The sequence below is a fragment of the Mycolicibacterium arseniciresistens genome (assembly GCF_030519285.1).
GTDB classification, from domain to species: Bacteria; Actinomycetota; Actinomycetes; order Mycobacteriales; family Mycobacteriaceae; genus Mycobacterium; species Mycobacterium arseniciresistens.
This window is the reverse complement of the sequence record NZ_JAUMSQ010000029.1, coordinates 1-50,512: the sequence shown is the minus strand read 5'-3', so window position 1 is coordinate 50,512 and position 50,512 is coordinate 1. Positions and strand designations below refer to the sequence as shown.

The following is a 50,512-nucleotide window of genomic DNA, read 5'->3' as shown; positions in this document are numbered from 1 at the left end:
TCGAGGCTCTACTGCTTGCCGAGCATGTCACCGTGCTCACCCAGACCCCCTCGGCGGCGGGAATGCTCTCGCCGCGGGCGCTCGGGTCGACGGCCCTGTTCGTCGGCGGTGAGGCATGTCCGGCGGAGGTGGTGGACCGGTGGGCGCCGGGCCGGGTGATGGTCAACGCCTACGGCCCGACCGAGACCACCATCTACGCGTCGATGAGCACGCCGCTGACGGCGGGTTCGGGGGCGGCGCCGATCGGCGCGCCGGCGGCAGGGGCGGCGCTGTTCGTCTGCGACGACTGGCTGCGGCCGGTGCCTGCCGGCGTGGTCGGGGAACTGTACGTCGCCGGCTCCGGTGTCGGGATGGGGTATGTGGGCCGCACCGCCCTGACCGGATCGCGGTTCGTGGCATGCCCTTTCGGGGCGCCGGGCTCGAGGATGTACCGCACCGGCGACCTGGTGCGCTGGAATGACGACGGGCAACTGCGCTACGTGGGCCGCTCCGACGAGCAGGTCAAGATTCGCGGCTACCGCATCGAGCTCGGCGAGATCCAGGCGGCGCTGGCCGACCTCGACGGTGTCGGACAGGCGGCGGTGATCGCCCGCGAAGACCGTCCAGGCGACAAGCGCCTCGTCGGCTACGTCACCGAAACCCGTTCCGGCACCACTGATCCGAGCGAGTTGCGGGCGCAGCTGGCCCAGCGGCTGCCGGGCTACATGGTGCCGGCCGCGATCGTGGTGATCGACGCTGTGCCGCTGACCGTGAACGGAAAGCTGGACACCCGCAGCCTGCCCGCACCCGCCTACGCCACCGAGTCGTACCGCGCGCCGGCCGACCCGGTCGAGCAGGTGCTCGCCGACATCTACGCACAGGTCCTCGGGCTCGAACGGGTCGGTGTCGACGACGCGTTCTTCGAACTGGGCGGCGACAGCATCCTGTCGATGCAGGTGGTGGCCCGCGCGCGGACCGCAGGAGTGGTGTGCCGACCGCGCGACGTCTTCGTCGAACAGACCGTGGCCAGGCTGGCCCGGGTTGCCCGGGTCGCCGACGACGAGTTCGGGGAGGTCGACGATGGCACCGGGCCGGTGGTCGCCACCCCGATCATGCGGTGGTTGGCGGGTGTGGACGGCCCGGTCGAACAGTTCAACCAGGCGATGGTGCTGCAGGCCCCGCCCGGGGTCACCCGCGACGATGTCGAGATCGTGCTGCAGGCACTGCTGGATCACCATGCCGCGTTCCGGATGTCGGGCGCTCTGAAAGCCGGCGAGTGGTCGCTCGAGGTGCCCGAACCCGGATCGGTGCGTGCCCGTGACTGTCTGCAGTCGGTGGACCGACTGACCGACGAGGCGGTGCGGGAGGCCCGGCGGCGGCTGAACCCGGCGGCCGGAGCGATGCTGCGCGCACTGTGGGCGCCCGGCACCGGCCGGCTGGCGATGATCGTCCACCACCTGGTGATCGACGGTGTGTCGTGGCGAATCCTGCTGGAAGACCTCAACATCGCCTGGGCGCAGCACCACCGCGGTCAGCCCGTGGCGCTGCCCGCAGGCGGCACGTCGTTCGCGCGGTGGGCCAGGCGCCTCGAGGCGCATGCGGTGGCGCCCGAGGTGGTGGAGCAGCTCGACGCCTGGCGGCAGGTGGCGGCGGTTCCGGCGGCGTTGCCCGCGCTGGATCCCGTGCGGGACACCTACGCCACGGCCGGACACCTGACGACGACCCTCGATGCCGACACCACTCGCCTATTGCTGGGTGAGGTGCCGACGGCATTCCACGCCGGAGCGCAGGACATCCTGCTGATCGCGTTCGGTCTGGCGGTCGCGGAGTTGCTCGGCACCGGCACCGACACCAGGCCGGTCGGCATCGATGTCGAGGGCCATGGCCGCGCCGAGGAGTTGGGCACCGACGTCGACCTGTCGCGCACGGTGGGCTGGTTCACCACCAAGTACCCGGTGTCGCTGAGGATCGGCGGACTGTCCTGGACGCACGTGAGCGCCGGTGATGCGGCGCTGGGGGCGATCGTCAAGGACGCCAAGGAACAGCTGCGTGCCCTGCCCGACGGTCTGTCCTACGGCCTGCTGCGGTACCTCAATCCGGACGCTGATCTCCAGGGCGCCGATCCGGTTATCGGGTTCAACTATCTCGGCCGCCTCGGGGCCGGAGCGGTCACCCTGTCCGAGGACCTGTGGCGCCTCGGCCAGGACAGCCTCCCGCTGACCGAGGTCGCGGCCGCCATCGGGATCCCGCTGGCCCACAGCGTGGAATTGAACGCCGTGACCACGGACACCGATGACGGCCCGTGTCTGCGCGCGGCGTGGACGTGGGCGCCGTCGGTGGTCGACCATGCGCTGATCGAGCGCCTGAGCCGGTTGTGGTTCGAGGCCCTGACCGGCATCTGCGCACACGTGCGACGCGGCGGCGGCGGACTCACCCCCTCGGACATCGCGCCCGCCAGGCTGAGCCAGCACGAACTCGACGAGGTGCAGCGCAGGTACGAGGTCGCCGACATCCTGCCGCTGACCCCGCTGCAGCAGGGCCTGCTCTTCCATGCCGACTCCGCACACGCCAACGACGACATGTACGCGGTGCAACTGGATTTCACCGTGGCGGGGCCGGTGGACCCGCAGCGGTTGCGCGACGCGGTCCGCAGGGTCGTCAACCGACACCCCCACCTCGCGGCCCGCTTCTGCGACCAGTTCGACGAGCCGGTGCAGGTCATCCTCCGTGATCCGGAGACCGCCTGGCACTACGCGGATCTCACGGATGCGGACGCCGACGAGGGGGACCGGCTGTGCGCCGCCGAACGCGTCGCGGTGTGCGACCTCGCCGATCAGTCGGCGTTCCGGGTGGCGTTGATCCGGGTCGGGCCGCAGCGGCACCGATTGGTGCTGACCTTCCACCACATCGTGGTGGACGGCTGGTCGCTGCCCATCCTGCTGGGTGAGATCTTCGCGATCTATCACGGGCATCCGCTGTCGGCACCCGGCTCCTACCGCCGGTTCCTCACCTGGCTGGCCGATCGCGACCTCGATGGTGCCCGCGAGGCGTGGCGTAAGGCGTTGTCCGGCTTCGAGACCCCCACCCTGGTCGGCACCCAGGACCGGTTCGGGGTGGGGCGCCGCGGCGTCGCCACGTTCGGTGTGCCCGAGCAGATCACCGGCGCACTCGGCGACCTCGCGCGCGCCCGCCACACCACCGTCAGCACAGTTCTGCAGGGCGCATGGGCTCTGCTGCTGACGTCCCTGACCGGCCATTCCGACGTCGCCTTCGGCACCCCGCGCTCACGGGTCGGCCAGGCCGACATCGCCGACGCCGACGCGATGGTCGGCCTGCTGATCAACACGGTGCCGGTGCGGGCCACCATCACGGCGTCGACCACCACCGCAGACCTGCTCGACCAGCTGCAGAACACGCACAACGACCTGCTCGACCACCAGCATCTGGCGCTGATCGACATCCACCGGGCCACCGGTCACGACCGGCTCTTCGACACGCTGTTCGTCTACGAGAACTATCCGATCGACACCAGTGCGCTCGCGGGCGAACACGACTGGACCATCACCGAATTCGCCAACCGCGAGTACAACCACTACCCGCTGACGGTGGAGGCGATGCCGGGCCGCGAGATCGGCATGCGCGTCGAGTACGACACCGATCTGTTCGACGCGACCCGCGTCGAGGCGATCATCGACCGCCTCCAGCGGGTGCTCGCGGCGATGACCGCGGATCCGGCGCGACGGCTGTCGTCGATCGACCTGCTCGACCGCGGTGAGCGTGACCTCGTGCTGTCCGGGCTGTCCGGCGCCGGTGTGACGGCACCGGTGGGCGTGGCCCCGCACCTGTTGACCGCGGCCGTCGCCACCGATCCGGACGCGACAGCTGTGATCGACGGCGGGCGGCAGGTGTCCTACCGGGAACTCGACGAGTGGTCCACGCGGGTGGCCCGGGCCCTGATCGACGCCGGCGTGGGGCCGGAGCGCGCGGTGGGCGTGGCGATGGAACGTTCCCTGGAACTGGTCGTCGCCTGGTGGGCGGTGGTCAAGGCCGGCGGGTTCTATGTGCCGGTCGACCTGGCCCACCCGGTCGAGCGGATCACCAGCGTGCTGGACGCGGTCGGCGCACAGTGCATGCTGGTGGCAGGCAGCGACCCTGTCGCCGCGGCGGCCTCGCGGCCCGTCGTCCGTGTCGACGGTCCCGACGTGTCCGAGCGTTCCCGCGAACCGATCACCGACGCCGATCGGCTCGCGCCGCTGCGGCCCGACGACACCGCCTACGTCATCTTCACCTCCGGATCCACCGGCACCCCCAAGGGGGTCACCGTCAGCCACGCCGGGATGCTCGGTTGGGCTGCCGCACAGGGCAGTACGTTCCTCCTGGGCGCCGACGCGCGGGTGCTGATGGTGGCCGCGCCGACCTTCGACGCGTCGGTCGGTGAGCTCCTGCTGGCCGCGGAAGCCGGTGCCGCCCTCGTGGTGGCGCCGCCGCAGGAGTACGCCGGCGAGGCGCTGACGACACTGCTGGAGCGGCACCAGGTCACCGCCGCCATCCTGACGCCGACCGTGCTGTGGTCGCTGGACCGGTCCCGGCTGGACCGGCTGGACACCCTGATCGCGGTCGGTGAGGCCTGCCTCGACGAACTGGTGGCCGCCTGGGCGCCGGGCAGGCGGATGTTCAACGGATACGGACCCAGCGAGACGACCATCTGGGTCACGTGTGCGCCGCTCGCGGCGGGACAGCCGATCCGGATCGGCGCCCCCATCCCCGGGGTGTGCGCGCTGGTGCTCGACGCCTGGCTGAACCCGGTGGCCGTCGGCGTCGTCGGCGAGCTGTACCTGACCGGGCCCGCCCTGGCGCACGGCTATGTCGGCCGGGCGGAACTCACCTCGGAACGTTTCGTGGCCAACCCCTTCGGCGGTGCGGGCGAGCGCATGTACCGCACCGGCGACCTGGTGCGCTGGACCGGCGAGGGTGCGCTGGACTACCTCGGCCGCGCCGACACCCAGGTCAAACTGCGCGGTCAGCGCATCGAACTCGGCGAGATCGAGAACACCCTGCTGGCCTGCCCGCAGGTCGCCCAGGCCGCCGCCACCGTGCACCACAGCGACACCGGCGCCCACCTGATCGCCTACGTCACGCTGGAACAGACCGGCACCGCCGACGACGACGCCGAGATCGTCGAGGAGTGGCAGACGCTGTACGACGCGCTCTACGGCGCAGACGTCGAGGTACCGGCATTCGGCATGGACTTCCGGGGGTGGAACAGCAGCCTCACCGAGGAGGCCATCCCGCTCGATGACATGGTCGAGTGGCGTGCAGCCACCGTGGACCGGATCTTGGCGCTGCGACCCAGGCGGGTGCTGGAGATCGGCGTCGGCTCCGGCCTGCTGCTGTCGCAGATCGCGCCCACCTGCGAGCACTACGTCGCGACCGACATGTCGCCGGTGGTGATCGACAACCTCAGCCGGAGCCTGGAGCGGCTCGAGATCCCGTGGCGCGACCGGGTGGAGCTGAAAGCCCAGCCCGCACACGTCACTTCGGGACTGCCGCAGGGCTTCTTCGACACCGTCGTCATCAACTCGGTCGTCCAGTACTTCCCGAACGCCGGTTACCTGGCCGACCTCATCGCCGCCGCGATGGACCTGCTGGCACCCGGTGGGGCGCTGTTCGTCGGCGATGTCCGCAACCACACCCTGCAGGGCGCCTTCCAGACCGCGGTCGCCATGGCGCGCACCGAGGCCACCGACGCCGACGAGATCCGCCAGCGCGCGCAGCGCGCCATCCTCGGCGAGACCGAACTGCTGCTGGCGCCGGAGTTCTTCACCTCCTGCGCCGAAGACCACCCGGCGGTGGCCGGTGTGGTGATCGAGGTCAAGCGCGGACGGGCCGACAACGAGCTCACCCGCTACCGCTACGACGTCACGCTGCACAAGGCGCCGGCGCCGGTGCACTCCCTGGCGAGCGCACCGACGTGGGCGTGGACGCGCTGCGACGGCCTCGACGGGCTCAACGCCACACTGGGGTCGGAGCAGCCCGACATCGTCCGCGTCGCAGGGGTTCCGCGCGCCGGCCTGATCGACGACGTCCGGGTCCAGCGCGGCATCGCCAACGGGCTCCCGCCCGCGAGTGCTCTCGCCCACGCGCAGGACGCGTCCTCCGGCGCCGTCATCCCCGAGGACCTGCACCGCATCGGGGAAGTGGCCGGCTACCGCGTGAGCGTCACATGGGGCGCCGATCCCGGCACCCTCGACGCGGTCTTCCTGCGCCTCGTCGCCGGCAGGCCCATCCCGCCGCTGACGGACCTCTACGTCCGGCCCGCCGGACCGGATCGTCGCGGCGCCAACGCCAACGATCCGCACAGCAACACCAGGATCGGCGCGGTACGCCGGCGGCTGACCGAGTGGCTGCCCGAGTACATGGTGCCCACCCACATCGTGGTGCTCGACGAATTCCCGCTGACGTCGTCGGGCAAGCTCGATCGAAAAGCGCTGCCGGCGCCGGAGTTCCAGGACACCGACCAGTACCTGGCACCGGCGGGGGCGGTCGAGGAGATCCTGGCCGGCATCTACGCCCAGGTGCTCGGTCTCGAGCGGGTCGGGGCCGACGAGTCCTTCTTCGACCTGGGCGGGGATTCCCTGTCGGCGATGCGCCTGATCGCTGCGGTCAACAACGCCCTGGACGCCGACCTCTCGGTGCGCGCACTGTTCGAGGCGCCGACTGTGGGCCAGCTCGCTCCGCGCATCGGCGGGGATGCCGGCCGGCTCGAACCGCTGGTGGCCGGTGAGCGGCCCGCGGTGGTGCCGCTGTCCTTCGCGCAGAGCCGGCTGTGGTTCATCGACCAGCTGCAGGGCCCGTCGCCCGTCTACAACATCTCGGTGGCGTTGCGGCTGCGCGGGCCGCTCGACGCCGGCGCGCTGGGTGCTGCGCTCACCGACGTGGTGGGCAGGCACGAGAGCCTGCGGACGCTGTTCGCCGCACCCGACGGCGTACCGCAACAGCTCGTGGTGCCGGCCGAACGGGCCGAACCGGGCTGGGAGGTGGTCGATGCGGCCGGGTGGTACCGGGCCAGGCTCGACGGGGCCATCGAGACGGCGGCGCGGCACACATTCGACCTCGCGCACGAGATCCCCTTCGCCGCGACGCTGTTCCGTCTCACCGACGTCGAACACATCCTGGTGGCGACCGTGCACCACATCGCGGCCGACGGCTCCTCGATCGGTCCGCTGGCGCGTGACCTGGGGGTGGCCTATGCCTGCCGCTGCGCCGGTACGGCACCGTCCTGGACCGACCTCGCAGTGCAGTACGCCGACTACACGCTGTGGCAGCGCAGGCAGCTGGGCGAACTCGACGACGCCGACAGCCCGATAGCCGCCCAGGTCGCCTATTGGGCCGATGCGCTGGCAGGCATGCCGGACCGCCTGCAGTTGCCGACCGACCGGCCCTATCCACCGGTCGCCGATCTCCGTGGCGGCCGGGTGGCCGTGGACTGGCCCGCCGATCTGCAACAGCAGCTCCGGACGCTGGCGCGCGAACACAACGCGACCAGTTTCATGGTGCTGCAGGCCGCCCTCGCGGTGCTGCTCGCCAAGATGAGTGCGACTTCTGATGTCGCCGTTGGTTTTCCGATCGCGGGACGGCGCGAGCCCGCGCTCGACGAGCTGGTGGGCTTCTTCGTCAACACCCTGGTGCTGCGCGTCGACCTGACCGGCGACCCCAGCTTCACCGACCTGCTGGCTCAGGTGCGACGGCGCAGCCTGGCCGCCTACGAGCACCAGGACGTGCCGTTCGAGGCGCTGGTGGAACGGCTCAATCCGACCCGGAGCCTCACCCACCACCCGCTGGTGCAGGTCATGCTCGGGTGGCAGAACTTCTCGTGGCAGGACAGCGACGCCGCCGGGCTCGCACTCGGCGATCTGCACGCCACACCACTGCCGGTGGACACCCGGACCGCCCGGATGGACCTGGCGATCTCCCTGGCCGAACGCTGGAGCGAGACCGGCGCGGCGGCCGGGATCGGCGGGACGGTGGAGTTCCGCACCGACGTGTTCGACGCGGCGACCATCGCGGCCTTCATCGACCGGTTCCAGCAGGTGCTGGTGTCCGTCACCGCCAAACCCGCGCAACACCTCTCGGCCATGGACGTGCTCGGCGCCGATGAACGAGCACGACTGGACCGGTGGGGGAACCGCGCGGTGCTGTCGGAGTCGTGCGTGCCGTCGTCGGTACCCGCGGTGTTCGGCAGGCAGGCAGCCCGGACGCCGGATGCTCCCGCCGTGACGTGCGGCGACCGGACGCTGTCCTACCGGGAACTCGACGAGGAGTCGAACCGGCTGGCGCACCTCCTGGTGGAGTCCGGTGCAGGCCCGGGAACGTGTGTGGCGGTGATGTTGTCGCGTTCGGTGGAGGCGATCACCGCGATCCTGGCGGTGATGAAGTCCGGGGCGGCGTATCTGCCCATGGATCCCGCCCATCCGCGTGCACGCGTGGAGTTCATGCTCTCCGACGCCACACCGGTGGCAGTGGTGGCGTCGGTGGGTCTGGGGGACGCGGTGGCCGGCTGCGGCGTGCCGGTGATCGGCGTCGACGATCACCGCATCGCCGCGGAGCCGGCCACCGCGCTTCCCGGCCCCGCGCCGGAGGACGTCGCGCACATCATCTACACGTCCGGCACCACCGGCGCCCCGAAAGGCGTTGCCGTCACGCAGCAGAACGTGGTGCAGCTGTTCGACACCCTCGAGGTCGGTTTCGAGCTGTCCGCCGAGCAGGTCTGGACACAATTCCACTCCTACGCCTTCGACTTCTCGGTGTGGGAGATCTGGGGGGCCCTGCTGCACGGTGCGCGCCTGGTCGTCGTGCCCGACGCGGAGACCCGGTCACCGCGGGACTTCCACCGGCTGCTCGCCTCCGAGGGTGTGACGGTGTTGACCCAGACACCCTCGGCCGTCAGGGGACTCGACACCGACGGCCTAGACGGGGTGGCGGCGCTGGTGATCGGGGCGGAGGCCTGCCCGGTGGAGACAGTCGACCGCTGGGCGCCGGGCCGGGTGATGGTCAACGTCTACGGCCCCACCGAGACCACCATGTGGGCGTCGAAGAGCACCCCGCTCGCGGCGGGGTCCGGCGCGCCGCCGATCGGGTCGCCGGTCACCGGTGCGGCGTTCTTCGTGTGCGACGAATGGCTGCGGCCGGTGCCCGCCGGAGTGGTCGGGGAGCTGTACCTGGCCGGCCGTGGCGTCGGGATCGGGTACTGGCGGCGGCCCGGGCTGACCGCGTCACGGTTCATGGCGTGCCCGTTCGGAGCGCCGGGGACGCGGATGTACCGCACCGGCGACCTGGTGTGCTGGGGCACCGACGGGCAGCTCCGATACTTCGGGCGCGCCGACGAGCAGGTCAAGATCCGCGGCTACCGCATCGAACTCGGCGAGATCCAGGCGGCCCTTGCCGAACTCGACGGCGTGCAGGAGGCCGTCGTCGTCGCCCGCGAGGACACCCCCGGCGAGAAACGCCTCGTCGGGTACACCACCGGCACGGTCAAGCCGGCCCGGGCCCGCGCGATGCTCGCCGACCGGTTGCCGTCCTACATGGTGCCCGCCGCGGTCGTCGTCCTCGACGTCCTCCCCGTCACGGTGAACGGCAAGCTCGACACCCGCGCCCTGCCCGCCCCCGACTACCAGCAGGCCGACCACTACCGCGCCCCCACCACACCGACCGAGGAGATCCTGGCGGGCATCTACGCCCAGGTGCTCAACCTGCCCCGGGTCGGTGTCGACGACTCCTTCTTCGACCTCGGCGGCGACTCGCTGACCACGATGCGCCTCATCTCGGCCGTCAACGCCGCGCTCGACGCCGACGTCGCGGTGCGCACCGTCTTCGAGGCGCCGACGGTGGCCCAACTCGCGCCGCGGATCGGCACGGGCGCGGACCGGCTCGAGCCGTTGGTCGCCGGTGAGCGGCCGGCGGAGATCCCGCTGTCGTTCGCGCAGAACCGGCTGTGGTTCATCGACCAGCTGCAGGGACCGTCGCCGGCGTACAACATGGCCGCGGCGCTGCGCCTGAGCGGCCGGCTCGACGCCGACGCGCTGGCCGCGGCGCTGGCCGACGTGGTCGACCGCCACGAGAGCCTGCGCACGACGTTCCCGGCGACCGCGGGAACACCGCACCAGGTGATCCTCCCCGTCGAGCGGGCCGACCTCGGCTGGCGGATCGTCGACGCCACCGGATGGCCTGCGGACCGACTGACCGCCGCCGTCGAGGAGACAGCACGCCGGCCGTTCGACCTGGCGAACCGGATCCCGTTGCAGGCGGCCCTGTTCCGCGTGGCCGACGACGAGCACGTCCTGGTCACCGTGGTGCACCACATCGCCGCGGACGGCTGGTCACTGACGCCGCTGGTGCGCGATCTGGCCGTCGCCTACGCAGGTCGCAGCGCCGGGCAGCACCCCGCATGGGCGGGGCTGCCGGTGCAGTACTCGGACTACACCCTGTGGCAGCGCGACCAATTCGGCCGTCTCGACGACGAGGACAGCCGCATCGCCGGGCAGCTGGCCTACTGGCAGGATGCGCTGGCCGGCATGCCCGAGCGGCTGCAGCTGCCCACCGATCGCCCCTACCCCCGGGTCGCCGACCATCGCGGTGCCGCAGTCGACGTGGACTGGCCTGCAGACCTGCAGCAGGCGGTACGCGAGATCGCCCGCGAGCACAACGCCACCACCTTCATGGTCGTCCAGGCCGCACTGGCCGCCCTGATGTCGAAGCTCGGCTCCAATCCCGATGTGGCGGTGGGCTTCCCGATCGCCGGGCGGCGCGACCCGGCTCTCGACGAGCTGGTCGGCTTCTTCGTCAACACCCTGGTGCTGCGCACCGACCTCACCGGCGACCCCACGGTCGCCGATCTGCTGACCCGGGTGCGCACCCGCAGCCTGGAGGCCTTCGAGCACCAGGACGTGCCCTTCGAGGTCCTCGTCGAACGGCTCAACCCCACCCGCAGCCTCAGCCACCACCCGCTGGTGCAGGTGATGCTCGCCTGGCAGAACTTCGCCGGCCAGGACGACCCGGCGGCCGGACTGGCGCTGGACGGGCTGCGCGTCGCGTCGGTGCCGCTCGACGCCCAGGTCTCCCACATGGACCTGGTGTTCTCGCTGGCGGAACGCTGGACCCAGGCCGGTGCCCCCGCCGGGATCGGCGGGACGGTCGAGTTCCGGACCGACGTGTTCGACGCGGGCACCGTCGGGGCCATCGCCGACCGGCTGCAGCTGGTGCTGCGGGCCATCGCGGCCGACCCGAGCAGGAGGCTGTCGGACATCGAACTGCTCGATGCCGGCGAACGTGCCCGGCTCGACGCCTTCTCGAATCGCGCGACCCTCACCCGGGCCACACCGGGGCCGTCGTCGATCACGTCGATCTTCGCCGAGCACGCGGCCCGCGCACCGGAGACGGTCGCCGTCAGCTGTGGTGAGCGGTCGTGGACGTACCGGGAGCTCGACGAGGCGTCGAACCGGCTGGCGCACCTGCTCGGCGCGGGTGGCGCCGGGCCAGGGCGGTATGTGGCGCTGCTGTTGCCGCGCCGTGCCGAAGCGGTGGTGGCCATCCTCGCGGTGCTCAAGACCGGGGCGGCCTACGTGCCGATCGACCCGGCGGTGCCTGCGGCGCGGGTGGACTTCGTGCTCGCCGACGCCGCGCCCGTCGCGATGATCACCACCCACGATCTGCGGTCCCGGCTCGAGGGATGCGACGCCCTGGTCGTCGACGTCGAGGACGCGTCGCTGCGCGATCGGCCCGCCGTGGCGCCGCAGGCCCCCGGCGCCACCCCGAACGACATCGCCTATCTGATCTACACGTCGGGCACCACCGGGGTGCCCAAGGGTGTGGCGATCACCCACCGCAACGTCACGCAGCTGCTGGCGACCCTGGACGCCGGGCTGCCGCGCGCCGGGGTGTGGCCGCTGTGTCACTCTCTGGCCTTCGACGTGTCCGTGTGGGAGATCTTCGGTGCACTGCTGCGCGGTGGCCGGCTGGTCGTGGTGCCCGAGGCGGTGGTGGCCGCACCGGAGGACTTCCACGCGCTCCTGGTCGCCGAGGGTGTGAGTGTGCTGACCCAGACGCCGTCGGCGGTGGCCGCCCTGCCGCAGCAGGGTCTGGATCCGGCGGCGCTGGTGGTGGTCGGTGAGGCCTGCCCGGCCGAGGTGGTGGACCGGTGGTCGCCGGAGCGGGTGATGATCAACGCCTACGGGCCGACGGAGACCACGATGTGCGTGGCGATCAGCGCGCCCCTGAAGCCGGGATCCGGTGTGGTGCCCATCGGTTCGCCCGTCCCCGGTGCCGCACTGTTCGTGCTCGACGAGTGGCTGCGACCGGTGCCGGCCGGAGTGGTCGGCGAACTCTACGTCGCCGGTGCAGGCGTCGGCGCCGGCTATCTCGGCAGATCCGAACTGACGGCATCGCGGTTCCCGGCGTGCCCGTTCGGTTCGCCGGGCACCCGCATGTACCGCACCGGCGACCTGGCGTGCTGGGGTGCCGACGGCCAGCTGCGGTACTTCGGTCGCGCCGACGAGCAGGTCAAGATCCGCGGCTACCGCATCGAACTCGGGGAGATCCGGACCGCGCTCGCCGGGCAGGACGGGGTGGACCTGGCGGCGGTCATCGCACGGGAGGACCGCCCCGGGGACAAACGCCTCGTCGGCTATGTCACCGAATCCCGTTCCGGGGCAATCGACCCCGCCCGCGTGCGGGCTGCGCTGGCTGAGCGGTTGCCCGGCTACATGGTGCCCGCTGCGATCGTCGTCCTCGAGGCGTTGCCGCTCACCGTCAACGGGAAGCTCGACACCCGCGCCCTGCCCGCTCCGGAGTACACCGCCGACCAGTACCGTGCGCCCGCCGACGCGGTCGAGGAGATCCTGGCCGGGATCTACGCGCAGATACTGGGCCTCGAGCGGGTCGGTGTCGACGACTCGTTCTTCGACCTCGGTGGTGACTCGCTCTCGGCGATGCGGCTGGTCGCGGCGGTGAATGCCGGTGTGGGTGCCGACCTTCCGGTCGTCGCGCTGTTCGAGGCGCCGACGGTGGCGCAACTGGCGCCGCGGATCGCCGTCGGCGGGAAGGGACTCGATCCCCTGGTGGCCGGTGACCGACCGGCGGTGATACCGCTGTCGTTCGCGCAGTCCCGGCTGTGGTTCCTCGACCAGTTGCAGGGACCCTCACCGGTCTACAACATGCCGCTGGTGCTGCGCCTGCGTGGACGCCTCGACGCCGGCGCGCTGAGCGCAGCACTGGCCGACGTGGTCGACCGGCACGAGAGCCTGCGCACCCGGATCTCGGCGCCCGACGGAGTCCCCCGACAGGTCGTGCTGCCGCCCGGGCAGGCCGACTTCGGGTGGGACGTCATCGACGCGAGCACCTGGTCTCCGGCCCGGCTGCAGGAGGCGGTCGCCGGCACCGCGAGTCGCAGCTTCGACCTCGAGACCGACATCCCGCTGTTCGCCCGGCTGTTCCGCATCGGCGACGACGAGCACCTGCTGGTGGGCGTGCTGCACCACATCGCCGCCGACGGATGGTCGATCGTCCCGCTGGTCCGCGATCTGGGCGAGGCCTACGAGAGCCGCTGCGCGGGAAATGCACCCGGCTGGTCACGGCTGCCGGTGCAGTACGTCGACTACACCCTGTGGCAGCGCACGCAGTTCGGCGACCTCGACGACGTCGACAGCCGGATCGCCGGTCAGCTGGCCTACTGGCAGGAAGCGCTGGCCGGGATGCCCGAACGCCTGCACCTGCCTACGGACCGGCCGTACCCGTCGGTCGCCGATCAGCGTGGCGCCACCGTGGCACTGGAGTGGCCGGCCGAGTTGCACGCGGCGGTGCGCGACGTCGCACGCGCGCACAATGCGACCAGCTTCATGGTGGTGCAGTCGGCCCTGGCCGTGCTGCTGTCGCGGCTGAGCGCGGGCACCGACGTCGCGGTCGGCTTCCCCATCGCGGGGCGGCGGGACCCCGGACTCGACGAGCTGGTCGGGTTCTTCGTCAACACCCTGGTGCTGCGCGTCGATCTCTCCGGCGACCCCACCGCCGCCGAGGTGCTGCACCAGGTCCGCCGTCGCAGCCTGGCCGCCTACGAGAACCAGGACGTGCCCTTCGAGGTGCTCGTCGAGCGGCTGAACCCCGCCCGGTCCCTCAGTCATCACCCGTTGGTCCAGGTGGCATTGGCCTGGCAGAACGCGCCGGGAAGCACCGACGACGAAGCCGGCGGGCTGACGCTGGGCGACCTGCAGGTGTCCGAGGTGCCGACGTCCGCCCACAGCGCCCGGATGGATCTCACGCTGTCGATGTCGGAACACTTCGCCGACGGTGGTGAAGCGGCGGGGATCGGCGGAACGGTCGAGTTCCGCACCGACGTGTTCGACGCAGGCACCATCGCCTCACTCGTCGACCGGCTGCAGCGGGTGCTGACGGCGATGACCGGCGACCCGGCGGCGCCGTTGTCGGCGATCGACGTGCTGGACGCGGGTGAGCACGCGCGAATCGACGAGTTCGGCAACCAGGCGGCGCTGACGCGCCCCGCGCCGAGGCCGGTCACGATCCCGGCGTTGTTCGCCGAACACGTACTGCGGTCACCCGAGGCGGTCGCGATCAGTGCGGGCGCGCGGGCGCTGACCTACCGGGAACTCGACGATGCCGCGATCTCATTGGCGCACAAGCTGATCGAACACGGGGCGCGGCCGGGGGAGTGTGTGGCGCTGCTGTTCGACCGTTCGGCCGAGGCGGTCGTGGCGATCATGGCGGTGCTGAAGACCGGTGCGGCGTACCTGCCGATCGACGCCGCGGTGCCTGCCGGCCGGTGCGACTTCATGATCGCCGACGCGGCACCGGTCGCGGTGGTCACCACCGCGGGCCTGCGGTCGCGGCTCGACGGGTGCGGTCTGCCGATCGTCGACGTGCACGACCCCGTGGCCGGGCTGGGTTCGGCGGACGCGATGCCCGGGCCCGCACCCGAAGACGTCGCGTACCTGATCTACACCTCCGGCACCACCGGGGTGCCCAAAGGTGTTGCGGTCACTCACCACAACGTGACCCAGCTGCTGGAAACGCTCGATGCCGGCCTCCCGCCCGCCGGGGTGTGGCCGCTGGCCCACTCGCTGGCGTTCGACGTGTCGGTGTGGGAGATCTTCGGCGCCCTGCTCCGTGGCGGGCGGGTGGTCGTCGTCCCCGAGGAGGTGGCGACGTCGCCGGAGGATCTGCATGCCCTGCTGGTCGGCGAAGGTGTCGACGTCCTGACCCAGACGCCGTCCGCCGTGACGGCCCTGCCGCGTGCCGGTCTGGAGTCCGCGGCGCTGGTGGTGGTCGGGGAGGCCTGCCCACCCGACGTGGTGGAGCAGTGGGCGCCCGGGCGGGTGATGCTCAACGCCTACGGTCCCACCGAGACGACGATGTGCGTGGCGATCAGCGCGCCACTGGTGCCGGGATCCGGGGTGCCGATCGGCTCGCCGGTTCCAGGAGCGGCACTGTTCGTGCTCGACGAGTGGCTGCGGCCGGTGCCCACCGGCGTCGCGGGCGAACTGTACGTCGCGGGTGCCGGTGTGGCACAGGGCTATCGCCGTCGCTCCGGCCTGACCGCGTCGCGCTTCGTCGCCTGCCCGTTCGGCGGGACCGGAGACGGTCCCGGACTGAGGATGTACCGCACCGGCGACCTGGTGTGCTGGCGTCCCGACGGTCAGCTGTTGTACCTGGGCCGCGCCGACGAACAGGTGAAGATCCGCGGCTACCGCATCGAACTCGGCGAGGTGCAGGCGGTGCTCGCCGCGGTGGACGGCGTCGAGCAGGCGGCCGTGGTGGCCCGCGAGGACCGTCCGGGCGACAGGCGCCTCGTCGGATACGTCACCGGCGAGGCCGACCCCGCCGCCGTGCGTGCGGCGGTGGCCGAGAGGCTGCCCGCCTACATGGTGCCCGTCGCGGTGGTGGCGCTCGACGCACTTCCGTTGACCGTCAACGGAAAACTCGACACTAAGGCGCTGCCCGCACCGGAGTACCTCGACGCCGGCCATTACCGCGCACCCACCGACAGCGTCGAGGAACTGCTCGCGGGCATCTACGCACAGACACTCGGCCTGGACCGCGTCTGCGTGGACGACTCGTTCTTCGACCTGGGCGGGGACAGCATCCTGTCGATGCAGGTGGTCGCGCGCGCCCGCGCGGCGGGTGTCACCTGCCGGCCGCGCGACATCTTCGTCGAGCAGACGGTGGCCCGGCTCGCGCGGGTCGCCACGATCGCCACGGCGGACATCCGCCCGCCCGACGACGGCGTCGGCACGGCGGCGCCCACCCCGATCATGGCGTGGCTCAACACCGTCGAGGGTCCGGTGGACGAGTTCAACCAGACCGTGGTCGTCCAGGCCCCGGCAGGGGTCATCCGTGCCGACGTCGACGTGGTGCTGCAGGCGCTGCTCGACCGGCACGGCGCGCTGCGGCTGTCCGTCCACGACGACGGCGCAGGCGGATGGTCGCTCGACGTGCCCGAGCCGGGTGCGGTCGACGCCGGCCGGTGTGTGCACGTGGTCGAGCGGCTGTCCGACGAGGCTCTCGTGGAGGCGCGGTCGCGGTTGAACCCGGCGGCCGGTGCGATGCTCAGCGCGCTGTGGGTGCCCGGCACAGGCCGGCTCGCGCTGGTGATCCATCACCTCGCCGTCGACGCCGTGTCGTGGCGAATCCTGCTCGAAGACCTCAACATCGCCTGGGCGCAGCACCGCGCCGGTCAACCCGTGGCCCTGCCCGGGGGCGGGACGTCGTTCGTCCGGTGGTCGAAGCTGCTCGCCGAGCACGCGCACAGCCCGCAGGTCGCGGCGCAGGCGCAGGTGTGGCGGCAGGTGGCGGCCACCCCCGCGGTGCTGCCTGCGCTTCGACCCGCGACCGACACCTACGCGACCGCAGGCCACCTGTCCACGTCGCTGGACGCAGAGACCACCCGGATGCTGCTGGGTGAGGTGCCCGCGGCGTTCCACGCCGGAGCGCAGGACATCCTGTTGATCGCCCTGGCACTGGCGGTGGCGAGGTTCGCGGGCGCCGGCGACGCCCCGGTCACCATCGACGTCGAGGGCCACGGCCGTGCGGAGGAACTCGGCGACGACGTCGACCTGTCCCGCACGGTGGGGTGGTTCACCACCAAGCACCCGGTGGCACTCGCGGTCGGCGACGTGCCGTGGGCGCAGGTCACCGGCGGCCATGCCGCGCTGGGCGCCGCCGTCAAGGACGCGAAGGAACAGCTCCGCGCCCTACCGGACGGCCTCACCTACGGCCTGCTGCGCTACCTCAACCCGGATGTCGACCTGGCCGGTGCGGACCCGACGATCGGGTTCAACTACCTGGGCCGCCTCGGCGCAGGCGCGGCGGGGCTCTCCGAGGACCTGTGGCGGGTCGACCAGGAGATCCCGACGGATGCCGCTGCGGCGGTGCCCATGCCACTGGCGCACACCCTGTCGCTGGGCGCCGCGACCCTCGACGGTGACGCAGGCCCGCGCCTGCAGGCGACCTGGACGTGGGCGCCGTCGGTCCTCGATCACGACCAGGTCGACCGGCTGAGCCGACTGTGGTCGGAGGCACTGGCAGGCATCTGCGCACACGTGCGGTCCGGTGGCGGCGGTCTGACACCGTCCGACATCGCACCCGCGCGCCTGAGCCGGCAGCAGATCGACGAACTGCAGCAGCGGCACGACATCGCCGACATCCTGCCGCTCACCCCGCTGCAGCGGGGACTGCTGTTCCACGCAGGCGCGGCGCAGGACGACGATCTGTACGCGGTGCAGCTGAACATCGGCCTGCGCGGACCGCTCGACAGGCACCGCCTGCACGCCGCGGTTCAGGCGCTGGTCGGGCGTCATCCCCACCTGGTCGCCACGTTCTGCCGCGAGTTCGACGAGCCGGTGCAGATCCTGCCCGCCGAGGCACGCGCCGCCTGGCGCTACGTCGAACTCGACGGCGGCGACGCCGACGGCCGGATGCACCGGCTCCTCGCCGCCGAACGGGCCGCGGTGGTCGACCCCGGCGACGATCCGGCCTTCCGCGCCGCCCTGGTGCGCACCGCGCACGACGAGCACCGATTCGTGCTCACCAACCACCACATCCTGCTCGACGGCTGGTCGCTGCCGATCCTGCTGCAGGAGATCTTCGCCGGCTATTACGGGCAGCCGCTGCCGCCGGCGGTGCCCTACCGCCGATTCATGATCTGGCTGGCCGGGCGCGATGTGGAGGGCGCCCGCGCCGCCTGGCGTGAGGTGCTCGACGGGTTCGACACCCCGACACTGGTCGGTCCCGGGATGAGGACGGCGCGCAGTGCCCGCGAGGTCGAGAGGTTCCGGCTGTCCGCCGCCGACACGCACGCCGTCGGCGAGCTGGCCCGCACCTGCCGCACCACCGCCAGCACGGTGCTGCAGGCGGCGTGGGCGCAGATGCTGATGTGGTTGACCGGTCAGAACGACGTGGCGTTCGGCGTCGCCGTCTCGGGCCGGCCCGCAGACCTCGCCGGCGCCGAGTCGATGGTCGGCCTGCTGATCAACACGGTGCCGGTGCGCGCCACCATCTCGGCGACGACCACGATCGCCGACCTCCTCGGTCGACTGCAGGGCGCCCACACCGACACCCTCGAGCACCAGCATCTGCCGCTGACCGACATCCACCGGATCACCGGCCACGACCAGTTGTTCGACACGCTGTTCGTCTACGAGAACTACCCCGTCGACGCCACGGCGCTGTCCGGCGCACACGACCTGGCGGTCACCGAGGTGGCCAGCCACGAGCACAACCACTATCCACTCTCGGTGGTGGCGCTGCCCGGCGACGAACTGGGCCTGCGGGTCGAGTTCGACACCGCGGTCTTCGATGCGGCGGGCATCGCGGGCATCGTCGACCGGTTCCGCCGGGTGCTGGAGGCGATGACCGCCGATCCGGCCCTGCGGCCGACGAAGATCGACGTGCTGGACGACGCCGAGCACGCGCACCTCGACGCGGTCGGCCACCGTTCGGTGCTGACGGAGCCCTGCACGCCGGTGACGATTCCGGCGGTGTTCTGCTCCCAGGCGGCGAAGACGCCTGACGCGGTGGCGGTCTCGTGTGGTGCGCGGTCGATGACCTACCGTGAGCTCGACGAGGCGTCGAACCGGTTGGCGCACATGCTGATCGAGTTCGGGGCGGGCCCCGGCGGGTATGTCGCGCTGCTACTGCCGCGGTCGGCGGACGCGATCACCGCGATCCTCGCAGTGCTGAAATCCGGGGCGGCCTACGTGCCGATAGACCCCGCCCATCCGGCGGCGCGGGTCGCGTTCATGATCGACGACGCCCGGCCGGTCGCGGCGATCACCACCGCAGACCTGGCCGACACGTTCACCGGCGACCTGCCGGTGATCTGGGTGGACGACCCCCGCATCGCCACCCGCCCCAGCAGTGCGCTGCCGGGTCCGTCGCCCGAGGACATCGCCCACGTGATCTACACCTCGGGCACCACCGGCATGCCCAAAGGCGTTGCGGTGAGCCACCACAACGTGGTGCAGCTGTTCGACGCCCTCGATGTGGGTTTCGAGCTGTCAGCCGACCAGGTGTGGACGCAGTTCCACTCCTACGCCTTCGACTTCTCGGTGTGGGAGATCTGGGGTGCGCTGCTGCACGGTGGCCGACTGGTCGTCGTGCCCGATGCGGTGACGCGCTCACCCGAGGACTTCCATCAGCTGCTGAGCGCGGAACAGGTCACGGTGTTGACCCAGACGCCGTCGGCGGTGCGCGGCCTGGACCCGCAGGACCTCGAACATGTGTCGAGCCTGGTGGTCGGCGCGGAGGCATGCCCGGTGGAGACCGTGACGAGATGGTCGCCGGGCCGGGTGATGGTCAACGTCTACGGCCCCACCGAGACCACCATGTGGGTGTCCAGGAGCACTCCGCTGGCCCCGGGGCACGAGGCGCCACCGATCGGTGCGCCGGTGCACGGGGCGGCGTTGTTCGTTCTCGACCAGTGGCTGCGACCGGCACCGGATGGCGTCGTCGGCGAGCTGTACGTCGCCGGGCGAGGCGTGGGCATGGGCTACGTGAATCGCGCGGGGCTCACGGCTTCGCGATTCCTGCCCTGCCCGTTCGGCGCGGCCGGGGATCGGATGTACCGCACCGGGGACCTGGTCCGCTGGGGCCCCGACGGACAGCTGCGATACATCGGGCGCGCCGACGACCAGGTCAAGATTCGCGGCTATCGCATCGAACTCGGTGAGATCCAGGCTGCCCTGGCCGAACTCGACGGCGTCCAGCAGGCGGTCGTCATCGCCCGCGAGGACAGCCCGGGCGAGAAGCGCCTCGTCGGCTACGCCACCGGGTCGATCGACACGGCCCAGACCCGCGCGAAGTTGGCCGAGCGGCTCCCCGGGTACATGGTGCCCGCCGCGGTCGTCGTCGTCGACGCGCTGCCGGTCACCGTCAACGGCAAGCTCGACACCCGCGCGCTGCCGGCGCCGGAGTACCGGGACGGAGACCGCTACCGCGCCCCCGGCAACCCGACCGAGGAGATCCTGGCGGGCATCTACGCACAGGTCCTCGACCTCGACCGGGTCGGCGTCGACGACTCCTTCTTCGACCTCGGCGGCGACTCGGTCTCGGCCATGCGGCTGATCTCCGCGGTCAACGACACCCTGGGGTCCGAACTCTCGGTGCGCACGGTGTTCGACGCGCCGACGGTGGCGCAACTGGTGTCCCGGCTCGACGGACAGGCCGCAGGGCGCAAGCCGCTGGTCCGCGTCGAGCGGCCCGACGTGCTGCCGTTGTCGTTCGCCCAGAACCGGCTCTGGTTCATCGACCAGCTGCAGGGCCCCTCACCGATGTACAACATGCCCGTGGCGCTGCGACTGCGCGGGCGGGTGGACACCGAGGCGCTGGCAGCGGCGCTGACGGACGTGGTGGGCCGCCACGAGAGCCTGCGCACCCTGATCGCCGCGCCCGACGGAGTGCCTCAGCAGCTCGTGCTGCCGGCCCGCTGGGCCGACTTCGGCTGGGAGGTCGTCGACGCCGCCACCTGGTCCCGGGACCGGCTCGATTCCGTTGTCGCGGAAACCGTCTGCCACAGTTTCGACCTGGCCACCGAGATACCGCTGCGCGCGAAGCTGTTCCACGTCGACAGCGATGAGCACCTGCTGGTCGCCGTGGTGCACCACATCGCGGCCGACGGTTGGTCGATCGCCCCGCTGGTGCGCGATCTGGGTGAGGCGTATGCCGCCCGGTGCGCCGGGCGGCGCCCCGAATGGGACGAACTCCCGGTCCAGTACCCGGATTACACACTGTGGCAGCGCGAGCAGTTCGGTGACCTCGACGACAGCGAGAGCTCGATCGCCGCGCAACTGGCCTACTGGCAGCAGGCCCTGGCCGGCATGCCCGAGCGCCTGCAGTTGCCCACCGACCGGCCCTACCCCCAGGTGGCCGACCACCGCGGCTCCGCCGTCCCGGTGGACTGGCCGGCCGAACTGCAGGACGCGGTCGCCCGGGTGGCCCGGGACAACAAGGCCACCACGTTCATGGTGATGCAGGCGGCGCTGGCGGTGCTCTGCTCGCGGCTGAGCGCCAGTCCCGATGTCGCGGTGGGCTTCCCGATCGCCGGGCGCCGCGATCCCGCCCTCGACGACCTGGTCGGTTTCTTCGTCAACACCCTGGTGCTGCGCGTCGACCTCACCGACGACCTGACGTTCGCCGAGGTGCTGGCACAGGTGCGCCGCCGCAGTCTGGCCGCCTACGAAAACCAGGACGTTCCGTTCGAGGTGCTGGTCGAGCGGCTCAACCCCGCGCGCAGCATGGCCCACCATCCGCTGGTGCAGGTGATGCTGGCCTGGCAGAACTTCGCGGGCGACCCGGGTGCCGGGCTGGCGCTCGGGGACCTGGAGGCGACGCCGCTGCCCGCGGAAACCCGCACCGCACGCATGGATCTGGTGTTCTCACTGGCCGAACGATGGACCGAGGACGGCGCCCGCGCCGGAATCGGCGGGAACGTGGAGTTCCGGACCGACGTGTTCGACGCGCGGAGCATCGAGACCCTCGTGGCCCGGCTGCGGCGGGTGCTCGAGGCCATGACCGCCGACCTCACCCGCAGGGTGTCGTCGGCCGACCTGCTGGACGAGGGCGAACGCCGACGCCTCGACGACTGGGGTCACCGTGCGGTGTTGACCGAGCAGGTGGCCTCGCCGGTACCGGTGCCGCAACTCTTCGCCGAACAGGCGGCCCGGACACCGGATGCCGTCGCGCTGAGCGGCGCCGGCCGCAGCATGACGTACCGCGAACTGGACGACGCCGCGAACCGGTTGGCGTCGGCGCTGGCCGCCGAGGGCGCGGGACCCGGACGATGTGTGGCGCTGCTGTTGCCGCGCTCCGCGGACGCGATCATGGCGATCCTGGCGGTGTTCAGAACGGGCGCGGCGTACCTGCCGATCGACCCGGCGCTGCCCGCGGCGCGACTGCAGTTCATGCTCACCGACGCCGAACCCGTCGCCGCGGTGACGACGGCAGATCTGCGGGACCGGCTGGAGGGCTCGGGAATCGCCGTCGTCGACGTCGCAGCTCCCGCTCCGGCCGCGACCGGCTCCCCGGCGCGTGCCCGTGCGGCCGGCCCCGACGACCTGGCGTACCTGATCTACACCTCGGGCACCACCGGCGTCCCCAAAGGTGTTGCGGTGACGCATCGCAACCTGACCCGGTTACTGGCCACGCTGCACGCCGACCTGCCCACCGGACCGGGGCAGGTGTGGTCGCAGTGGCACTCGCTGGTCTTCGACGTCTCGGTGTGGGAGATCTGGGGTGCGCTGCTGCACGGCGGCAGGCTGGTGGTGGTGCCGGAGGAGATGGTGGCCGCGCCCGACGATCTGCACGAGCTGCTGGTCGGCGAGAAGGTCAGCGTCCTGCACCAGACCCCCTCGGCCGTCGGGATGCTGACACCGGACGGTCTGGAGTCGACCGCGCTGGTGGTGGCGGGCGAGGCCTGCCCGACGGAGGTGGTGGAGCGGTGGGCCCCGGGGCGGGTGATGCTCAACGCCTACGGGCCGACCGAGGCGACGATCTACGCCGCGATGAGCCGGCCCCTGGTCGCGGGGACCGGGGTGGTGCCGATCGGCTCACCGGTGCCCGGCGGCGCGCTGTTCGTTCTCGACAGGTGGCTGCGGCCGGTGCCCGCGGGTGTCGTCGGCGAGCTGTACGTGGCAGGCGCCGGTGTGGCCGCCGGCTACTGGCGGCGCCCCGGTCTGACCGGATCACGTTTCCTGGCATGCCCGTTCGGCGCGTCCGGAATGCGGATGTACCGCACCGGTGATCTCGCGCGGTGGGGAGCCGACGGGCAACTGCAGTACCTGGGCCGCGCCGACGAGCAGGTGAAGATCCGCGGATACCGCATCGAGCTGGGGGAGATCCAGACCGCACTCGCCGGACTGCCCGGCGTCGAGCAAGCGGTGGTGACCGTGAGCGAGGACCGCCCGGGCGACCGGCGCCTCGTCGGCTATGTGATCGAGTCCGCGGCCGGCGCAGTCGATCTCGCGGAGGCACGGAACCTGCTGATGCAGGTGCTGCCCGCCTACATGGTGCCCGCGGCGGTGGTGGCGATCGACACGCTGCCGCTGACGGTCAACGGAAAACTCGATTCCCGCGCCCTGCCCGCACCGCAGTACACCGTCGAGGAATACCGCGCCCCGGCCGACGCGGTGGAGGAGATCCTGTCAGGCATCTACGCACAGGTACTGGGCGTCGAGCGGGTCGGTGTCGACGACTCGTTCTTCGAACTCGGCGGCGACAGCATCCTGTCGATGCAGGTGGTCGCGAGGGCGCGGGCGGCCGGAATACTGTGCCGGCCGCGCGACGTCTTCGTCGAACAGACCGTGGCGAGGCTGGCCCGGGTGGCCACGCAGGCCGACGGCTCGGCCGTCGAGGTCGACGAGGGTGTCGGACCGGTGGTGCCCACGCCGATCATGCGCTGGCTGAACAGCGTGCACGGCCCGGTCGACGAGTTCAACCAGACGATGGTGCTGCAGGCTCCCGCCGGAGTCACAGAGGACGACGTCGTGGTGGTGCTGCAGGCCCTGCTGGACCGGCACGCCACCCTGCGCCTGCGCGCCGCCGACGGCGACTCCGGCGTCTGGACGATCCACGTGCCCGATCCCGGCTCGGTCGACGCGCGAAGCTGCCTGCACACCGTCGACCAACTCACCGACGACGCGATGACCGCGGTGCGGGCCCGACTGAACCCGGCCGCCGGGACGATGCTCAGCGCGCTGTGGGCGACGTCCACCGGCCGGCTCGCGCTGATCGTGCACCACCTGGCCATCGACGGGGTGTCCTGGCGGATCCTGCTGGAAGACCTCAACATCGCGTGGGCGCAGCACCGCGGTGGCCAACCGGTGGAGCTGCCTGCCGGCGGGACGTCGTTCCTGCGCTGGTCCCGGCTGCTGGTCGAGCACGCCCGCACCGCAGAAGTCGCGGGCCACGCCGCCGCCTGGCGGCGGATCGCCGAGACCCCGGCCATGCTGCCCGCCGTACAGCCCGAGCGCGACACCTTCGCCACCGCCGGGCACCTCTCGGCGGCGCTGGACGCCGACACCACCCGCGGTTTGCTCGGTGACGTACCCGCGGCGTTCCACGCCGGAGTCCAGGACATCCTGCTGATCGCCTTCGGTCTCGCGGTCTCCGAACTGCTGGGCACCGGCTCGGCCCCGGTCGCCGTCGACGTCGAAGGACACGGGCGCGCAGAGGAACTCGCCGATGACGTCGACCTGTCGCGCACGGTCGGGTGGTTCACCACCAAGTACCCCGTGGCGCTCACGCCGGGCGGGTTGTCATGGGCGCAGGTGAGCGCCGGCGACGCGGCGCTGGGGGCGACGGTCAAGGCCGCCAAGGAACAACTCCGCGCCCTGCCCGACGTCCTCACCTACGGCCTGTTGCGCTACCTGAATCCGGAGGCCGGTCTGAACACGGCCGACCCCACCGTCGGCTTCAACTACCTGGGCCGGATCGGCGTCTCGGGAGGCGACCTCTCCGACGACCTGTGGCGGATCTCCCAGGAGGGGCTGTCGCTCACCGGTGCGGCCGCGGCGGTGCCGATGCCGTTGCCGCACACGCTGGAACTGAACGCGGTGACCATGGACACCGACGCCGGGCCGCGGCTGCAGGCCTCCTGGACGTGGGCGCCGTCGGCACTGGACCACGACCAGGTCAGCCGGCTGAGCCGGCTCTGGTTCGAGGCGCTGGCCGGGATCTGCGCGCATGTGAGCTCCGGTGGCGGCGGCCTGACACCGTCCGACATCGTCCCGGCCCAACTGGACCAGCAACAGATCGACCTCGTGCAGCAGCAGTACGGGGCCGCCGACATCCTGCCGCTGACACCGCTGCAGCGGGGCCTGCTCTTCCACGCCGCCACCGCGCGCCCCGACGACGACATCTATGCGCTGCAACTCGATTTCACCATCGTCGGCCCGCTCGATCCCGAGCGGTTGAGCGATGCCGTGCACGCCGTCGTCGACAGGCATCCGCACCTGGCCGCGCGCTTCTGTGACGAGTTCGACGAACCGGTGCAGATCATCCCCGCCGACCCCGTGATGGCGTGGCGGTACCTCGATCTGCGGGGCGACGACCGGGACCCGGAGCCCGAGATCGCACAGCTGTGTGCCGACGAGCGGGCCAAGGTGTGCGACCTGGCCTACCGGCCCGCGGTCCGGGCGGCGCTGATCGGCAGGCCGGGCAACCGGCACCGGCTGGTCCTGACCTTCCACCACATCGTGGTCGACGGGTGGTCGCTGCCGATCCTGCTCGGGGAGATATTCGCCGGCTACCACGGACACCGGTTGCCCGCCGCGCCGCCGTACCGCCGGTTCGTGAGCTGGCTCGCCGATCGTGACGTCGAGGCCGCCCGCGCGGCATGGCGCGAGGCGCTCGACGGCTTCGCGACTCCGACGCTGGTCGCGGCACAGACCCATGCCGGCCCGCGCGGGGTGAGTTCGTACCGGGTGTCGGAGCAGATCACCGATGCGCTCGGCGAGCTGGCCCGCTCCTGCCACACCACGGTGAACACCGTGCTGCAGGCAGCCTGGGCGATGCTGTTGTCCTCGCTGACCGGCCGGCACGACGTAGCGTTCGGCACCACGGCATCCGGCCGGTCGGAGGTGGCGGGCGCGGAGTCCATGGTGGGTCTGATGATCAACACCGTGCCGGTGCGGGCGAGGATCACGCCGGCCACCACCGTCGCCGATCTGCTCGACCAACTGCAGAACGCGCACAACGACCTGCTCGACCACCAACACCTGGCGCTCAGCGACATCCACCGCGCGACGGGCCACGACCAGCTGTTCGACACGCTGTTCGTCTACGAGAACTACCCGGTCGACGCCGGCGTGGTGGCGGGTGAGCACGAGCTGGTCATCAGCGAGTTCACCCACCACGAGAACAACCACTACCCGCTGACGGTGGAAGCCCAGCCGGGCAATGAGATCGGGTTCCGGATCGAGTACGACGCCGAGGTGTTCGACGACGCCAGCATCGGCGAGATCCTCGAGAGGCTGCGCCGCGTGCTCGCCGCGATGGCCGGTGACCCGGGGCGGCGGTTGTCGTCGGTCGAGGTGCTGGCCGACACCGAGCGTGCGCGGCTGGACGAGGTCGGCAACCGTGCGACACTCACCCGCCAGGCGGCGGCCGGAGTCTCGGTGCCGGTGGTGTTCGCGGCGCAGGTGACACGGACGCCGGACGCCGTGGCGGTGTCGGCGGGCGGGCGCTCGATGTCCTATCGCGAACTGGATGTGGCATCGGACCGGCTGGCGCGGATGCTGGTGGGCCGGGGGGTCGACGCCGGACAGTGTGTCGGGTTGTTGATGCCCCGGTGCGCGGAGGCGGTCGTCGCGATCGTGGCGGTGCTCAAATCCGGCGCGGCCTACGTCCCGATGGATCCGATGCACCCCGACGCGCGGATCGGCTTCATGCTCGACGACGCCGCGCCTGCTGCGGTGATCACCACCGCGGAGCTGCGCTCACGGGTGGCGGCCCACGATGTCGCGGTGATCGACGTCGACGATCCGGTCGACGACTGGGGCATCGGCTTCTGGCACGGCGCCGCGCCGATGCCCGCACCGGACGACGTCGCCCAGATCATCTACACCTCAGGGACCACCGGCGTCCCCAAGGGCGTGGCGATCACCCACCGCAACATCACCGCGCTGCTGGGCTCACTGGACGCCGGCCTCCCACCGGGACAGGTCTGGACACAGTGCCATTCGTACGCCTTCGACTTCTCGGTCTGGGAGATCTGGGGGGCGCTGCTCGGTGGTGGCCGGCTGGTCGTCGTCGGTGAGGAGGTCACCGCATCGCCGGAGGAGTTCCATGCACTTCTGATCGACGAGCAGGTCAACGTGCTGACCCAGACACCGTCGGCGGTGGGGATGCTCTCGCCGAGCGGCCTGGACTCGACGGCGCTGCTGGTCGGCGGTGAGGCATGTCCGGCGGAGGTGGTGGACCGGTGGGCGCCGGGCCGGGTGATGGTCAACGCCTACGGCCCGACCGAGACCACCATCTACGCGTCGATGAGCACGCCACTCACGGCGGAGTCGGGGCCTGCGCCCATCGGTGCGCCGATCGCCGGAGCGGCCTTGTTCGTGCTCGACGACTGGCTGCGGCCGGTGCCCGCGGGCGTGGTCGGTGAGCTGTACATCGCGGGTACCGGTGTCGCGCAGGGCTATGTGCGCCGGCCCGGCCTGACCGGATCGCGGTTCGTCGCCTGCCCGTTCGGGAGTCCCGGGGTCGCTTCGGGATTGAGGATGTACCGCACCGGCGACCTGGTGCGCTGGGGTGACGACGGGCAACTGCGCTACGTGGGCCGCTCCGACGAGCAGGTCAAGATCCGCGGCTTCCGGATCGAACTGGGCGACGTGCAGTCCGCACTCACCGGGCTCGACGGGGTGGAGCAGGCGGCTGTGGTCGCCCACGACGGCAGCGCCGGCGTCACCCGCCTGATCGGGTACGTCACCGAATCGCGTTCCGGTGCACTGGATCCCGGTGACATCCGGGCTCGGCTGGCGCAACGGCTGCCCTCGTACATGGTGCCTGCGGCGGTGGTGGTGCTCGATGCGATACCGCTCACGGTCAACGGCAAGCTCGACACCAGGGCCCTGCCCGCACCCGAGTACACCGCGGGGCAGTACCGTGCCCCCGCCGACACAATCGAGGAGGTCCTGGTCGGGATCTTCGAGCAGGTGCTCGGAGTGCCGCGCGTCGGTGTCGACGACTCGTTCTTCGACCTCGGCGGGGACTCGCTGTCGGCGATGCGCCTCGTCGCCGCGGTCAACAGCAGCCTGGACGCCGACATCTCGATACCGGCCGTGTTCGAGGCGCCCACCGTCGCGGGTCTGCGTCAGCAGCTACGGACCGGCCCCGACTCCTCGCAGGAGGTCGTCCCGATCCAGACCCTGAAGAAGGGCAGCGGCGCCGCGCTGTTCTGCGTCCATGCCGCGAGTGGGCTGAGTTGGCCCTATCAGGTGCTCGGGCGGCATCTCGACTGCCCGATCGTCGGGATCCAGCAGACAGACGACGACGCCGCCGGGTCGATTCCCGACATGGCGAGAACCTATGCCGACAGGATCCAGCAGATGCAGCCCGCGGGGCCGTACCACCTGCTCGGCTGGTCCTACGGCGGCGTGGTGGCACACGAACTGGCCGTCGAGCTCGAACGGCGCGGCTGCGAGGTGGCGCGCCTGATCGTCCTGGACGCCCAGCCCGAGCTCGACGGCCGGCTCGCGTCGCCGAATCAGATCCTCGGCATGAAGCACGTGCGGGACGAACTCGCGCGCTTCTATCAGATCAGCAACGCGGGGCTGGACGAGTCGGTCAGCAACGAGCAGATCGAGGTGATGCTGCGGCTGCAGGGCGAGGCGGTGTTCTCCCGCTACAAGGAGCTCGTCGACCGGATCATCCGGAACGGCACCGCCAACATCGAGTCCTACCGCGCGCACGAACCGGGTGTCTTCGGCGGCGACATGGTGCTGTTCGGTGCGCAGGGAACCGGTGAGGACAGGAGCGCCGAGATCCTGCGGGCCTGGAGCCCTCATGTCGCCGGCAACATCACCGTGCACTCGGTCGACTGCACGCACGAGGAGATGCTGACCGCGGAGACGCTGGCCACCTACGGGGACCGACTCAAGCGGGCCCTGCCCCTCGGCCCGGCCGAGGCCGGATCCGTCGACTCCCGCGGGCGTCGCCTGCGACGGGTCAGGTGACCGGGCGCGACCACTACACCTGCTCGTTCAGCCACCCTGCGGTGAAGCGCAGCATCTCGGGGGTGTCGTCGACCATCTGGCGGGCGAGCATGCCTTCGATCGCGCCGCCGACGAACCGGACGTCCACCTTCAACATCGCGGTACAGCGCAGCTGCGAGCCGCCGCCCGCCGGAGCCAGCACCACGCTGCTGTGACCGGAACCCGGTGCGCCACGTGCCTCGATGCGGACCTCGCCGTGCAGCTCGCCGTCGACGAGGGTCCACCTCTGGTCCTGGACGATCTCCAGGTCCCGCGGATACAGCTTTCCGAACGGCTTGGGCAGCAGGGCGCTCCGCAGGTCCTGGACGGTGACGACCTGTACGAGGCCGTCGACGACGTCGATGGCGTCGAGACGGCCGTTGTCGCCGTAGTTCGCCAGTCGTGACGTCCAGTAGTCCGCGTCGGAATATGCGGCATGGATCTGTTCGACGCTGATCGCCGATTCGACCTCGAAGTCGAGGGTTCGTGTCATGCCTGCATCCACCTCCGTTGCGTACCGTGCCCGCACATTGTCGACCCCACCGCCGAAATGCGGGGCGAAGCGCGGCCCCGGGTGAGGCTTTCGAAACATTCGGCGAACGGGAGGTGTCGAGATCCCTCGAGCCTCGACGTGGCGAGGTGCCTGGCGGTGACGCTGGGGACCACAGCCAGCTAATTGACGGCATCGCCAGTTCACGCAAGGCCTCAAAATCGGTGCCCGGAGGGCCCGATTCGTCCCTGATCACGGAATACGTAAGGATTACATTTTGGTGACGCCTCCTTCGCGCATCCCGACAAAATCGGGGGGTTCTGACTTCACGATCACTGCTCCGGGCAACGTCGACCGAGGGACCTAAAAAATTCGCCACGCCGTGGCCGCGGGAGATTCTTACCCAGTTGTGACGCCTGACACAGGTCGGTGGCAGGGTTGCTGCCGATAACACGACGGGCGCACTTAGTAGCGCTTCGCGTCATTTGCTAGAGCAACAGAAAAATCCGTACGTCCGTGCACGTATCAAGCGATCATCCCGATCGCATATCGCGTCGGGCACAAGCCCATATGCGGCTTTCAGGCATGGGTTACTCTTCATCGGTCAGTTGATGCCCCACTGGGGTGTCCAGCGTTTGCGATCAGGCGGCGCCATGCCTCAGCATGGTGCCGGGGTGTGAGTACAGGGGAGGAGTCCTGCGATTTTCAGGCTGTTGAAGCGGGCGTGGATCCCGCTGCTCATCCTCGTCGTCGTCGCCGCAGGCGGCTTCACTGTGTCCCGCCTGCACGGCATCTTCGGTTCCGAGAAGCGTGTTTCTTATGCCGACACCAAGGCCGCTGAATCCAAGCCTTTCGATCCCAAGGTGATGGTCTACGAAGTATTCGGTCCGCCGGGCACCGTGGCGAACATCAGTTACTTCGACAAGGACACCGAACCGCAGTACATCACGGGGATATCTCTGCCTTGGACGCTCGAGTTCGACATGGGCACCACGACAGCGGTGGGCAGCCTCATGGCGCAGGGCGACAGCGACAACATCGGCTGCCGCATCACCGTCGACGGTGAGGTCAAGTCCGAAAAGACTTCCGACAATGTCAACGCCTTCACCTCCTGCCTCCTGAAGAACGGATGAGCCCCGTGCACACGGATGAAACCCGGAGGCGTCGACCTCGGTTCGCATCCTTCATCCGGTCGTTCTCGCCGCTGATCATCCTCGGCTGGTTGGCGTTGACGGTGCTGCTGAGCGCGACGGTCCCCCCACTCGAGGTGGTCGAGCGTCAACGATCGGTGTCGCTGAGTCCGTCGGATGCGCCGTCGACCAAGGCCGCTGCGCGCATGGGTGAAGCCTTCCAGGAGTCGACCGGCGGAGCCGTCGCGATCATCGTCCTCGAGGGTCGGGAACCACTCGGAGACGACGCACACCGGTACTACGACGAGATCGTCCGGCAGCTGGAAGCGGATCCGGCGCACGTCGAGAATGTGCAGGACTTCTGGGGTGACCCCCTCACGGCGGGCGCAGCGGAGAGCGCCGACGGCAAGGCCGTCTACGTTCAGCTGGACATCAAGGGCGAATTGGGCCAGGCCGAGGGCAACGCTTCTGTCGCCGCCATCCGGGACATCATTGCGCGCACCCAGGCGCCGCCGGGCGTCCAGACCTACGTCACCGGACCTGCGGCGATCGTCGCCGACCTCGGCGAGAGCGGGAACAAGACCGTCCTGCTGATCACGTTGGTCACCGTCGGCGTGATCTTCCTGATGCTGTTGCTGCTCTACCGCTCCATCCTGATCCCGATCATCCTGCTGTTCACGGTCGCCATCGAACTACAGGTGGCGCGCGGCGTGGTCGCGTTCCTCGCCATGCAGGGCTACGTGGGTCTGACGACCTACGTCGTGAACCTGCTCGTCTCCGTCGGCATCGCGGCGGGCACGGACTACGCGATCTTCTTCACCGGGCGGTATCAGGAGGCCCGGCAGGCGGGGGAGGACCGCGAGAGCGCGTTCTTCACCTCCTATCACGGGACAGCCAAGGTCGTCCTGGCGTCCGGCGTGACGATCGCAGGCGCGATCGCCTGTTTGAGCTTCACCCGACTGCCGTTCTTCCAACCGCTCGGGATACCGGGCGCGGTCGGCATCCTCGTCGCTGTCGCCGTGGCGCTCACACTGGTACCGGCGTGCATCGCGGCCGGTAGCCGATTCGGCATCTTCGACCCGAAGCGGGCGGTCGCGACTCGCCGATGGCGGCGCATCGGCACCGCGATCGTTCGATGGCCGGCACCGATATTGATTGCGACAATAGCGATCTCACTCATCGGCCTGTTGACGCTTCCGGGATACAAGCCGAGTTACAACGACCAGAAATACCTGCCACAGGACATCCCGGCCAACCAGGGCTACTCCGCCGCGGCGCGGCACTTCCCCGAGTCGAGGATGGCATCACCCGACATCCTGATGATCGAGTCCGATCGCGACATGCGGAATTCGGCCGACCTATTGGTGCTGAACAAGCTCGCCAAGTCGGTGTTCGCCGTACCGGGTGTGTCCAACGTGCAGTCGATCACCCGGCCAGAAGGCACCCAGATCCAGCACTCGTCCATCCCGTTCATGCTGAGCATGAGCAACGCGAGCAACAAGCTGACCCTGCCGTTCCAACGTGAGCGCATGGAGGGCCTGCTCGACCAGGCCAACGAGTTGACCACGATGATCAACCTCATGGAGCGCATGCAGTCGCTGATGCAGCAGATGGTCGACACCACCCACAACATGGTGCAGACAACGAAGGAGCTCGAGGACATCACGGGTGACATTCGGGATTCCATCGCGAATTTCGACGACTTCTTCCGGCCCATTCGCAACTATTTCTATTGGGAGAAGAAGTGCTACAACATCCCGATCTGCTGGGCCATCCGCGGCGTCTTCGACTCCATCGACGGCATCGACCGGGTGACGGTCAAGATGGCGGAACTGACCGCGGATCTGGATCAACTGGACGCACTGCTGCCGCAGATCCTGCTGCAGTTCCCGACGATGATCGCCAACATGCAGGGCACGCGGACCATGATGCTGACGATGCACAGCACCATGTCGGGCATCATGGCTCAGGCCGACGACTCCAACGAGAACGCGACGGCCATGGGCAAGGCGTTCGACGCCGCGAACAACGACGACTCCTTCTATCTGCCACCTGACGTCTTCGAGAACGAAGACTTCAAGCGGGTGATGGAGGTCTTCATGTCACCGGACGGCAAGGCCGCACGTCTGCTCATCACCCAGAAGGGTGATCCGGCGACGCCCGAAGGCGTGGCCCTGGTCGATCCGATCAGGACCGCTGCCGAGGAGGCGATCAAGGGAACGCCGCTGGAGAGCTCGCGGCTGTACCTCGCCGGCACCGCAGCGCAGGTGAAGGACCAGATCGACGGATCGAAGATCGACCTGCTGATCGCGGGCGTGGCAGCGTTGTGCCTGATCTTCATCATCATGGTGATCATGACCCGCAGCCTGGTGGCAGCACTGGTCATCGTGGGTACGGTCGCGATGTCGCTGGGTGCGTCGTTCGGCTTGTCGGTGCTGGTCTGGCAGCACCTGCTCGGCATCCCGATCAACTGGGTCGTGCTCGCGATGTCGGTCATCGTGCTGCTCGCCGTCGGATCCGACTACAACCTGTTGCTCGTGTCGCGCATGAAGGAGGAGCTCGCCGGCGGCATCAACACCGGCCTCATCCGTTCAATGGGCGGTACGGGCCGGGTGGTGACGGCAGCCGGCCTGGTGTTCGCGGCGACGATGGCGTCGATGATCGTCAGCGACCTGCTGACGATCGGACAGGTCGGCACCACGATCGGTCTCGGACTGCTCTTCGACACGTTGATCGTCCGTGCCTTCATGACTCCGTCGATCGCGGCGCTGCTCGGACGGTGGTTCTGGTGGCCGCAACGGGTGCGCCCGCGGCCCGCCAGTTCGATGCTGCGCCCGGTGGGTCCCCGTCCGCTGGTCCGCTCCCTGCTGATGCGGGACGGTTAGCCGAGCCGCATGATCAGCACTGAGCAACGTCGGCGGCCCTGGATCGCGCGGACGATACGCACCCTGGCGCCACTGATCGTGCTGGCGTGGCTCGCGGTGATCGTGTTCACCACACTGGTAGCGGTCGGCGGTGACTGGCGCAGCGTCATCCCCTCACTGGAGAAGGTCGCCGAGGAGAACTCCGTTTCTCTGATGCCGGCGGATGCGCCGTCGGCAGAGGGCATGCTCCGCATGGGACAGGCGTTCGAGGAGTCGGATTCGGACAGCTCGGCCATGATCGTGCTGGAGGGGCAGGACCCCCTCGGCGAGGATGCCCGGCAGTACTACGCGGGCCTGATCAAGGAGTTGCGTGCCGACAGTGCGCACGTGACGAACGTGCAGGACCTCTGGGGCGATCGGCTGACGTCGTCCAGCGTTCAGAGTCCTGATGGGAAGGCCACGTACGTACAGATCAACCTGGCCGGCAACCAGGGCACCCCGCTGGGCGACGAATCAGTCGAGGCGGTCCGCGGCATCGTCGACCGATCGTCACCACCACCGGGCGTGAAGGTCTACGTGTCCGGTGCGGCGCCGCTCGCCTCGGACATGCAGCACAGTGGCAACGACTCGATCCTGAAGATCACAATCGTGACCGTCGTGATCATCTTCACGATGCTCCTCATCGTCTACCGCTCGATCATGACCGTCATCCTGCTGCTCCTGATGGTCGGGATCGAACTGGCGGCCGCCCGAGGAGTGGTGGCTTTGCTCGGCGCCAACGATGTCTTCGTCCTCTCCACCTTCGCCGTCAACATGCTGGTGTTCCTCGCGATCGCCGCGGGCACCGACTACGGGATCTTCTTCTTCGGCCGCTACCAGGAGGCGCGTCAGGCAGGAGAGGATCGGGAATCGGCGTACTACACCACCTACCGCAGTACCGCGCCCGTGGTGCTGGCGTCGGGTCTGACGATCGCCGGAGCGATCCTCTGCCTGAGCTTCACGCGATTGCCCTACTTCAACACGATGGGCATCCCGTGCGCCATCGGCATGCTCGTCGCGGTCGCGGTCGCCGTGACACTGGTCCCCGCGGGGATCGCCATCTGCGGCCGCATCGGCCTGTTGGACCCCAAGCGCAAACTCAAGTCGGGCCGATGGCGCGGGATCGGCACGGCGATCGTCCGGTGGCCCGGTCCCATCCTGGTGGCTTCCCTGGCGGTGGCCCTCGTCGGCCTGCTGGCGCTACCCGGATATCAGACGAACTACAACGACCGCGCGTACATCTCGCCGGAGATCCCGGCGAACCAGGGCTTCGCCGCGGCCGAGCGCCATTTCTCGCAGGCGCGTCTGACGCCCGACATCCTGATGATCGAATCCGACCACGACCTGCGGAATCCGACGGACTTCATCACCTTGAACAAGTTGGCCAAGGAGATATTCAAGGTCCAGGGAGTCTCGCGCGTGCAGGGGATAACCCGGCCGGAGGGGACGCCGATCGCCAAGACGTCGATTCCCTTCCTGATCAGCCTCCAGAGCGCCGGCCAGGTGCAGTCCCAGAAGTTCCAGGCGGAACGCAACAAGGACATGCTGAAGCAGGCCGAGGACATGGGCGTGATGATCGGCGTCATGCAGCAGCAGTACGAGGTGACTAGGCAGCTGAACGAGATCACCTACAGCATGATCGACAACACCAAGGAGTTGCAGGCCCTCACCGACGAGCTGACGGAGAGCATCGGACTCTTCCAGGACTTCTTCCGACCCATCCAGAACTACTTCTACTGGGAAAAGAAGTGCTACAACATCCCGATCTGCTGGGCACTCAGGTCGGTCTTCGACACCCTCGACGGGATCTCGGCACTCAGCGAGAAGTTGGACGTCATCGTCAACGAGATGGAGAAGCTTCGCGTCCTGCTGCCCCAGCTCCTCGAGGTCTTCCCTCAGATGATCGACGTCATGCGCGCCATCCAGAACATGTCGTTCAAGACGTACAGCACCATGTCGGGCATCAGCGCGCAGATGGACGAGACGAGCGACGACGTCAGCGCCATGGGGCAGGCCTTCGATGCCGCCAAGAACGACGACTCTTTCTTCCTCCCGCCGGAGGTGTTCGAGAACCCGGACTTCAAGCGCGCGATGGACAACTTCCTGTCCCCGGACGGAAAAGCGGCACGATTCATCATCTCGCACAACGACGATCCGGCGACGCCCGAGGGTATCGCCCGCATCGAACGGGTCCAACTGGTGGCCGAGGAGGCCCTCAAGGGCACGCCGCTGGAGAGCTCGAGGATCTATCTCTCCGGCACCGCCTCGACAGCCAAGGACTGGAACGACGGATCGACCTACGACCTGTTGATCGCCGGGATCGCGGCCATCTGCCTGGTGTTCATCATCATGCTCGTCATCACCCGCAGCTTCATCGCGGCGCTGGTGATCGTGGGCACCGTCGTGCTCTCGCTCGGCGCGTCATTCGGACTCGCGGTGCTGTTGTGGCAGTACATCCTCGGCATCCAACTGCACTGGATGGTGCTGGCCATGTCGGTGATCATCCTGCTGGCGGTCGGTTCCGACTACAACCTGTTGCTGGTGTCCCGGATGAAGGAAGAGGTCGGGGCAGGCATCAACACGGGGATCATCCGTGCCATGGGCGGCACCGGAAAGGTGGTCACCACAGCGGGATTGGTGTTCGCCGCGACGATGGCGTCGATGGCGGTCAGCGATCTGCGGATCATCGGTCAGATCGGCACCACCATCGGTCTTGGTCTGCTGTTCGACACCATGATCGTCCGCTCGTTCATGACACCGTCCATCGCCGCGCTGTTGGGCCGGTGGTTCTGGTGGCCGCAGCGGGTCCGTCCACGCCCCGCAAGCACGATGCTCCGTCCGTACGGTCCGCGTCCACTGGTGCGTGCGCTTCTGGGCATCGAACAACGCCGTGACGACGACGATGCTCCGACCACCGAGATCCCTCGACTGTCTCCCTGACGACGTTCCGGCGCGTTCGGCGTCGACATGGATTGCCGGGACGCGCGATTCGGTCTGTCCGGTCGAGGTTCTCGATGCGCCGGGCCTTCTCCTTGACTGGTTCAGGATGTAACACCGGAGCTCGATGAACAGATATCAACGGTGAGTGCCGGCGCCAAAGCCGGCGCTGACAAAGTCGATGCGTAGTTCGAGCCGATCTGGGTAGACTCAGATTCGAGTTAGCTGGTCGAATCATTGCGCATCAGTATTTGGAGGGCGACGCATGAAGAAGCTTTCGGTTACGAGTGCTCTCGCGGCTGGCGGTGTGGCGCTGTCGCTGTCGGTGGGGGCCGGGGTTGCGTCTGCGGACCCGATCGTCGATTCGACCTGCAGCTTCGAGCAGGTGGTCGCAGCAGCGAACGCGCAGGGTCCGATGGCGTCCCGGTTCATCTCGAACCCGCAGCAGCAGGCAGGTCTGAGGCAGTTCCTCGCTTCGCCCCCCGGCCAGCGGCAGCAGATGGCCAATCAGATCCGGAGCGCTCCGTCGAACGCGGTCTTCCTGCCCACCATCGAAACGGTCTTCAACGTCTGCAACAACTACTGACCGGGAGTCGGGCGGACACGGTGGCGGCATTCGCGCGACCAACTTCCCGATTGTGGTGAACAGACCACTCCGCGGGCTCGGCTGACCAGTTTTCTGGCGGCCGAGTCCGTTCGAGTGGTCTTTGCCGTGCGCGCGCGCAGTACACGATGATTGCCGCGGCAGATCCCTGCGGCCCCTCAGCGCTCATGGTCGGAGGCTCGACGTCGCGACCGAATGCCGGCGGCGACCGCCTCATTGCCCCGATGGGCAACGCGACTATCCGTGGCTGCGCATGCGCGATTGTGCATTCGGGGCTCCATCGATCTGGTGCGAAACCACCCGTCAGTTTCGGTTAACGTTCAGCGCCTGAATTTTCGCCTTCGGTCCCCTCTAAACGCGTGCGATTCCGAATCTAGCAAAGAATGCGCATACGCCACGGTCAATGTTGACCCGTGGCGGGAATGTCCCGATACGCCCCGGGCGTTGACCCTGTAGTACGGTGTCGCGGACGGGCCCTTCGACTCTCAAATACATTTGCTCAACGAGATTCCGCTAGTCGCGCGGCGTTCGCTCGCAGTCAACCGCAGATAGCCGGCGAGGCACCGCACCCGCCAGCACCTTTTGCGCCAGTATCGCGAGGCCACAAGGCTAATTCATCGCAGCAGGTCATGCGCATCGAGGCCCTTCATCAGGTGACGCACGGGTGCATTCTGAGTTACTGAACGGGGTCGGATGGCGAAGTGCCAGTTCGCCACGTACTTCGGCGAAACGCTGAAGATTCGGCAGTCCTTGAGTAAGGTTTGGGACGGTTACATCCATGTCGATTTGGTCTGGAGAACAGCTGTGAGCAACAATCCGTTTGACGATGAAAATGGCAGCTTTCTAGTGTTGGTGAACGACGAGGAACAGCACAGTCTGTGGCCCGCCTTTGCCGATGTGCCCGCCGGATGGCGGGTGGTGTTCGGCGAGGCGGAACGCGCCGCATGCCTGGAATACATCGAGAAGAACTGGCCCGATATCCGCCCCAAGAGCCTGCGTGATCGGCTCGCGCTAGGCACATAGCAGCCAGTTGCCGGGGGATTTCTTTGGGGAGTCAAATGGATAGGAATGACCGCGCGCTTCCACTCACGCGCGGACAGCTCGACGTGTGGCTCGCCCAGCAGACGGGTGACTCCGGCACAGAGTGGCAGCTCGGGCTGCTCGTCAAGATCGAGGGTGCGCTGGACCGCGATGCCCTCGAGTGGGCGATCCAGCGAGTGGTGCGCGAGATCGAGCCCGGCCGGGCCGCCTTCGACGAGGTGGACGGCGTGGTCGTCCAGCGGATCGTCGACGACCCGGCGGTGGAGCTCGCCTTCCACGATCTCAGCGGCGCCGACGACGGTCTCGGCGAGGTCCGGCGGATCGCGACCGAGATCCAGTCCGCGCCGATGCCGCTGTCGGGACCCCTGTTCACCTTCGCTCTCTTCGAGACGCGGGCCGACGAGTCCTACCTGTTCGCCTGCTGCCACCACATCGTGATCGACGGGTTCGCCCTGGCTCTGGCCGGTCAGCGGATCGCGTCGGTGTACACCGCCGCCGCCTCGGGAACACCCGTGCCGCCTGCACTGTTCGGGTCTCTGCGCGACGTGGTCGACCTCGAGTCGGAGTACGAAGCGTCCGACGAGTATCTCGACGATCAGGCGTACTGGACCCGGAACCTGCCGTCCGACAGTGCATCCGAATCGCCTGCGACCATCGGCGGCGCAACCGGGGAACCGGTCCCGCCCTCGATGCCGACGGCGCTGGACGCAGGTCTGATCCGGCGGGTGAACGACCTCGCCGAGAAACTCGGTGTCCCGCGGTCGTCGGTGTTGACTGCCGCGTGCGCGCTGCTGGCGCGACAGTGGACCGCCCAGAGCTCTGAGGTGGTGCTGGACTTCCCCGTGAGCAGAAGGGTGCGTCCGGAGTCGAAGACGCTGCCCGGGATGTTCGCAGGTGTGGTGCCGCTCGTGTTGAGCGTGGCCGCGCCGTCCTCGGTCACGGACTTCTGCGCGCATGTCGATGCGCGTATCCGAGAGGCAGTGGCGCACCAGCGCTTCCCGGTGCACGCACTCGAGCGGCAGGCCCGGCCGCGGGCAATGGGCCGCGCAGCCCACCGCGTGGGCGTGAACTTCCTGCCGTCCGCGGCGAAGCTCTCGTTCGGCGGTGCCACGGCGACCGCCTCGTACACCAACGCGGGGCCGGTGGGCGGGCTCGGGCTGATCTTCTCGAACGCCGGCGACGACCTCCTGCTGAGCACCGCCGGACACGTCGAGGCGTTCGCCGACGTCACCGACGTCGAGGCGGGGCTGACCCGGGTGCTGGCGGCGATGACCGCTGATCCACGCAGGTCGTTGTCGTCGATCGACATCCTCGACGCCGACCAGTACGCCCGCCTCGACCTCGTGGGCAACCGGTCGGCGCTGACCGCCCCTCAACGGCCGGATGCCTCGATCCCGGAGGCGTTCGCCGAGCAGGTGACCCGGGCGCCCGAGGCGGTCGCGATCAGTTCCGACGGACGGCGCCTCACCTATCGCGAACTGGACGAGACGTCGAACCGCTTGGCGCAGTTGCTGTCCGAACACGGCGCAGGCCCGGGTCAGCGGGTGGCATTCCTGTTCAACCGCTCCGCGGAGGCCATCGTCACGATGCTCGCGGTGCTGAAGACGGGCGCAGCCTATGTGCCGATCGACCCGGCGCATCCCGATACGCGCGTCGAGTTCATGCTCGGCGACGCCGCGCCGATCGCGGTGATCACCACCGCCGCTCTGGCCGACCGACTCGCCGGCCGCGACCTGCTGGTCATCGACGTCGAGGACCCTCGCATCGCCGGCTATCCGGCGACGGATCTGCCTGCGCCCGCGCCCGACGACCTCGCGTACGTGATCTACACCTCCGGCACCACCGGCGTGCCCAAGGGCGTGGCGATCACCCACCACAACGTCACCCACCTCATGGCATCGCTGGACGAGGCGGGCCTGCCTGCGGGACCGGGACAGGTGTGGTCGCAGTGGCACTCCTACAGCTTCGACATCTCGGGGTGGGAGATCTATGCCGCACTGCTCAACGGCGGGCAGCTGGCGGTGGTGTCCGAGTCCGTTGCGCGTTCTCCCGAGGATCTGCGGTCGCTGCTGATCCGCGAGCAGGTCACCGTGCTGAGTCAGACACCCTCGGCAGCGGGGATGCTCTCTCCCGCCGGGCTCGAGGACGTCACCCTGCTGGTGGGTGGCGAGGCCTGCCCGCCCGATCTGGTCGACCGCTGGGCTCCCGGGCGGACGATGATCAACGAGTACGGGCCGACCGAGACCACGATGTGGGTCACCACCAGTGCGCCGCTGACGCCGCGCCCGGGCCCGGTCCCGATCGGGACTCCACTGCCCGGAACGGCCCTGTTCGTCCTCGACGGCTGGATGAAACCGGTCCAGGTGGGGGTGGTCGGCGACCTGTATGTGGCAGGCCACAACGTGGGCGTCGGATACATGGGTCGCGCCGGCCTGACCGGCTCGCGCTTCGTCGCGTGCCCGTTCGGGCCGCCGGGAACGCGGATGTACCGCACCGGCGATTTGGTGCGCTGGGGCGCCGACGGGCAGTTGCAGTACCTGGGCCGCGCCGACGAGCAGGTGAAGATCCGCGGCCACCGCATCGAGCTCGGAGAGATCCAGGCCGCTCTCGCCGCCGTGGACGGGGTGGGGCAGGCCGCGGTGATCGTCCGTGAGGACCGACCGGGCGACAAGCGGTTGGTGGGGTACACCACCGGGACCGCGGAACCCGCCAAGGTCCGCGCCGCAGTCGCCGAGCGGCTGCCGTCCTACATGGTTCCGGTTGCCGTGGTGGCTCTCGACGCACTTCCGGTGACCGTCAACGGGAAACTCGACAAGCGGGCACTGCCCGCACCGGAGTACCGGGACGGCGAGGGGTACCGGCCGCCGGGCAATGCCACCGAGGAGATCCTCGCAGGCATCTTCGCCGAGACACTCGCCGTCGAGCGCGTCGGCATCGACGACTCGTTCTTCGACCTCGGTGGCGACTCTCTGCTGGCGATGCGCCTGATCGCCGCCGTCAACGCGGCCCTCGACACCAAGGCGCCGGTCCGGGCGCTGTTCGAGGCGCCGACCGTGGCCCAGCTGGCCCCGCACGTCGGCGATGTGGTCGACGTCCTCGACCCGCTGGTGGCCGCCGAGCGGCCGGCGGTGGTGCCGTTGTCGTTCGCGCAGAACCGGTTGTGGTTCCTCGATCAGCTGCACGGTCCGTCACCGGTCTACAACATGGCGGTGGCGCTGCGCCTTCGCGGCGCCCTCGACGTGGAGGCGCTCCGCGCGGCTCTCGCCGACGTGGTCGACCGCCACGAGAGCCTGCGCACCGTCTTCGTGGCCACCGACGGTGTTCCTCACCAGTTGGTGCTGCCCGGTGAGAACGTCGAATTGGGATGGCAGTTCGCCGACGCCACCGGCTGGTCACCGCGTCAACTCGAGGAGGCCATCGACGCGGCAGCCGGCTACACATTCGACCTTGCGGCCGAGATCCCGCTGCAGGCAACGCTTCTCCGGACCGCAGACGACGAGCACGTGCTGGTGGGCGTGGTGCACCACATCGCCGCCGACGGGTGGTCGGTGGCTCCGCTGGTCGCCGACCTGGCCGTGGCATATGCGGCCCGGGCCGAGCGCCGTTCGCCGGGGTGGGCGCCGTTGCCGGTGCAGTACGTGGATTACACGTTGTGGCAGCGCGCGCAGCTGGGCGACGTCGAGGAGTCGGGCAGCCGGATCTCCGGTCAGCTCGATTACTGGCAGGAGGCCCTCGCCGGACTGCCCGAGCGGCTGGAGCTGCCGACCGACAGGCCGTATCCACCCGTCGCCGACTACCTCGGCGCGAGCGTCACGGTGGACTGGCCGGCAGAGCTGCACCGGAGTGTGCGCGACGTCGCCCATCAGCACAATGCGACGACCTTCATGGTGGTGCAGGCGGCGCTGGCGGTGCTGCTCGGCCGGTTGGGCGCGACATCCGATGTGGCGCTCGGGTTCTCAGTGGCCGGGCGTACTGATCCGGCGCTCGACGAGCTGATCGGCTTCTTCGTCAACACGTTGGTGCTGCGGGTCGATCTGGCCGGTGACCCGACCGTCGGTGAGGTGCTGGACCAGGTGCGGCAGCGCAGCCTGGCGGCGTTCGAGCATCAGGATGTGCCGTTCGAGGTCGTCGTTGACCGGCTCAACCCCACGCGCTCCAGGACGCATCATCCGCTGGTCCAGGTGCTGTTGGCCTGGCAGAACTTCGCGGGCCAGAACGCCGGTGACCCGGCGGCCGGTGTGACGCTGGGTGACGTGGAGGTCACCGAGCTGCCGGTGCAGACCCGCACCGCCCGAATGGATCTGGCCCTCGCGCTCGGTGAGCGGTGGACCGCTGACGGTGAACCGGCGGGCATCGGTGGGTCGGTGGAGTTCCGTACCGATGTGTTCGACGGCGCGAGCGTCGAGCTGATGATCGAGCGGCTGGCCCGCCTGCTGATGACCATCACCTCCGATTCCGCGCAGCGACTCACCTCGGTGGACGTGCTCACCGACGAAGAGCGTGCGCGCCTGGCGGTGCTGGGTAATGGGGCCGTGCTGTCGGCTCCGGTGCGTGCTTCGGTGTCGGTACCGGCGGCGTTCGCCGAGCAGGTGACGCGGTGCCCAGAGGCGGTCGCGGTGACCTGTGCCGGTCGTTCGCTGACCTATCGGCAGCTCGACGAGGCGTCGAATCGATTGGCGCACTTGTTGTCCGGAGTCGGTGCCGGTCCCGGGCGGCGGGTCGGGATGCTGTTGCCGCGGTCGATCGAGGCGATTGTGGCGATCTTGGGGGTGCTCAAGACGGGTGCGGCGTACGTGCCGATCGACCCGGCGCACCCGGATACGCGCGTCGGTTTCGTGCTCGGCGATGCCGCGCCGGTCGCGGTGGTGACCACTGCGGATCTGGCGGCGCGTGTGGACGGCCGTGGTCTAATGGTCGTCGATGTGGAGGATCCGGGTCTCGCCGGGCAGCCCGGCACCGCGTTGGCGGCGGCCGCGGCGGCCGATGACATCGCGTACCTGATCTACACCTCGGGTACCACCGGTGTGCCCAAGGGTGTCGCGGTGGCTCATCGCAACGTCATCGACTTGCTGGAGTCGCTGCAGGACGACCTGGACATGGCGGGTCAGGTATGGACGCTGGCGCATTCGCTGGCGTTCGACTACTCGGTGTGGGAGATCTGGGGTGCGCTGCTCGGCGGCGGGCGGCTGGTGGTGGTGCCCGAGTCGGTGACGCGCTCACCGCAGGAATTCCACGAACTGCTGGTGGCCGAGCAGGTCACGATGCTGAGTCAGACGCCATCGGCGTTCTATGCGTTGCAGAGTGTGGATGCCGCCGAGCCCGAGCAGGCCCGCCGGTTGGCGTTGCGCACGGTGGTGTTCGGCGGCGAGGCGCTCGAGCCGCAACGGCTCCGCCCGTGGCTGGCCGCTCATCCGGGACTTCCGCGGATGATCAACATGTACGGCATCACCGAGACCACGGTGCACGCCTCGTTCCGCGAGATCGTCGACGGCGACACCGAGAGCACTGTCAGCCCGATCGGGGTGCCGTTGGCACACCTGGGCTTCTTCGTGCTCGACGGGAGCCTGCGGCCGGCGCCGGTGGGTGTGGTCGGCGAGTTGTACGTTGCCGGTGGTGGTTTGGCGGTCGGATATGTGGGCCGGTCGGGACTGTCGGCGACGCGGTTCGTGGCGTGTCCGTACGGGGCCCCCGGAATGAGGATGTATCGCACCGGGGATCTGGTGCGCTGGGGCGCCGACGGGCAGCTGCAGTATGTGGGCCGCGCCGATGAGCAGGTCAAGATCCGCGGGTACCGCATCGAGCTCGGAGAAATCCAGGCCGCTCTGGCGGCAGTGGACGGGGTGGCGCAGGCGGCGGTGACCGTGCGCGAGGACCGTTCGGATGACAAGCGTCTGGTCGGATACCTCACCGGGACCGCCGATCCCGCCGAGGTCCGCGCCGCGCTGGCGCAGCGGCTACCGGCGTACATGGTGCCGGCCGCGGTGATGGTGCTCGAGGCCCTGCCGCTGACGGTCAACGGCAAATTGGACACCCGCGCGTTGCCCGCACCGGAGTACCGCGACGGCGATGGCTACCGGGCCCCCACCAACGCCACCGAAGACATCCTGACCGGCATCTACGCCCAGGTCCTCGGCCTCGACCGCGTCGGCATCGACGACTCCTTCTTCGAACTCGGCGGCGACTCGCTGTCCGCGATGCGGGTGGTCGCGGCGGTGAACACGACACTGGGCGGCGGACTCTCCGTGGGGACGTTGTTCGAGGCGCCCACCGTGGCGGCGCTGGCGCCCCGCATCGGTGAAGAGGTCTCGGGGTTCGAGCCGTTGGAGGCCGTCGAGCGGCCCGCGGTGGTGCCGTTGTCGTTCGCGCAGAACCGGTTGTGGATCCTCGATCAGCTGCACGGTCCGTCGCCGGTCTACAACATGGCGGTGGCGCTGCGCCTTCGCGGTGCGCTCGACGTCGATTCGCTGCGCGCGGCGATGGCCGATGTGGTGAACCGCCACGAGAGCCTGCGCACCGTCTTCGTGGCCACCGACGGCGTCCCGCAACAGCTGGTCCTGCCGGTCGACAGAGCCCAATTCGGATGGCGGATCGTCGACGCCACCGCCTGGTCGGCCGATCGGCTGGAGGCGGCCATCGAGGGAGCCGCCGGTCACAGCTTCGACCTGGCGGCTGAAATCCCGCTGCAGGCAACGGTTTTCCGTCTCGCCGACGACGAGCACGTGCTGGTGGGCGTGGTGCACCACATCGCCGCCGACGGGTGGTCGATCACTCCACTGGTGGCAGACCTGGCCGTGGCGTACGAGGCTCGGGTGAGGGGCAGCGGCCCGCAGTGGGCGCCGCTTCCGGTGCAGTACGTGGATTACACGCTCTGGCAGCGCGCGCAATTGGGTGACATCGACGACCCGACCAGCCGGATCTCCGCGCAGCTCGCCTTCTGGCAGGAGACGCTGGCCGGATTGCCGGACCGACTCGAGTTGCCGACGGATCGGCCGTATCCGCCGGTGGCCGACTATCGCGGCGCCAGCGTTGCCGTGGACTGGCCGGCGCAGTTGCAAAGGCAGGTCGACGCGATCGCCCGCGAGCACAACGCGACCACGTTCATGGTGGTGCAGACCGCCCTGGCGGTGCTGCTGGGGAAGTTGAGTGGCAGTGCCGATGTGGCGGTCGGGTTCCCGATCGCCGGACGCAACGATCCGGTCCTCGACGAGCTGGTCGGGTTCTTCGTCAACACGATGGTGCTGCGGGTCGACCTGACGGGGAACCCCACCGTCGGCGACATGCTGGAGCAGGTGCGCCGGCGCAGCCTTGCCGCGTTCGAACACCAGGATGTGCCGTTCGAGGTGCTGGTCGACCGGATGAACCCGAACCGGTCGATGACGCATCATCCGCTGGTTCAGGTGCTGCTCGCGTGGCAGAACTTCGCGGGGCAGGGAATCGCCGCCGGCGCAGCGATGGGGGGCGTGGAAGTCAGCGAGCTTCCGGCCGCGACCCGCACCGCACGGATGGATCTCACGTTCTCGCTGGCGGAACGATGGACCGACGACGGCGAGCCGGCCGGAATCGGTGGGTCCGTGGAGTTCCGCACGGACGTGTTCGACACCGCAGGCATCGAGGCGCTGATCGGGCGGCTCGAGCGGGTGCTGACGACCATGTCCCTCGCCCCGGACCGTCGACTGTCGAGCATCGACGTGCTCGAGCCCAGCGAGTTGAACCGACTCGATGGATGGGCCAATCGGGCTGCGCTGGAACATGTTCGGCCGTCGGTGGCATCGATTCCCGAGCTGTTCGCCGAGCAGGTGTCGCGGTGCCCGGAGGCCGCGGCGGTGACGTTCGAGGGCCGCTCGATGACCTATCGACAGCTGGACGAGGCCTCCAATCGACTGGCGCATCTGCTGCTCGGGCACGGTGCAGGCCCGGGGCGGCGGGTGGCGCTGTTGCTGAACCGATCGGCCGATGCGATCGCCGGGATCCTCGCGGTGCTCAAGACAGGGGCGGCCTACGTGCCGATCGACCCTGCTCACCCCGACTCGCGGATCGGCTTCGTGCTGGACGACGCCGCGCCCTCGGCGGTGCTCACCACCGGCGGGATGGCGCAGCGGCTGAACGGCCGCGAGCTGGCGGTGATAGACATCGCCGACCCGCGACTGCAGGAGCAGCCCACGACGGGACTGGCGGCGCCGTCCGCCGACGATGTCGCGTACCTCATCTACACATCGGGCACGACGGGCAAGCCCAAGGGCGTGGCGATCACCCATCACAACGTGATCGAGCTGTTGACGTCGGCCGGCGAACGCATGGAGCTGGGCGGGCAGGTGTGGTCCCAGTGGCACTCACTGGCCTTCGACGTGTCGGTCTGGGAGATGTGGGGAGCCCTGCTGCACGGTGGACACCTCGTGGTCGTCTCGGAAGCGGTCGCACGCTCACCCGAGGATTTCCACGCGCTGCTCATCGACGAGCGGGTGACCGTGCTGAGCCAGACGCCGTCGGCGTTCTACGCGCTGCAGACCGTCGACGGCCTGCAGCGCGAGGCCGGTGCGCAACTGAACCTGGCGGCGGTGGTGTTCGCCGGCGAAGCGCTCGAACCGGAGCGGCTGCGACCCTGGCTGGCGGATCATCCGACACTGCCGCGACTGATCAACATGTACGGCACCACCGAGACCACGGTGCACGCCTCGTTCCGCGAGATCGTCGCCGATGACGCGAAGGGCAGCGTCAGCCCGGTCGGTGTGCCGCTGGCCAATCTGGCCTTCTTCGTACTCGACGTGTGGATGCGTCCGGTGCCCGCCGGAGTCACCGGTGAGTTGTACGTGGCGGGCCCCCAGGTCGGGGCCGGCTACGTGGGCCGCCCGGGACTGACCGGAACACGCTTCGTGGCCTGCCCGTTCGGGGCGCCCGGGGCGCGGATGTACCGCACCGGTGACCTCGTCGCGTGGAGCGCCGATGGGCAGTTGATGTACCAGGGCCGCGCCGACGAGCAGGTCAAGATCCGCGGATACCGCGTCGAACTGGGTGAGATCCAGAACGCGCTGGTGAAGCTCGACCAGGTGGCGCAGGCCGCGGTGATCGTGCGAGAGGACCGCCCCGGCGACAAGCGTCTGGTGGGTTACGTCGTCGAGTCGACCAGTGGTGCACTGGATCTCGCCGCAGCGCGCACAGAGCTGGCCGAGCGCCTGCCCGCCTACATGGTTCCCGCGGCGATCGTCGTCCTGGACGCCTTGCCGCTGACGGTGAACGGCAAGCTCGACCGTCGCGCGCTGCCTGCGCCCGAATACCAGGCTGCTGACGACTATCGCGCGCCTGCGACGGCGGTCGAGGAGGTGCTGGCCGACATCTACGCCCAGGTCCTCGGGTTGGAGCGGGTCGGTGTCGATGAGTCGTTCTTCGAACTCGGCGGCGACAGCATCCTGTCGATGCAGGTGGTCGCCCGGGCGCGGGCGGCCGGCCTGACGTGCCGGCCCCGCGATGTCCTCGTCGAGCAGACGGTGGCCGGAATGGCCCGGGTCGTCGGGGTTGCCGGTGACACCGCGGTGCATGACGCCGGCGTGGGCCGGGTCGAGGTCACCCCGATCGTCGGCTGGCTCCGCGACGTCAGCGGCCCGGTCGGTCAGTTCAACCAGACGATGGTGGTGCAGGCGCCCGCCGGGGCCGACGCGCCAGACGTGCGGATCCTGTTGCAGGCGTTGCTCGATCGGCATCCCATGCTGCGGTTGCGCATCGATGACGACGGTGCGGGGAGCTGGGCGCTGCACGTGCCCGAGCCCGGCTCGGTCGATGCCGACGCATGCGTGGAGGATGTCGATGCGGTGACCGACGAGGCACTGGTCGGTGCGCGGTCGCGGCTGGATCCGATGGCAGGCGCGATGGTGTCGGCGTTGTGGGCGTCGGCGACCCGTCAGCTCGTGCTGGTCGTTCACCATCTCGCGGTGGACGGCGTGTCGTGGCGCATCCTCCTCGAGGACCTGAACATCGCGTGGGTGCAACACCGGAGCGGCCAGCCGATCGCGTTGCCGGAAGGGGCCACATCCTTCGCCCGGTGGTCGGCGCTGCTGGCCGAACATGCCGTCGACCCCGCGGTCGTCGCCCACGCCCAGCGCTGGCGGGAGGTGGAGTCCGCGGCGGCCGTCCTGCCTGCGCCCCGGCCCGAACAGGACACCTTCGCGACCGCCGGTCAGCTGACCGTCGAACTCGACTCCGACATCACAGCGCGACTTCTCGGGGAGGTGCCTGCGGCGTTCCACGCCGGCGTCCAGGACATCCTGCTGATCGCATTCGCCATGGCGTGGACGGAGTTCCTCGGTGAGCGCGGCGCCGCGATCGGTATCGACGTGGAGGGTCACGGCCGCGACGAGGAGTTGGCGGCAGAGGTGGATCTGGGCCGCACGGTCGGGTGGTTCACCGCCAAATACCCGGTGTCGCTGGCCCTCGAGCAGCCGGCCTGGACCGACGTCGTCGCCGGAGAAGCGTCACTCGGCCACGCCGTGAAGGCGGCCAAAGAGCAGATCCGTTCTATTCCGGACGGAATCACCTACGGCCTGCTGCGGTATCTGAATCCGGACGTCGACGTGGCCGGACCCGATCCCGTGATCGCATTCAACTATTTCGGGCGGCTCGGTGCGGCGGAACTCACCGACGAGATGTGGAAGGTCGACCCGGACGGGCTGGCGCTCACGGCGAAGGCGACCGCTGTGCCGACACCGTTGGGGCACACCGTTGTCCTCGACGCCGGAACCCTGGACGGTGCCGACGGCCCCCACGTGCGCGCGACGTGGACGTGGGCGCAGTCAGCCCTCGACCACGACCAGATCAGCCGGGTCGCAGGGCTGTGGCAGGAGGCGCTTTCCGGCATCACCGCCCACGTCCAGCGGGGCGGCGGTGGCCTCACGCCTTCCGACATCGCGCCGGCACGGCTCACCCAGGGCCAGATCGACGGCCTGTCGCAACACCTTTCGATTGCCGACGTGTTGCCGCTGACTCCGCTGCAACGGGGGCTCTACTTCCACTCCACCACCGCGCAATCGCAGGACGATCTGTACGCGGTGCAACTCGACATCGACGTCGCCGGCGAACTCGACGCCGACCGGTTGCGTCGTGCCGTGCTCGGGGTCGTCGTCCGGCATCCCCATCTCGCGGCCCGGTTCATCGACGAGTTCGACGAACCGGTGCAGGTGATCGTCGCACAGCCGGACATGCCCTGGCGGTACGTCGAATCGTCCGGCGACGAGCACATCGATCGTGTGCGTGCCGCCGAGCGTGCCGGGGTGCGCAAGCTGGCCGGGGAGCCGCCATTCCGGGCAGCTCTGATCCGCACCGCGGAGGACCGGCACAAACTGGTGCTGACCTATCACCACCTCGTGATGGACGGCTGGTCCACACCGATCCTGCTGCAGGAGATCTTCGCCGGCTACCTCGGGCACCGCCTGCCGGCGGCCACGCCCTACCGCAGGTACGTGACATGGCTGGCGGAGCGAGACCTCGAAGCCGCCCATTCGGTATGGCGGAATGCATTCGTTGACTTCGACGATCCCGCATTCGTGGGGTCGGCGGACCATTCCGACGCCGGGCTGCGTGACATCGGGTCCTACCGGATCGGGACCCAGATCACCTCTGCCGTATCAGAACTCGCCCGCGCTCAGCACACCACGGTCAACACCGTCCTGCAGGCGGCGTGGGCGCAACTGCTGTCCGTGCTGACCGGCCAGAACGACGTGGTCTTCGGGACCGCGGTGTCCGGGCGGCCGGCTGATCTGGCCGGCGCCGACTCCATGGTCGGGTTGTTGATCAACACGGTGCCGGTGCGGGCACGAATCGCACCGGAGACGACGGCAGCCGAACTGCTCGAACAGTTGCAGCGGTTCGCCAACGACACACTCGAGCACCAGCATGTCGCGTTGAGCGAGATCCATCGCATCACCGGTCACGACCAGTTGTTCGACACCCTGTTCGTCTTCGAGAACTACCCCGTCGAGACCGACACGTTGCCGAGCATCGACGGCCTGGCCATCACAGACTTCGCGACCCGTGAAGAGAACCACTACCCGCTGAGTGTTCAAGCCGTGCCCGGCGAACAGCTCTCGCTACGTGTCGAATTCGACTCCGGGGTGTTCACCGCGGCGGAAGTCGACGCATTGGCGCGACGTTTCGAGCGGGTGTTGTGGGCGATGTGTGGTGATCCGGGTCGG

At 69.4% G+C, this 50,512-nt stretch carries 8 protein-coding genes; 7 read left to right on the top strand and 1 reads right to left on the bottom strand.

The features are described from left to right. Positions 1-29,210, top strand: a 29,210-nt coding sequence (locus tag Q2100_RS07055) for a non-ribosomal peptide synthetase (protein WP_302913419.1), incomplete at its 5' end; no start/stop codon positions are given. Between the two features lie 13 nt (positions 29,211-29,223). Here the strand turns inward: Q2100_RS07055 and Q2100_RS07050 are convergent. Then, positions 29,224-29,721, bottom strand: coding sequence for a DUF2505 domain-containing protein (locus Q2100_RS07050; RefSeq protein ID WP_302913418.1), 498 nt, complete (start codon positions 29,719-29,721; stop codon positions 29,224-29,226). Positions 29,722-30,431: 710 nt separating this feature from the next. Between Q2100_RS07050 and Q2100_RS07045 the strand changes: the two genes are divergently transcribed. The 6 genes from Q2100_RS07045 to Q2100_RS07020 form a co-directional block, all read left to right on the top strand. Continuing rightward, a complete protein-coding gene (locus Q2100_RS07045; RefSeq protein WP_302913417.1) occupies positions 30,432-30,851 on the top strand; it encodes an MmpS family transport accessory protein in 420 nt (139 codons plus the stop codon). Beyond that, entirely contained in the window at positions 30,848-33,733 is a 2,886-nt protein-coding gene (locus Q2100_RS07040; protein WP_302913416.1) for an MMPL/RND family transporter, read from the top strand. Before Q2100_RS07045 ends, Q2100_RS07040 begins: the two co-directional genes overlap by 4 nt. A 9-nt stretch (positions 33,734-33,742) precedes the next feature. Further along, positions 33,743-36,691, top strand: coding sequence for an MMPL/RND family transporter (locus tag Q2100_RS07035; protein ID WP_302913415.1), 2,949 nt, complete (start codon positions 33,743-33,745; stop codon positions 36,689-36,691). Between the two features lie 262 nt (positions 36,692-36,953). Next, the gene (locus Q2100_RS07030) at positions 36,954-37,274 is read left to right on the top strand and encodes a hemophore-related protein (RefSeq protein ID WP_302913414.1); all 321 of its coding nucleotides are present in this window, start codon (positions 36,954-36,956) and stop codon (positions 37,272-37,274) included. An 822-nt stretch (positions 37,275-38,096) separates the two neighbouring features. Next, on the top strand, positions 38,097-38,315 hold the full coding sequence (locus Q2100_RS07025; protein WP_264010658.1) for an MbtH family protein: 219 nt from the start codon (positions 38,097-38,099) through the stop codon (positions 38,313-38,315). A 35-nt stretch (positions 38,316-38,350) separates the two neighbouring features. Beyond that, the coding region (locus Q2100_RS07020; RefSeq protein WP_302913413.1) for a non-ribosomal peptide synthetase at positions 38,351-50,512 on the top strand (12,162 nt) is incomplete at its 3' end.

Coding starts and splice junctions, on each gene's coding strand:
- Q2100_RS07050 (WP_302913418.1), bottom strand. CDS start 29,721: ATGACACGAACCCTCGACTTCGAGGTCGAATCGGCGATCAGCGTCGAA.
- Q2100_RS07040 (WP_302913416.1), top strand. CDS start 30,848: ATGAGCCCCGTGCACACGGATGAAACCCGGAGGCGTCGACCTCGGTTC.
- Q2100_RS07035 (WP_302913415.1), top strand. CDS start 33,743: ATGATCAGCACTGAGCAACGTCGGCGGCCCTGGATCGCGCGGACGATA.
- Q2100_RS07030 (WP_302913414.1), top strand. CDS start 36,954: ATGAAGAAGCTTTCGGTTACGAGTGCTCTCGCGGCTGGCGGTGTGGCG.